The 54850-nt window shown below is 63.5% G+C and carries 60 protein-coding genes (1 of these 60 cut by a window edge); 42 read left to right on the top strand and 18 right to left on the bottom strand.

The genetic code is table 11. The features are described from left to right. Positions 1–1851: the 5' portion of an isoleucine--tRNA ligase gene (gene ileS / locus ACSFB7_RS26185; RefSeq protein WP_435475265.1), read on the bottom strand. Its footprint begins 1002 nt before the window's first position; 1851 of the gene's 2853 nt are visible here — the first part of the coding sequence; its start codon is at positions 1849–1851; the stop codon falls past the left edge of the window. Positions 1852–1972: 121 nt separating this feature from the next. Then, positions 1973–3010, bottom strand: coding sequence for a bifunctional riboflavin kinase/FAD synthetase (locus tag ACSFB7_RS26180; protein ID WP_435475264.1), 1038 nt, complete (start codon positions 3008–3010; stop codon positions 1973–1975). A gap of 166 nt (positions 3011–3176) precedes the next feature. On the opposite strand from ACSFB7_RS26180, the gene ACSFB7_RS26175 reads away from it, so the two are divergent. After that, positions 3177–3737: an HNH endonuclease gene (locus tag ACSFB7_RS26175; RefSeq protein ID WP_093245882.1), complete on the top strand. Its 561-nt coding sequence runs from the start codon at positions 3177–3179 to the stop codon at positions 3735–3737. A gap of 5 nt (positions 3738–3742) precedes the next feature. On the opposite strand, the gene ACSFB7_RS26170 is transcribed toward ACSFB7_RS26175, so the two are convergent. From ACSFB7_RS26170 to ACSFB7_RS26155, 4 genes are all read right to left on the bottom strand, one after another. Then, positions 3743–4531, bottom strand: a complete 789-nt coding sequence (locus tag ACSFB7_RS26170) for an enoyl-CoA hydratase (RefSeq protein ID WP_435475263.1) — start codon at positions 4529–4531, stop codon at positions 3743–3745. A gap of 15 nt (positions 4532–4546) precedes the next feature. Beyond that, positions 4547–5911, bottom strand: a complete 1365-nt coding sequence (locus tag ACSFB7_RS26165; RefSeq protein WP_435475262.1) for an alpha/beta fold hydrolase — start codon at positions 5909–5911, stop codon at positions 4547–4549. An 83-nt stretch (positions 5912–5994) separates the two neighbouring features. Beyond that, the gene (locus tag ACSFB7_RS26160) at positions 5995–7110 is read right to left on the bottom strand and encodes an acyl-CoA dehydrogenase family protein (RefSeq protein ID WP_435475261.1); all 1116 of its coding nucleotides are present in this window, start codon (positions 7108–7110) and stop codon (positions 5995–5997) included. Positions 7111–7122: 12 nt separating this feature from the next. Further along, complete coding sequence (locus tag ACSFB7_RS26155; protein ID WP_093245875.1) at positions 7123–8304, bottom strand: acyl-CoA dehydrogenase family protein; 1182 nt, start codon at positions 8302–8304, stop codon at positions 7123–7125. Between the two features lie 162 nt (positions 8305–8466). Between ACSFB7_RS26155 and purN the strand changes: the two genes are divergently transcribed. Continuing rightward, entirely contained in the window at positions 8467–9048 is a 582-nt protein-coding gene (gene purN, locus ACSFB7_RS26150) for a phosphoribosylglycinamide formyltransferase (RefSeq protein WP_435475260.1), read from the top strand. Between the two features lie 52 nt (positions 9049–9100). Further along, positions 9101–9421, top strand: coding sequence for an I78 family peptidase inhibitor (locus ACSFB7_RS26145; protein ID WP_435475259.1), 321 nt, complete (start codon positions 9101–9103; stop codon positions 9419–9421). 69 nt (positions 9422–9490) lie between these two features. On the opposite strand, the gene ACSFB7_RS26140 is transcribed toward ACSFB7_RS26145, so the two are convergent. Then, positions 9491–9724, bottom strand: coding sequence for a DUF1653 domain-containing protein (locus tag ACSFB7_RS26140; protein WP_093245869.1), 234 nt, complete (start codon positions 9722–9724; stop codon positions 9491–9493). 50 nt (positions 9725–9774) lie between these two features. On the opposite strand from ACSFB7_RS26140, the gene ACSFB7_RS26135 reads away from it, so the two are divergent. The 3 genes from ACSFB7_RS26135 to ACSFB7_RS26125 all read left to right on the top strand — a co-directional run bounded on the left by ACSFB7_RS26135 (position 9775) and on the right by ACSFB7_RS26125 (position 14288). After that, positions 9775–11628: a M48 family metallopeptidase gene (locus tag ACSFB7_RS26135; RefSeq protein ID WP_435475258.1), complete on the top strand. Its 1854-nt coding sequence runs from the start codon at positions 9775–9777 to the stop codon at positions 11626–11628. Positions 11629–11669: 41 nt separating this feature from the next. Next, positions 11670–12941, top strand: coding sequence for an RsmB/NOP family class I SAM-dependent RNA methyltransferase (locus tag ACSFB7_RS26130; protein WP_435475257.1), 1272 nt, complete (start codon positions 11670–11672; stop codon positions 12939–12941). Between the two features lie 132 nt (positions 12942–13073). Next, positions 13074–14288, top strand: coding sequence for a DesA family fatty acid desaturase (locus ACSFB7_RS26125; RefSeq protein ID WP_187108184.1), 1215 nt, complete (start codon positions 13074–13076; stop codon positions 14286–14288). Positions 14289–14464: 176 nt separating this feature from the next. Here ACSFB7_RS26125 and rpmG read toward each other — a convergent pair whose 3' ends face one another. The 3 genes from rpmG to trxB form a co-directional block, all read right to left on the bottom strand. Beyond that, complete coding sequence (gene rpmG, locus ACSFB7_RS26120) at positions 14465–14638, bottom strand: 50S ribosomal protein L33 (protein WP_007830291.1); 174 nt, start codon at positions 14636–14638, stop codon at positions 14465–14467. Positions 14639–14649: 11 nt separating this feature from the next. Next, positions 14650–14883 (bottom strand): 50S ribosomal protein L28, encoded by a 234-nt coding sequence (gene rpmB, locus ACSFB7_RS26115; protein ID WP_007830293.1) that lies wholly within the window; start codon positions 14881–14883, stop codon positions 14650–14652. A gap of 187 nt (positions 14884–15070) precedes the next feature. Continuing rightward, entirely contained in the window at positions 15071–16024 is a 954-nt protein-coding gene (trxB, locus tag ACSFB7_RS26110; protein ID WP_187108185.1) for a thioredoxin-disulfide reductase, read from the bottom strand. 181 nt (positions 16025–16205) lie between these two features. Here trxB and ACSFB7_RS26105 point away from each other — a divergent pair, with 181 nt between their 5' ends. The 8 genes from ACSFB7_RS26105 to ACSFB7_RS26070 all read left to right on the top strand — a co-directional run bounded on the left by ACSFB7_RS26105 (position 16206) and on the right by ACSFB7_RS26070 (position 25474). Beyond that, entirely contained in the window at positions 16206–16880 is a 675-nt protein-coding gene (locus tag ACSFB7_RS26105; RefSeq protein WP_435475256.1) for a Crp/Fnr family transcriptional regulator, read from the top strand. A 100-nt stretch (positions 16881–16980) separates the two neighbouring features. After that, positions 16981–19413 (top strand): DNA translocase FtsK, encoded by a 2433-nt coding sequence (locus tag ACSFB7_RS26100; protein ID WP_435475255.1) that lies wholly within the window; start codon positions 16981–16983, stop codon positions 19411–19413. A 157-nt stretch (positions 19414–19570) separates the two neighbouring features. Beyond that, on the top strand, positions 19571–20203 hold the full coding sequence (gene lolA / locus ACSFB7_RS26095; protein WP_435475458.1) for an outer membrane lipoprotein periplasmic chaperone LolA: 633 nt from the start codon (positions 19571–19573) through the stop codon (positions 20201–20203). Positions 20204–20223: 20 nt separating this feature from the next. Further along, positions 20224–21513 carry a replication-associated recombination protein A gene (locus tag ACSFB7_RS26090; RefSeq protein WP_435475254.1) on the top strand — a complete coding sequence of 430 codons (1290 nt, stop codon included), beginning with the start codon at positions 20224–20226 and terminating at the stop codon, positions 21511–21513. Positions 21514–21753: 240 nt separating this feature from the next. Continuing rightward, complete coding sequence (locus ACSFB7_RS26085; protein ID WP_187108190.1) at positions 21754–22683, top strand: branched-chain amino acid ABC transporter permease; 930 nt, start codon at positions 21754–21756, stop codon at positions 22681–22683. 13 nt (positions 22684–22696) lie between these two features. Further along, on the top strand, positions 22697–23905 hold the full coding sequence (locus ACSFB7_RS26080; protein ID WP_435475253.1) for a branched-chain amino acid ABC transporter permease: 1209 nt from the start codon (positions 22697–22699) through the stop codon (positions 23903–23905). 17 nt (positions 23906–23922) lie between these two features. After that, on the top strand, positions 23923–24696 hold the full coding sequence (locus ACSFB7_RS26075) for an ABC transporter ATP-binding protein (RefSeq protein WP_187108192.1): 774 nt from the start codon (positions 23923–23925) through the stop codon (positions 24694–24696). Between the two features lie 16 nt (positions 24697–24712). Next, positions 24713–25474 carry an ABC transporter ATP-binding protein gene (locus ACSFB7_RS26070; RefSeq protein ID WP_435475457.1) on the top strand — a complete coding sequence of 254 codons (762 nt, stop codon included), beginning with the start codon at positions 24713–24715 and terminating at the stop codon, positions 25472–25474. A 1-nt stretch (position 25475) separates the two neighbouring features. On the opposite strand, the gene ACSFB7_RS26065 is transcribed toward ACSFB7_RS26070, so the two are convergent. Further along, positions 25476–26453, bottom strand: a complete 978-nt coding sequence (locus ACSFB7_RS26065; RefSeq protein ID WP_435475252.1) for a Bug family tripartite tricarboxylate transporter substrate binding protein — start codon at positions 26451–26453, stop codon at positions 25476–25478. Between the two features lie 113 nt (positions 26454–26566). Beyond that, entirely contained in the window at positions 26567–27631 is a 1065-nt protein-coding gene (locus ACSFB7_RS26060; protein ID WP_435475251.1) for a CDP-6-deoxy-delta-3,4-glucoseen reductase, read from the bottom strand. A gap of 55 nt (positions 27632–27686) precedes the next feature. Here ACSFB7_RS26060 and ACSFB7_RS26055 point away from each other — a divergent pair, with 55 nt between their 5' ends. Next, the gene (locus ACSFB7_RS26055) at positions 27687–28628 is read left to right on the top strand and encodes an NAD-dependent epimerase/dehydratase family protein (protein ID WP_435475250.1); all 942 of its coding nucleotides are present in this window, start codon (positions 27687–27689) and stop codon (positions 28626–28628) included. A gap of 4 nt (positions 28629–28632) precedes the next feature. On the opposite strand, the gene ACSFB7_RS26050 is transcribed toward ACSFB7_RS26055, so the two are convergent. Next, a complete protein-coding gene (locus ACSFB7_RS26050) occupies positions 28633–29496 on the bottom strand; it encodes a class I SAM-dependent methyltransferase (RefSeq protein ID WP_435475249.1) in 864 nt (287 codons plus the stop codon). Between the two features lie 312 nt (positions 29497–29808). On the opposite strand from ACSFB7_RS26050, the gene ACSFB7_RS26045 reads away from it, so the two are divergent. The 4 genes from ACSFB7_RS26045 to ACSFB7_RS26030 all read left to right on the top strand — a co-directional run bounded on the left by ACSFB7_RS26045 (position 29809) and on the right by ACSFB7_RS26030 (position 32048). After that, on the top strand, positions 29809–30807 hold the full coding sequence (locus ACSFB7_RS26045) for an SDH family Clp fold serine proteinase (protein ID WP_435475248.1): 999 nt from the start codon (positions 29809–29811) through the stop codon (positions 30805–30807). A 159-nt stretch (positions 30808–30966) separates the two neighbouring features. Then, entirely contained in the window at positions 30967–31344 is a 378-nt protein-coding gene (locus tag ACSFB7_RS26040; RefSeq protein WP_435475247.1) for a hypothetical protein, read from the top strand. A 57-nt stretch (positions 31345–31401) separates the two neighbouring features. After that, complete coding sequence (locus ACSFB7_RS26035; protein WP_435475246.1) at positions 31402–31752, top strand: hypothetical protein; 351 nt, start codon at positions 31402–31404, stop codon at positions 31750–31752. A 23-nt stretch (positions 31753–31775) separates the two neighbouring features. Further along, the gene (locus ACSFB7_RS26030; protein ID WP_435475245.1) at positions 31776–32048 is read left to right on the top strand and encodes a DUF4224 domain-containing protein; all 273 of its coding nucleotides are present in this window, start codon (positions 31776–31778) and stop codon (positions 32046–32048) included. Between the two features lie 97 nt (positions 32049–32145). Here the strand turns inward: ACSFB7_RS26030 and ACSFB7_RS26025 are convergent, their stop codons facing one another. Next, positions 32146–32499 carry a hypothetical protein gene (locus ACSFB7_RS26025; protein WP_435475244.1) on the bottom strand — a complete coding sequence of 118 codons (354 nt, stop codon included), beginning with the start codon at positions 32497–32499 and terminating at the stop codon, positions 32146–32148. A 450-nt stretch (positions 32500–32949) separates the two neighbouring features. Further along, on the bottom strand, positions 32950–33189 hold the full coding sequence (locus ACSFB7_RS26020; RefSeq protein WP_435475243.1) for a hypothetical protein: 240 nt from the start codon (positions 33187–33189) through the stop codon (positions 32950–32952). 815 nt (positions 33190–34004) lie between these two features. Between ACSFB7_RS26020 and ACSFB7_RS26015 the strand changes: the two genes are divergently transcribed. From ACSFB7_RS26015 to ACSFB7_RS25935, 17 genes are all read left to right on the top strand, one after another. Beyond that, complete coding sequence (locus tag ACSFB7_RS26015; RefSeq protein ID WP_435475242.1) at positions 34005–34364, top strand: hypothetical protein; 360 nt, start codon at positions 34005–34007, stop codon at positions 34362–34364. Positions 34365–34421: 57 nt separating this feature from the next. Continuing rightward, positions 34422–34610 carry a hypothetical protein gene (locus ACSFB7_RS26010; protein WP_435475241.1) on the top strand — a complete coding sequence of 63 codons (189 nt, stop codon included), beginning with the start codon at positions 34422–34424 and terminating at the stop codon, positions 34608–34610. 3 nt (positions 34611–34613) lie between these two features. Then, positions 34614–35177: a hypothetical protein gene (locus ACSFB7_RS26005; RefSeq protein ID WP_435475240.1), complete on the top strand. Its 564-nt coding sequence runs from the start codon at positions 34614–34616 to the stop codon at positions 35175–35177. Positions 35178–35336: 159 nt separating this feature from the next. Beyond that, the gene (locus ACSFB7_RS26000; protein WP_435475239.1) at positions 35337–35690 is read left to right on the top strand and encodes a hypothetical protein; all 354 of its coding nucleotides are present in this window, start codon (positions 35337–35339) and stop codon (positions 35688–35690) included. Continuing rightward, a complete protein-coding gene (locus ACSFB7_RS25995) occupies positions 35683–35976 on the top strand; it encodes a hypothetical protein (protein WP_435475238.1) in 294 nt (97 codons plus the stop codon). The genes ACSFB7_RS26000 and ACSFB7_RS25995 overlap by 8 nt, the downstream gene beginning before the upstream one ends. Further along, positions 35969–36454 (top strand): hypothetical protein, encoded by a 486-nt coding sequence (locus tag ACSFB7_RS25990; RefSeq protein ID WP_435475237.1) that lies wholly within the window; start codon positions 35969–35971, stop codon positions 36452–36454. Before ACSFB7_RS25995 ends, ACSFB7_RS25990 begins: the two co-directional genes overlap by 8 nt. Next, the gene (locus tag ACSFB7_RS25985) at positions 36447–36794 is read left to right on the top strand and encodes a hypothetical protein (protein ID WP_435475236.1); all 348 of its coding nucleotides are present in this window, start codon (positions 36447–36449) and stop codon (positions 36792–36794) included. The genes ACSFB7_RS25990 and ACSFB7_RS25985 overlap by 8 nt, the downstream gene beginning before the upstream one ends. After that, positions 36787–37047 (top strand): hypothetical protein, encoded by a 261-nt coding sequence (locus tag ACSFB7_RS25980; RefSeq protein WP_435475235.1) that lies wholly within the window; start codon positions 36787–36789, stop codon positions 37045–37047. The genes ACSFB7_RS25985 and ACSFB7_RS25980 overlap by 8 nt, the downstream gene beginning before the upstream one ends. Then, on the top strand, positions 37040–37396 hold the full coding sequence (locus ACSFB7_RS25975; protein WP_435475234.1) for a hypothetical protein: 357 nt from the start codon (positions 37040–37042) through the stop codon (positions 37394–37396). Before ACSFB7_RS25980 ends, ACSFB7_RS25975 begins: the two co-directional genes overlap by 8 nt. Positions 37397–37526: 130 nt before the next feature. Then, the gene (locus ACSFB7_RS25970; protein WP_435475233.1) at positions 37527–38918 is read left to right on the top strand and encodes a hypothetical protein; all 1392 of its coding nucleotides are present in this window, start codon (positions 37527–37529) and stop codon (positions 38916–38918) included. 355 nt (positions 38919–39273) lie between these two features. Further along, on the top strand, positions 39274–39507 hold the full coding sequence (locus tag ACSFB7_RS25965; protein WP_435475232.1) for a helix-turn-helix transcriptional regulator: 234 nt from the start codon (positions 39274–39276) through the stop codon (positions 39505–39507). Beyond that, positions 39504–39833: a helix-turn-helix domain-containing protein gene (locus ACSFB7_RS25960; RefSeq protein ID WP_435475231.1), complete on the top strand. Its 330-nt coding sequence runs from the start codon at positions 39504–39506 to the stop codon at positions 39831–39833. Before ACSFB7_RS25965 ends, ACSFB7_RS25960 begins: the two co-directional genes overlap by 4 nt. Continuing rightward, positions 39830–40417, top strand: coding sequence for a hypothetical protein (locus tag ACSFB7_RS25955; RefSeq protein ID WP_435475230.1), 588 nt, complete (start codon positions 39830–39832; stop codon positions 40415–40417). Before ACSFB7_RS25960 ends, ACSFB7_RS25955 begins: the two co-directional genes overlap by 4 nt. Before the next feature lie 124 nt (positions 40418–40541). Then, the gene (locus tag ACSFB7_RS25950) at positions 40542–40742 is read left to right on the top strand and encodes a hypothetical protein (protein ID WP_435475229.1); all 201 of its coding nucleotides are present in this window, start codon (positions 40542–40544) and stop codon (positions 40740–40742) included. Further along, the gene (locus ACSFB7_RS25945) at positions 40739–41224 is read left to right on the top strand and encodes a hypothetical protein (protein ID WP_435475228.1); all 486 of its coding nucleotides are present in this window, start codon (positions 40739–40741) and stop codon (positions 41222–41224) included. The genes ACSFB7_RS25950 and ACSFB7_RS25945 overlap by 4 nt, the downstream gene beginning before the upstream one ends. A gap of 342 nt (positions 41225–41566) precedes the next feature. Next, complete coding sequence (locus ACSFB7_RS25940; RefSeq protein WP_435475227.1) at positions 41567–43951, top strand: hypothetical protein; 2385 nt, start codon at positions 41567–41569, stop codon at positions 43949–43951. Then, positions 43952–46342: a TrbL/VirB6 family protein gene (locus ACSFB7_RS25935; RefSeq protein ID WP_435475226.1), complete on the top strand. Its 2391-nt coding sequence runs from the start codon at positions 43952–43954 to the stop codon at positions 46340–46342. On the opposite strand, the gene ACSFB7_RS25930 is transcribed toward ACSFB7_RS25935, so the two are convergent. After that, positions 46331–46510 carry a hypothetical protein gene (locus ACSFB7_RS25930; RefSeq protein ID WP_435475225.1) on the bottom strand — a complete coding sequence of 60 codons (180 nt, stop codon included), beginning with the start codon at positions 46508–46510 and terminating at the stop codon, positions 46331–46333. The genes ACSFB7_RS25935 and ACSFB7_RS25930 overlap by 12 nt on opposite strands. Before the next feature lie 112 nt (positions 46511–46622). Between ACSFB7_RS25930 and ACSFB7_RS25925 the strand changes: the two genes are divergently transcribed. Further along, positions 46623–46826 carry a DNA-binding protein gene (locus ACSFB7_RS25925; protein ID WP_435475224.1) on the top strand — a complete coding sequence of 68 codons (204 nt, stop codon included), beginning with the start codon at positions 46623–46625 and terminating at the stop codon, positions 46824–46826. 81 nt (positions 46827–46907) lie between these two features. Further along, positions 46908–47171 (top strand): hypothetical protein, encoded by a 264-nt coding sequence (locus ACSFB7_RS25920; RefSeq protein WP_435475223.1) that lies wholly within the window; start codon positions 46908–46910, stop codon positions 47169–47171. 6 nt (positions 47172–47177) lie between these two features. On the opposite strand, the gene ACSFB7_RS25915 is transcribed toward ACSFB7_RS25920, so the two are convergent. After that, positions 47178–47399: a hypothetical protein gene (locus tag ACSFB7_RS25915; RefSeq protein ID WP_435475222.1), complete on the bottom strand. Its 222-nt coding sequence runs from the start codon at positions 47397–47399 to the stop codon at positions 47178–47180. A gap of 36 nt (positions 47400–47435) precedes the next feature. On the opposite strand from ACSFB7_RS25915, the gene ACSFB7_RS25910 reads away from it, so the two are divergent. Further along, positions 47436–47852, top strand: coding sequence for a hypothetical protein (locus tag ACSFB7_RS25910; protein ID WP_435475221.1), 417 nt, complete (start codon positions 47436–47438; stop codon positions 47850–47852). Positions 47853–47901: 49 nt separating this feature from the next. Here ACSFB7_RS25910 and ACSFB7_RS25905 read toward each other — a convergent pair whose 3' ends face one another. Further along, positions 47902–48267, bottom strand: a complete 366-nt coding sequence (locus ACSFB7_RS25905) for a BRO-N domain-containing protein (RefSeq protein ID WP_435475220.1) — start codon at positions 48265–48267, stop codon at positions 47902–47904. 67 nt (positions 48268–48334) lie between these two features. Here ACSFB7_RS25905 and ACSFB7_RS25900 point away from each other — a divergent pair, with 67 nt between their 5' ends. The 3 genes from ACSFB7_RS25900 to ACSFB7_RS25890 all read left to right on the top strand — a co-directional run bounded on the left by ACSFB7_RS25900 (position 48335) and on the right by ACSFB7_RS25890 (position 54593). Further along, positions 48335–49087, top strand: coding sequence for a trypsin-like peptidase domain-containing protein (locus ACSFB7_RS25900; RefSeq protein ID WP_435475219.1), 753 nt, complete (start codon positions 48335–48337; stop codon positions 49085–49087). 516 nt (positions 49088–49603) lie between these two features. Then, positions 49604–54100 (top strand): RHS repeat-associated core domain-containing protein, encoded by a 4497-nt coding sequence (locus ACSFB7_RS25895; RefSeq protein ID WP_435475218.1) that lies wholly within the window; start codon positions 49604–49606, stop codon positions 54098–54100. A 160-nt stretch (positions 54101–54260) separates the two neighbouring features. Then, positions 54261–54593: a hypothetical protein gene (locus ACSFB7_RS25890; protein WP_435475217.1), complete on the top strand. Its 333-nt coding sequence runs from the start codon at positions 54261–54263 to the stop codon at positions 54591–54593. Positions 54594–54850: the final 257 nt, after the last annotated feature.

Below are 54850 nucleotides of genomic sequence, written 5' to 3'. Positions count from 1 at the left end.
CAGGCTCTTGTACGGCGCGCGGTCTTCCAGCATGCAGGCGATCAGCAGCGACGAATGGAACCAGCCGCGATGCTGGTCATGGCCTTCGAGGTACAGGTCGGCTTCGGGGCCGGTCTCGTGGTGCACCGTGGGGTGCGTGCCGCGCAGCACGTGATAGAAGGTCGAGCCCGAGTCGAACCACACCTCCAGGATGTCGGTGCTCTTCGTGTAGCTCGGCGCATCTTCGGCACCCAGGATCTCTTCGACCGTCACACGGCTCCAGGCCTCGATGCCGCCCTTCTCGACGATGTCGGCGGCCTGGTCGAGGATTTCCATGGTGCGCGGATGCAGCTCGCCCGAATCCTTGTGCAGGAAGAACGGGATCGGCACACCCCAGCTGCGCTGGCGGCTGATGCACCAGTCGGGGCGGCCGGCGATCATGTCGTGCAGCCGCGCCTTGCCGTTCTCGGGGAAGAAGCTGGTTTGCTCGATGGCGTCGAGCGCAGTCTGGCGCAGCGTCTTGGGCGCCTTGTCCTTGGTGAACACGCCTTCGCCCTCGTCCATGCGCACGAACCACTGCGCGGCCGCGCGGTAGATCACCGGCGTCTTGTGGCGCCAGCAGTGCGGATAGCTGTGGGTGATCGTCTCGGTGGTCAGCAGGCGGCCCGCGTCGCGCAGCGCGGCGATGATGACCGGCACGGCCTTCCAGATGTTCTGGCCGCCGAACAGCGGGAAATCAGGCGCATAGCTGCCGTTGCCCTGCACCGGGTTCAGGATGTCGTCGTACGCCACGCCGTGGGCGATGCAGGAGTTGAAGTCGTCCACGCCGTAGGCAGGCGAGGAGTGCACAAGGCCCGTGCCGTCGGTGGCGGTGGCGTAGTCGGCCAGGTAGACCGGGGCCACGCGGCGGTAGCCGGCATCCACGTCGTACAGCGGATGCTGGAATTCCAGGCCGCCGAGCTTTTCGCCCTTGACCGTGGCGACCACCTTGCCGTCGAGCGCATAGCGGTTCATGCACATCTCGACCAGCGAGTTGGCCAGGATCAGCAGGCCGCGTTCGGTGTCGACCAGCGAGTATTCAAGCTCGGGGTTGAGGTTGATCGCCTGGTTGGCGGGGATGGTCCACGCGGTGGTGGTCCAGATCACGGCGAAGACGTCGCCCAGCAGCAGGTGGTCGGCCTCGAAGGCCTTGAGCACCTTTTCGCGGTCGTTCGCCTTGAAGGCCACGTCGATGGTCTGGCTCTTCTTGTCGGCGTATTCGATCTCGAACTCGGCCAGCGACGAGCCGCAGTCGAAGCACCAGTACACGGGCTTCAGGCCTCGGTAGACAAAGCCGCGCTCGATCACGCGCTTGAATGCGCGCAGCTCGCCGGCTTCGTTGGCGAAGTCCATCGTCTTGTAGGGATGGTCCCATTCGCCCAGCACGCCCAGGCGCTGGAAGTCGACCAACTGCTGCGCGATCTGCTCGGTGGCGTAGGCGCGGCTCTTGGCCTGCATCTCGTCGCGGCTCAGGTTGCGGCCGAACTGCTTTTCGATGGCGTTCTCGATCGGCAGGCCGTGGCAGTCCCAGCCGGGCACGTAGAGCGCGTCGAAGCCTTCGAGCTGGCGCGCCTTGGTGATCATGTCCTTGAGGATCTTGTTCACCGCGTGACCCATGTGGATCTGGCCGTTGGCGTACGGCGGGCCATCGTGCAGGATGAACTTGGGCGCGCCGTGGCGGGCGTCGCGCAGGCGGTGGTAGCGGCCTTCGTCGTTCCATTCCTTCACCCAGCCCGGTTCGCGCTTGGGCAGGTCGCCGCGCATCGGGAAGGGGGTGTCGGGCAGGTTCAGCGTGGAACGGTAGTCGGTGGGGGTGGCGGCAGCGTCAGACATGTTGGGGTGCGAAACAGAGGGGCTTCGACAGGCTCAGCCCGAACTGCATTGAGCGGTCGGTGCGGAAGAAAAGCCGTTCGCCCTGAGCTTGTCGAAGGGCGGCAGCACGGGGCGTGCAGGGCTAAATTCGGTCGCGCGTGGTCTGGCGGTGGGTTTCGGCGTGGGTCGATGCAAAGAACGCACGTGCGTCGCGCCCATCCTTCGCGATGCCCGCTGTGAGGGCCTCGAGGCTGGTGTAGCGCAATTCGTCGTGCAGTTTGTGCAGGAGTTCCACGCGGACGATTTTACCGTAGGCCCCTTCGGTCCCGAGATGGGAGGGCCACTCCAGGCAATGCGTTTCCAGCAAAACACGGCCGCCGTTGACGTCGTTGGCGTCCAGCGAGGGGCGCACGCCGAGGTTTGCCACGCCGGGCAGGGGCTGGTCGGCCAGGCCGTGGACCAGCACCGCGAAGATGCCGCTGGCCGCCGGTTTCCAGTGCTTGAAGCGCAGGTTGAGGGTGCGGAAACCGTCCTCCTTGCCCGGCGCCGAGGCGCCCAGCGCGCGGCCCAGCTTGCGGCCGTGGACCACGTGGCCCGAGATTGTGTAGGGCCGGCCGAGCAAGGTCTGTGCGTCGGCCATGCGGCCTTCGGCCAGTGCCTCGCGCACGGCCGAGCTGGAAACCCGCAGGCCATGGACTTCGTAGCTGTTCATGCGTGCCACGTCGAAGCCGCGTGCGTCACCGGCCGCATCGAGCATGGCGTAGTCGCCGGCCCGCTTGGCGCCGAAGCGGAAGTCGTCGCCCACGAGCACATAGCGCGCGCCCAGACCGTCGACCAGCACGTTCTGGATGAATTCCTCGGGCGATTGCGACGCCAGCCGGCCGTCGAAGGGCAGCACGATGGTCTGCGCCACGCCGCAGGCCGCCAGCTCGCTGAGCTTGTCGCGCAGCGTGCCGATGCGCGCCGGCGCCAGGTCGGGTTTCTTGGTGAGGGCGGCGAAATAGTCGCGCGGATGGGGCTCGAAGGTCATCACGCAGCTCGGCAGCCCGCGCTGGCGGGCTTCGGTCTGCAAAAGCGCGAGCATGGCCTGGTGGCCACGGTGAACGCCGTCGAAATTCCCAATCGTGAGGGCGCAGGCCGGGGCTACGCCCGGGTGCCGGAAGCCGCGGAAAACCTGCATCGGTGAGTATCTTTTTGATAGCGCCTTTCGCCCGCCAAATGGGCGAATCAGGCCGTTTTGTCACAAAGCCGGTATATTGTGACGCAGTGCGTTGATTGGCGTGGGTCTCCAATGCACTCCGTGTCCCTGGTCTTTCCGTGGTTCTTCCCTTTTTGAGGAGACGTTGGTGAAGGTCTTGAAGCTGTCGGCCCAAGGGCTGCCCCAGTCATGGATATCGCTCGAACAGGCGGTGATTCACTATGCAGCGGACGAAGTTCGCTGGGAAGTGGGCGCGCAGGTCGCGGTGTTCCGTGGGGGCCACAACGCGATCACGGGCGAGCAGTCGCAGATCGCGATCAACAGCATCATCGGCACCAAGGGCGTGCCGCGCATCAATCCCTTCACCCAGCGTCCGGGCCTGACCAACAGCAAGCTGTTTTCGCGCGACCGCAATGTCTGCGCCTATTGCGGCGGGCATTTTCATGAAGACGAGCTCACGCGCGAGCACATCATTCCGTTCGCGCAGAAGGGCATCGACACCTGGATGAACGTGGTCACGGCCTGCAAGCCGTGCAACCACCGCAAGAGCAGCCGCACGCCCGAGCAGGCGAACATGCCGCTGCTGTACGCGCCCTACGTGCCCAGCCTCTGGGAAGACTTCATCCTGCGCAACCGCCGCATCCTGGCGGACCAGATGGAGTTTTTGATGGCGCACCTGCCGCAAAGCTCGCGGCTGCACGACACCTAGCTTCTTCAGCGCTTCCAGTCCGGCGGACGCTTCTCGATGAAGGCCTGAACGCCTTCGAGCGCGCTCTCGTCCATCATGTTGCAGGCCATGGTCTGGCTGGCGTCGGCCAGTGCGGCCTCGATGCCGGTTTCGAGCTGGCGGTAGAACAGGGCCTTGCCGAGCGCAAGCGCCTGGCGGGGCTTGGCAACGATGCTGGCCACCAGCGATTCGACGGCGGCATCGAGCTCCGAAGGCGCCGCCACCCGGTTGACCAGGCCCTTTTCGCGGGCTTCCTGCGCGTTGATGAATTCACCCGTCACCAGCATTTCAAAGGCTTCCTTGCGCCCGAGGTTGCGCGACAACGTCACGCTCGGCGTGGCGCAAAACAGCCCCACGTTCACGCCGCTGACCGCAAAGCGCGCCTCGCTCGACGCCACCGCCAGATCGCAAACGGCGACCAGTTGGCAGCCCGCAGCCGTCGCGATGCCGTGCACGCGCGCGATCACCGGCACGGGCAGCCGCTGGATCGACAGCATCATCGCGCCGCAGCGCTCGAAGAGCTGCTGGTAGTAGCCCAGCGAGGGCTCGGCGCGCATTTCCTTCAGGTCGTGGCCCGCGCAGAAAGCCTTGCCCGCCGCCGCGATGACGACGGCAGGCACGGCGTCGTCGGCCGCGATCTCGTCGATGGCCTGTTCGAGCGCGCCGAGCATGCCCTCGGAGAGCGCGTTGAATGAGGCCGGGCGGTTCAGCGTGAGTGTGACCACGCCGCGCGCATCGCGCGTCGTCAGCACGAAAGGGGTGGTGGTGTCGGACACGGCGGCGCGCCTCACTCAGTAAGTCAGCTCGAGCACCGTGGTCTGCTCCTTGGCGGCAGGCCAGGTGAGGCCGGTGATGCGCTCGCCGTTGAACTCGCCCGTCACCGCGCGCTGCGGTCCGCTGGCGGCAAGGCGCAGCCGCGAAGTCGCCACCCCCGCGCCCTTGGGCGGCACGCCCGCCGGCGGGCTCTGGCCGTCGAAGCGCATGGTGTCGCGCTGCGCGTCGAAATAGCCACGCGGCCGCGTGAAGACGACGACGGCATTGGCGCCGTCATCGGCCGGCAGGATGCGCTCGGGACGCAGGTGCACGAAGTTGCCGCTGCGCGGGAACGGGCTGCGGTAGATGTGCGTGGTGCCGTAGCCGGGCGCGCTGAGGACGAACTCGTAGGCCGTGTCGCCGCGTGCGCTGAACGGCCCCCAGCGGCCATCCGCACCGATGTTCTTGCTGTGCACCGCGTCGCCGCGCCGAGCGCCCGTGGCCGGGTCGACGGCATAGACCGTCACCTGCCCGCCGTTCAGCGAAAGGTTCTCCGCACCGATTGCACGGCCGTTGAGCACGACATTCGCATCGGCCACCACCGCCGTGGTGCGCGGCGCCTCGCCGGTCAGGAACTGCCACGTTGCCGCAAACGCAGCGGGCGAGAACGAGGTCTCGCGGTGGTCGACGCGCGGCAGCACGATGTTGGTCGCGCCCTTGAGCGCCGGGCCGTCGAAGCCGATGTTGGTCGCCTTGCCTGGGGCGCCAATCCACACGCCATCTGGCTGGGCGTACTTGTCGTTGTTGTCCGAGCGCAGCGTCAGCCATTTCACGCCGGGCGTGACTTCTTCGCCGTTCGGCCCCTTCGGTGCATTGAGCTGCTGCATGAAGCCCGACAGCGCAGAGAACTCGTTGTTCTCACGGAAGCCCTTCACCGCCCAGATGCCGTGGGCTGGATTGCCGCCCAGCACCACGTGGCTCACCACCGCCGCGCCGCCGCCGTTCTGCACGTAGTTGCGGATGGTGTTGCCGCCGCGCGAATTGCCGATCAGCACGACCTTGCTGGCGCCCGTGGTCTTCAGCACCTTGTCGACTTCGGCCTTGAGGAACACCGCCGACTCGCCGGTCGAGCTGCGTCCGGGTTGGGCCACGGCATCGTCGTCGCGGGCAAGGGGATTGGGCTGGTCGACCGCAAACAGCCGGTCGCGCGGCCAGCCGTTCGACTCGAAACGCCAGATCGTCGTTTGCCACAGCGCCGCCGAATCGCCGTTGCCGTGCATGAACACGATCGGCGGGCGTTCGGTGAACGAAGGCGAGGGGGCGGTGGCGCAAGCGGTCAGCATGGCGGTGGTCGATGCGGTCCCGATGACGGCAAGGGCAAGTAGGGTGCGGCGTGATGGCATGTGTCGTTCCTGGGCGGGGTTCCAAGTAGAAACGCCCACCGGCGCAAGGCGGGCGGGCGTTGGATGCTAGGGGAAAAAGGCCGTCAGGCGAAGACGCCGGCCGTGTCCTGCATGCGGGCCGACACTTCGCCCAGGTGATGCAGGGTGTCGCCGAAGGTCAGCTCGAGCTGCGTGAGCTTGCGGAAGTAATGGCTGCCGATGTATTCGTCGGTCACCCCGATGCCGCCATGCAGCTGCACCGAGTTGGCGGCGACGTAGCGCATCGACGTGCCCAGCTGGTACTTGGCGCGCGCCAGCGCCTGGCGGCGTTCTTCCGCCGGGGCGTTGAGCTTGAGCGTGGCGTAGTAGCTCATCGAGCGTGCCAACTCGAGCTGCATCTTCATGTCGGCGACGCGATGGCGCAGTGCCTGGAAGCTGGAGATGACCACGCCGAACTGCTTGCGCTGGTTCATGTACTCGATGGTGAGGGCGACCGTCTTGTCCATCACGCCGACGGCTTCGGCGCAGGTGGCGGCAATGCCGACGTCGACCGCGTATTCGAGGGCGGCGAGGCCGTCGAGCGTGATCAGCGTGGCGTCTGCCTTGTCGAACACGACTTCGGCCGCGCGGCCGCCGTCTTGCGTGCCGTAGCCGCGGGCTTCGACGCCGCTGGCGCTGCGCTCGACCAGGAAGAGGGCGATCTTGCCGTCGACCTTGGCGGGCACGAGGTAGGCATCAGCTTCGTCGCCCACGGGCACCACGCTCTTGGCGCCGTTCAGCGCCCAGCCGGTGCCGGTCTTGGCGGCGTGCGCGTCGCACACGTCGAGGCGGTAGCGTGCCTTGCGCTCCTGGTAAGCCAGCACCACGATGGCCTGGCCGCCGGCGATGCGCGGCAGCCAGCCTTCCTTGGTGCTTGCGTCGGCATAGCCGCTGAGCACCGCGCCGGCAATCAGCGTCTGCGCGAAAGGCTCCAGCACGATGCCGCGGCCCAGTTCTTCCATCACGACCATGCCGGCCACCGGGCCCATGCCCAGGCCGCCGTCGTCTTCGGCGATGTACAGGCCGCCCAGGCCGAGCTCGGCCAGTTCGTCCCAGGCCTCGCGCGAGAAGCCGCCCTTGGCCTCGATGCCGCGGCGGCGCTCGAAGTCATAGCCCTTGTCGACCCACTTGCGAACGGCGTCGCGCAGTTGTTCCTGGTCGTCGGTGAAATTGAAATCCATGTGCGTGTCTCCTCAGCCCAGAACCGTCTGCGCGACGATGTTGCGTTGCACTTCGTTCGAACCGCCGTAGATGGTGGTCTTGCGCATGTTGAAGAAGGTCGACGTCAGCGGCGCGATGGCCGGATTGCCGCCCGGGAAGTTGCCTTGCCAACCGGCTTCCATCGCTTCGCGGATCAGCGGCAGCGAATACGGGCCGCCCGCCAGCATCATCAGTTCGCTGTAGCGCTGCTGGATTTCGCTGCCGCGGATCTTGAGCAGGCCCGCCACGTCGAGCGAGTTCTTGCCCGAGGTCGCGGCGGAGAGCACGCGCAGCACCATCATCTCGAGGGCGACGATGTCGACTTCGAGCTTGGCGATCTCGTCGCGGAAGCGCTGGTCGTCGTAGACACCTTCGCTCTTGGCGATGCGTTTGAGACGCTCCAGTTCGCGCTTGGCACGGTTCACGTCGGCGATGTTGGTGCGCTCGTGCGAGAGCAGGTGCTTGGCGTAGGTCCAGCCCTTGTTCTCTTCGCCGATCAGGTTCTCGGCCGGCACTTCGACGTTGTCGAAGAACACTTCGTTCACTTCATGGCCGCCGTCGAGCAGCTTGATCGGGCGCACGGTGACGCCGGGCGACTTCATGTCGAGCAGCAGGAAGCTGATGCCGGTCTGGGGCTTGCCTTCGTTGCTGGTGCGCACGAGGTTGAACATCCAGTCGCCGTACTGGCCGAGCGTGGTCCAGGTCTTCTGGCCGTTGACGATGTACTTGTCGCCCTTGCGCTCGGCCTTGGTCTTGACCGAAGCCAGGTCAGAGCCCGAGCCCGGTTCGCTGTAGCCCTGGCTCCACCAGACTTCGCCGCTGGCGATGCCCGGGAGAAAGCGCTTTTGCTGCTCGGCATTGCCGAAGGCCATGATCACCGGGGCCACCATGACGGGGCCGAAGGGGATGATGCGCGGCGCGCCGGCCAGTGCGGTTTCTTCCTCGAACAGATGGCGCTGGATGGCGGTCCAGCCGGGGCCGCCGAATTCCTTCGGCCAGCCGTAGCCGAGCCAGCCCTTCTTGCCAAGAATCTTGGCCCAGTTCTGCAGATCGTCGCGCGTCAATTCGAGCGCGTTGTGCACCTTGTGCGAAATCTCTTTGGGAAGGTTTTCTTTGACCCAGGCGCGAACCTCTTCGCGGAACTTCTGTTCTTCGGGTGTGAAGCTCAAATCCATGCGTGCCTCGCTGTGTTGATCGGTTCACCGCAGACGCGGTGTGTCTCCGGAACTGCGAGTTTTAGCACGGTCGTGCTGTGAAACGGTGTCCGCGCGGCGACAAGCCGTGACAACGGTGCCCCGGTCGGGGCGGAATCGGGGGCACGGATAATCCCGCCTCCCATGAAGAACATCGTGATCCTGATTTCCGGCGGCGGCTCCAACATGGCGGCGATCGTGCGCGCCGCCGAGCGCGACCGCTGGGCCGACCGATTCGGCGCGCGCATCGCGGCGGTCGTGAGCAACAAGGCCGAGGCCGGCGGGCTGGCGCTGGCCAAGTCACATGGCATCGACACCGCTGTCATCCCGCACAAGGATTTCGCCAGCCGCGAGGCTTTCGACGAGGCGCTGGCGAAGGTCGTCGACGGCTATTCGCCGGCGCTGGTGGTACTGGCGGGGTTCATGCGCATTCTGACGCCCGGCTTCGTCGGCCGCTATGCCGGGCGGCTGGTGAACATCCATCCCTCGCTGCTGCCCGCATTTCCTGGCCTTCATACGCACCAGCGCGCCATCGAGGCGGGCTGCAAGGTGGCGGGCGTGACCGTTCATCAAGTGACCACCGAACTCGACCATGGGCCGATCCTGGCGCAGGCGGCTGTTCCGGTGCTGCCCGACGACACTGCGGCGACGCTGGCGGGGCGGGTGCTGGCGCAAGAGCACCTGTTGTATCCACGTGCCATCGCTGGATGGCTGTCAGATACATAGAGTCACATTCGGTAAAGTTGTTTATATTCGCGGGTTTTCCGAGAGTTTCGACGTGAAAACCCAATCGCTGATGCTGACTGTCGTTGCCGGTGCCGCCCTGATGGCCGCCTGCGCCGCTCCGGCCCCCGCACCCGCCCCGGCGCCCGCCGCGCCGCCGCCGGAGCCGGTCTACCAGTGCAATGCGGACGGAGCGCGGTTCGCCGTTGGCCAGCCACTGACACCTCAACTCGAAGCTGCGGCCCGTTCGCGTTCTGGCGCCGGTGTTCTGCGCGTGCTGAAGCCGAACCAGGCGGCAACGATGGAATTGAATGGCGGCCGGCTCAATCTCGATGTCGACGCACGCAACCGCGTGACTGGCGTTCGCTGCGGTTGATGGAATTCGGGTTGCTATTCAAAATATAGCGACCCACACAGGCAGGACGCCCGCGACAGGCCTGCCGGACTAGATCGGGGTGAATCTTCGCCGCAGCGTGCCGTCGATCTCGACGGTTTCGCCGAACATCGCGGCAGGACGGACCCAGAGTCCATGGGCACCATACAAGGCGCGGTACAGCGTCATCGGCTCGAGGGTTTCGCTGTGGCGCACAGTGCCGATCACCTCGTATTCGCCGCCTTTGTAGTGGCGGTAGCGGCCGGGAGGGGTTTCGATCAGGGGTGGCAGGTCGTCGTCGTTCAACGGGGGCTTCTTTCTTCAAAAACTGTCGGGGTTTGATTTGACGGAGTCGGATGGATCGCGCTGATTTTGTTCACCTGGTTCGACTGAGCGAGCATGCCAGCGCGGACGACAGTGCGCGCTATCGCCGCAACGTCGCGGCCTTTGCCGCGCTCGGCTACCTGTGGGTGCTGGGTTGCCTCGGGCTCGCGGTGGGCATCATTGTCTGGGTGATTTCGTCGTTCGATCGCGAGCGCTTCGGCTTCATGCGGGGCTGGCTCCTGCTGTTTGCCGCAGGCTTGCTGTGGGCCACGGTGCGAGCGCTCTGGGTGCGCTTTGAAGCGCCCGAGGGCCAGGAGCTTTCCCGCGAAGATGCGCCGGTGCTCTTCGAAGCGCTGGACCGCATCCGCGCCAGGATCAAGGGGCCGCCCGTTCATCACGTCTACCTGGACGACGAGTTCAATGCCAGCATTCGCCAGGTGCCGCGCTTCGGGCTCTTCGGCGGCGCGGTCAACTCCCTGAGCATCGGCCTGCCGCTGCTGATGATGCTGGACCGGCGCCGGCTGCTGTCGGTGCTGGCGCACGAATACGGCCATCTGCGCGGCAATCACGGCAAGCTGAGCGCCTGGATCTACCGCACGCGCCTGTCGTGGCTCAAGCTCGACGCCAACCTGCAGCGCAACGAAGGCGTGATGGCGCTGTTTTCGCAGGCGTTCTTCCACTGGTACTTTCCGCGCTTCGCCGCCAGGACGTTTGCGCTCGCCCGGCAGGACGAGTACGAGGCCGACCGCATTTCGGGCCGACTGCTGGGCGCGCCGGTGGCGGCCGCCGCACTGACCGAGATTGCGATCAAGGGCAACTGGTATGCCAACGAGTTCTGGCCCTGGCACTGGTCGCGCGCCGAGCACGAACCGCAGCCGCCGGGGCCGTTCGCCGCCTTGCGCAAGCGCGTCCGCACGCCGCCCAGCGACGAATTCGCGCGCCAGGCACTGCGCGATGCGATGCGCCGTGTCAGCGACCTGGAAGACACCCACCCCGTCTTGCGCGACCGGCTCGAGGCGCTGGAGCAGAAGGCCGTCCTGCCCGAGTGGTCGGTGCGGCCCGCGCTGGAACTGCTGGCCGATCGCAAGAAATGGATCGAGCATTTCGACAACCAGTGGCGCGGTGCGCATGCCGCCGACTGGAAACAGCATCACGCGCACAGGTCGCGCATTCGCGAGCGCATCGAGGTGCTGGCCGCCCGCGGCGAGCACAACACGCCCGACGAAATGGTCGAGTGGGCCGACTCGGAGCGGCGGCTCGATCCAGCGGCGCCCGTGCGGGTCCGCTACGAGAGCGCTCTTCGGATTGCGCCGGAACATCCGGGTGCGTTGCGCGGGCTGGTTCAGATGCTGCCCAGCAGCGATCGTACGTCCCGTCTGGTCGTGCTCGAACGGCTGCATCAATCGGGCGCAGCCAGCCGCTGGTGGGCGGCGAAGAGCGCCGTGGCTTCGCTCGAAGATCCCGATGCCGGGGGGCACGATGAAGAGGCGCTCAAGCTGTGGCGCGGCCGGCTCAAGGACGCTGAAGAGGCCGAGGCGCGCGCCTGGGAAGAAATCACCGGCACGCCTTTCTTCAGCCAGATTTCGCGGCACGACCTGAACGACTACGAGTTGGGCGAACTGCGGGCCGACCTCGTGCGTTGCCTGCCCGCTTCGCGGGCCTGGCTGGTGCGCAAGGACCTGCGCGAATTTCCGTGGCGCCGCGCCTACATCGTGTTCATCGAGCTGCCGGGCCTGGACGATGACGATCGCTGGCAACTGTGCCGCCAACTGGAGCACACCCTGACTCTGCCGGGCGCTGCGCTGGTGCTGTGGGCGGGCCATTCGCCCACTCTGGAGGACATCGAAAGGCAGGCTTTCGGAGCGCTCTGGACGCGCCAAGCATAGCCCTTCGGGTTGCAGGTCCGGCTGGCTGAGACAATCGGGGGATGCACCCCAAAGCCCTGTTGGAGGCCACCGCCGATCTGGTCGGCCTTGTCCTGAAATTCGATCACCCGGCCGACCAGGTCGTTTCCCGCTTCTTTCGCGACCATCGCGAGTTCGGCCCGCGCGAACGCGCGACGCTTGCCGAGACCGTCTACACCGTGCTTCGCAAGAAGCTGCTGTTCGATCACCTCTCGCCCTCGGGCAGTGGCTCGAAGGAGCGCCGCATGGCGATCCTGGGCTTTTACGGCCCGCGCGATTTTCTGAAAAGCGCGCTGAACGATGTCGAGAAGCGCTGGCTCGACAACTGCGATGCCGTCAAGCCGGAAGACCTGCTGGAGCGCCATCGCCACAACCTGCCTGAGTGGCTGGTGGCACCGCTGAAGGCCCAGCTGGGCGACGGTTTCTGGCCGCTGGTCGAAAGCCTGCAGGAGCCGGCGCCGCTCGACTTGCGCGTCAATGTCCTGACGGACAAGCGGGCTGAAGTGAAGGCGGAGCTTGCGAAGGCCGCTATCAAATCGGTAGTGACCCCGTTCTCGCCCTGGGGCTTGCGCATCGAGGGCAAGCCGGCGCTGACCAAGCTGGATGTCTTTGCCCGTGGCGCCGTCGAGGTGCAGGACGAAGGCTCGCAACTGCTGGCGCTGTTGCTGGACGCCAAGCGTGGCGAGATGGTGGTCGACTTTTGCGCCGGTGCCGGCGGCAAGACGCTGGCCATTGGCGCCACGATGCGCAACACCGGTCGTCTCTACGCCTTCGATACCTCGGCGCACCGGCTCGACGCGCTCAAGCCGCGGCTGGCGCGCAGCAAGCTGTCGAACGTCCATCCGGCCGCGATTGCTCATGAGCGCGACGACCGCGTCAAGCGTCTGGCGGGCAAGATCGACCGCGTGCTGGTCGATGCGCCCTGTTCGGGGCTCGGCACGCTGCGCCGCAATCCGGACCTGAAATGGCGTCAGTCGCTCAAATCGGTCGAAGAATTGACGGTCAAGCAGACCGCCATCCTGCAAAGTGCGGCACGGCTCGTGAAATCGGGCGGCCGGCTGGTTTACGCCACCTGCAGTGTGCTGCCAGAGGAAAACGAGGCCATTGCCGAAGCTTTTGCCGCCGCCAACCCCGATTTCGAGCCCCAGGACGCTGCGGAACTGCTGCAGGGGCTCAAAGTGGAGGGTTTCGAGGCACTTTGCGCTGGCGGGGCGGACGGCCGGCGTTACGTGCGGCTGTGGCCGCATCGCCATTCCACCGATGGATTCTTTGCGGCGGTGTGGAACCGCAAATAGGCGCAGGACTCCAATCGAGGGTTAATCAGTGCTTTTCTTGAAGGGTAAAAGGCCTCGTTTTGACCCTCCCGACTTAAAATCGCTGGTTATCTGAAGGCTGCACCTTCGTGTGGCCATGGAGTACCTGACTCAATGTTGCTTCCTGACTCCGCCGTTCTGAACGCGGCCATCCAATGGCTCGGACACGGCCTGTGGGATCTTGCTTGGTGGCAAGTGGTGTTGTATACGCTCGTCACCACGCACATCACCATCGCAGCGGTCACGATCTTCCTGCACCGCACGCAGACGCACCGGGCCATGGATCTGGGCCCGATCCCGTCGCATTTCTTCCGTTTCTGGCTGTGGCTGGGCACCGGCATGGTGACCAAGGAATGGGTCGCCATTCACCGCAAGCACCACGCCAAGTGCGAAACGGAAGAAGACCCGCACAGCCCGCAGGTCAAGGGCATCGACGAAGTGTTCTGGCGCGGCGCCGAGCTGTATCGCAAGGAGTCGAAGAACAAGGAAACGATGGAGCGCTACGGTCACGGCACGCCCGATGACTGGATCGAGCGCAACCTCTACACGCGCTACAGCTGGCAAGGCGTCGGCCTGATGCTGATCATCAACTTGGCGCTGTTCGGCACGCTCGGCATGGCCGTGTGGGCTGTGCAGATGCTCTGGATTCCGATCACTGCCGCTGGCATCATCAACGGCATTGGTCACTACTGGGGTTACCGCAACTTCGAGGCGCCCGACGCCAGCCGCAACATCTCGCCCTGGGGCCTGATCATTGGTGGTGAAGAGCTGCACAACAACCATCACACCTACCCGACCTCGGCCAAGTTCTCGGTCAAGAAGTACGAATTCGACATCGGCTGGGTCTACATCCAGGCAATGCAGGCGATCGGTTGGGCCAAGGTCAAGAAGGTGCCGCCGAAGATGCAGATGGGCGACATCCAGCCCGTGGCCAATGAAAAGACGCTGGAAGCCGTCATTGCCAATCGCTACGAAGTGATGGCCGGCTATGCCCGCGAAATGCGCCGTGCAACCACCGAAGAGCTGGCCATGCTGAAGACCAAGGGTGCCGACCTGTCGGTGCTCAAGGCTGCCAAGCGCTGGCTGCACCGCGACGACGACAAGGTGCCTGCATCGGCCCGTACGCATGTGGTGCAAGCCCGTGCCGCTCACCCGGTGCTCGACAAGATGGTCACGATGCGCGAAGAGCTGCGTCAGCTCTGGCTGAACACCTCGCAGTCGCGCGAGCAGTTGGCGGCTGATCTGGCAGCCTGGTGCCACCGGGCCGAGGCCAGCGGCATTGCGGGCCTGCGTGAGTTCTCGACCCGCTTGCGCGCTGCGCGCATCTAGGAAGATCAAGCAAGCAGAGCGGTTCATCTGCCCATAAAAAAAGCCGACCTTCAAGGTCGGCTTTTTTGTGTCCGCCGTATTTGTATTTCCCAAATGAATAGTGAAAGAGAAATAGACGGGCAACAAAAAACCCGCTGGATCACAGCGGGTTTTTTGTTTGGACAACCAAGGCTGAATTACTTCAGCTTGATTTCCTTGTATTCGACGTGCTTGCGTGCCTTCGGGTCGAACTTCATGATCGACATCTTTTCAGGCATCGTCTTCTTGTTCTTGCTGGTCGTATAGAAGTGGCCGGTACCCGCGGTGGATTCCAGCTTGATCTTTTCGCGTCCGCCTTTGCTCGTTGCCATGATTCAGCTCCTTAAGCTTGGCCGCGTGCGCGCAGGTCTGCGAGCACGGCGTCGATACCGTTCTTGTCGATCAGGCGCAGAGCTGCGCTCGAAACACGCAGGCGAACCCAGCGGTTTTCAGTCTCGACCCAGAAACGGCGATATTGCAGGTTCGGCAGGAACCGGCGCTTGGTTTTGTTGTTGGCGTGGGAAACGTTGTTTCCGACCATCGGGCCTTTGCCCGTTACGTCGCATACGCGTGCCATGTGGACACTCTTTCTTGAACAGCTGGCACCGGCGCAATCGTGGCGATTGCAGGGTGTTTTGCAGCTTGACCTCGCCAGAAACGGGTGGCGGTACCCCGGCTTTGCCGTAACCCAGCCCTCGATGAGGGCATGGCCATATTTCGGCAAAGCCTCGGATTATAGCCCTTTTGCTCGAGGGCGGGTTTGGCTAGTCGTCCTGTTCAAGGAAGCGTTGCGCATCCAGCGCCGCCATGCAGCCCGTGCCAGCGCTCGTGATGGCCTGGCGATACACGTTGTCCTGCACGTCGCCGGCCGCGAACACGCCCGGAATGCTGGTCATCGTGGCGAAGCCCTGCAGGCCCGAGCGGGTCAGGATGTAGTTGTCCTTCATCTCCAGTTGGCCCTGGAAGATGTCGGTGTTCGGGTGGTGCCCGATGGCGATGAAGCAGCCCTTGAGGTCGATCTGCTCGGTGGCGCCGGTTTGCGTGTTCTTGATGCGGATGCCTGTCACGCCGGTGCCGTCACCCAGCACCTCGTCAAGCTGGTTGTGCAGCTTCAGCACGATCTTGCCTTCGGCCACCTTTTCCATGACCTTGTCGATCAGGATGGGCTCGGCGCGGAACTTGTCGCGGCGATGAACCAGCGTGACCTTGTTGGCGATGTTGGAGAGGTACAGCGCTTCCTCGACGGCCGTGTTGCCGCCGCCGATCACGCAGACTTCCTGCTCGCGATAGAAGAAGCCGTCGCAGGTCGCGCATGCCGAGACGCCGCGCCCCATGAACTTTTCTTCTGAATCGAGGCCCAGGTACTTGGCGGAGGCGCCGGTGGCAATGATCAGCGAGTCGCAGGTGTAGGTGCCGCTGTCGCCCGTGAGGGTGAAGGGGCGCTTGCTCAGGTCGACCTTGTTGATGTGGTCGAACACGATCTGGGTCTTGAACCGTTCCGCATGCTCCAGAAAGCGCTGCATCAGGTCCGGGCCCTGCACGCCGTGCACGTCGGCCGGCCAGTTGTCGACCTCGGTGGTCGTCATCAACTGACCGCCTTGGGCGATACCTGTAATGAGCAAAGGCTGGAGATTTGCGCGGGCGGCGTAGACCGCGGCGGTATATCCGGCCGGGCCGGAGCCGAGAATTAAAACCTTGGCGTGTTGGGGAGCAGACATGAGTAGAAAACCTAGGAAATACGCTGCTTCAGCGTGTACATTTTCAGGGTGGTAGCGATATATGTGGAGTATCACCGCTCGGTTCAACACCGGGTGCACGGTGTTTTCAATGCGCGCGATTGTAGTAATCCATTGGCTTGCCTTTTGGACGACTCCGCGCGCTGTATCAGGGAATTGATAAATGTCGATGCTGTCCAACCTTGAATTGCTTCGGCGCGTTCCTTTGTTCGCGTCGCTGACGGCCACGCAGTCCGCAAGCATCGCGGATGCGATCATCAAGAAGCGCTTCAAGCGTGCCGAAGTCGTTGTGGAGCAGGGCAAGAAGTCCGACGCGCTCTACATCATCCTGACGGGGCGCGCGCGCGTCACGAGCGCCGACAGCCGCGGCCGCGAGGTAATTCTTGCCACGCTGCACCCCGGTGACTACCTGGGCGAGATGAGCCTGATCGACGACGAGCCGCATTCGGCCACCGTCCGCACCGAAATCCAGTGCGACGTGCTCATGCTGGGCCGCGACGCCTTTGCGCGCTGCCTGCCCGAGAACTCCTCGATGGCCTACAACATCATGCGCGGCCTGGTGCAGCGCCTGCGCCACGCCGACCGCAAGATCGAGTCGCTCGCGTTGATGGACGTCTACGGTCGCGTGGCACGCTCGCTGCTCGAATTCGCCGTCGATGACGGCGCGGGCAATCTCAAGGTTCGCGACAAGATCTCCCGACAGGACCTCGCCAAGATGGTTGGCGCCTCACGCGAAATGGTGAGCCGCGTGATGAAGGATCTCGAAGAGCGCGGCTTCGTGCAGACCCAGGACGATGGGTCGATGATCGTCAAGGAACGGCTCCTGTCTCTCGCCTGAGCCTCCGGGGCTGGGGCCGCCTTGGGCGACCGCCACGGCCTTTTGTTGTAGTGTTCGTGCGTCCGGCTCCCGATTTTCTGGGTCGGGCGCCGTGTTTTCCATGACCTATTCGCTCAATACGCTTCAATCTTCTTCTGCCGCCGAAGGGCAACCCGTGCGCATGCGCGCCATGCGCTTCGCCCACGAAATCACGCTGATTGTCGGATTCGCGGCGCTGCTGTTCTGGCTGCTTGCGATGCTGAGCTTCACGCCTTCCGATGCCGCGTGGTCGACCTCGGGTACAGGCGGAGACGTCAAGAACTGGGGTGGCCGCATCGGCGCCTGGCTGGCCGATGGCAGCTACTTCCTGGCAGGCTATTCCGTCTGGTGGTGCCTGGCCGCAGGTTTGCGCGCATGGCTCTCGTCGCTGGCGAACTGGTTGCGTGGTGGCGAGTCGGCACCGGCCGAACAGCCCGTGCGCGGCCGGTTCAACCGCAGCCGCATTGCCTTCTGGATTGGCCTTGTCCTGCTGCTGTGCGCAAGCACCATGCTCGAATGGTCGCGGCTGTACCGGCTCGAATCGCACCTGCCCGGTTCTGGCGGCGGCGCGCTGGGCTACCTGGTGGGGCCGTCCAGCGTTCGCTGGATGGGCTTTACCGGCTCGGCGCTGGTGGCCATCGCCATCGGCGTGATCGGCTCGGCGCTGGTTTTCCGTTTCTCGTGGAGCCTGATTGCCGAGCGCATCGGCGCACGCGCCTATTCGCTGTTCGAGTCGCGCCGCGAAAAGCGCGAAATGGCGGCCGACATCGCCATGGGCAAGCAGGCTGCCCGCGAACGCGCCGAGGCCGACGAACCCGCGTTCACGCGCGGCGGTGACTCGGGCCGAGGCAGCGAGCCGGCGATGAATCCCGGATCGTCCGCCTTTGCCGATGACGACGAAGAAATCCTCATCGAGCCGCGCCCCAAGCGCCGTGCCGCATCGCCGCCGGTGCAGATCGAGCCCGCGATGACCGAAGTGCCCAAGAGCGATCGTGTCGTCAAGGAGCGCCAGAAACCGCTCTTCAATGAACTGCCCGACAGCAAGCTGCCGCAGGTCGATCTGCTCGATGCCGCGCTGGTGCGCCAGGAGACGGTGTCGCCCGATACGCTCGAGATGACCTCGCGCATGATCGAGAAGAAGCTGAAGGATTTCGGCGTCGAAGTGCGCGTGGTGCTGGCATCGCCTGGCCCGGTGATCACACGCTACGAAATCGAGCCCGCCACCGGCGTCAAGGGCTCGCAGATTCTCGGGTTGGCCAAGGACCTGGCGCGTTCGCTCTCGCTGGTGTCGATCCGCGTGGTCGAGACCATCCCCGGCAAGAACTACATGGCGCTCGAACTGCCGAACGCCAAGCGCCAGTCGATCAAGCTCAGCGAAATCCTGGGCTCGCAGATCTACAACGAAGGCAAGTCGATGCTCACGATGGGCCTCGGCAAGGACATCATCGGCAACCCCGTGGTGGCCGACCTCGCGAAGATGCCGCACGTGCTGGTGGCCGGTACCACCGGCTCGGGCAAGTCGGTCGGTATCAACGCCATGATCCTGTCGCTGCTCTACAAGGCCGAGGCACGCGATGTTCGCCTGCTCATGATCGACCCGAAGATGCTCGAAATGTCGGTCTACGAAGGCATCCCGCACCTGCTGGCGCCCGTGGTCACCGACATGCGTCAGGCGGCCCACGGCCTGAACTGGTGCGTGGCCGAAATGGAGCGCCGCTACAAGCTCATGAGCAAGCTCGGCGTGCGCAATCTGGCCGGCTACAACACCAAGATCGACGAAGCCAAGGCGCGCGAGGAGTTCATCTACAACCCCTTCAGCCTCACGCCCGACGATCCCGAGCCGCTGCGCCGCGAGCCGCACATCGTCGTCGTGATCGACGAGCTGGCCGACCTGATGATGGTGGTCGGCAAGAAGATCGAAGAACTAATCGCCCGCCTCGCGCAGAAGGCGCGCGCCGCCGGCATCCACCTGATCCTGGCCACGCAGCGGCCCAGCGTCGACGTGATCACCGGCCTGATCAAGGCCAACATCCCGACGCGCATCGCGTTCTCGGTGGGCTCCAAGATCGACAGCCGCACCATCCTCGACCAGATGGGCGCCGAGGCGCTGCTGGGCATGGGCGACATGCTCTACATGGCCAGCGGCAGCGGCCTGCCGATTCGCGTGCATGGCGCCTTCGTGAGCGATGAGGAAGTGCATCGCGTGGTGGCCTACCTCAAGAGCCAGGGCGAGCCTGACTACATCGAAGGCGTGCTCGAAGGCGGCACGGTCGATGGCGACGGTGATGGCGACATGCTCGGCGGCGGCGATGCCGAGAAAGACCCGATGTACGACCAGGCGGTCGAGGTCGTGCTCAAGAACCGCAAGGCCAGCATCTCGCTGGTGCAGCGCCACCTGAAGATCGGCTACAACCGCGCGGCGCGCCTTGTCGAAGACATGGAAAAGGCTGGCCTGGTCAGTGCCATGAGCGGCAGCGGCCAGCGCGAAATATTGGTGCCCGCGCGCACGGAGTAATTCGCGAACCGGGTGTCGGTATTCAGGTTACGTGCTGAAAGGCAATTTGCAAAAACACGCATTCGGCGTTGCAAATCTTCATGAAGACCTGCACCTGCTTCAATTCGCGGCGTGTAGGGTCGATGCCCGGTGCCACAGCTTTTCCGAGGAATCCAAATTGAAATTGCGTCATTGGCTATTGATCGGCCTTCTCAGTTCCGCCAACGCATGGGCCGGCGGGCTTGAAAGCCTCGAAACCTTCGTGAAGACGGTCAAGTCGGGCCGCGCCGATTTCACCCAGACCGTGACCGCGCCTGCGCGCGAAGGGCAGCCGGGCCGCGTGAAGACGTCGACCGGCACCTTCGAATTCCAGCGCCCGGGCAAATTCAAGTTCGACTACCAGAAGCCTTTTGCGCAAGTCATCGTGGCTGACGGCAAGACGCTGTGGCTCTACGACGCCGACCTGAACCAGGTCACGCAGCGCGCCCAGGCGCAGGCGTTGGGCTCCACGCCCGCCGCGCTGATCGCGGCGGCGCCCGATCTGCGCGCGTTGCAGGCCGATTTCGCGCTGGAAGCCGCGCCTGAGCGCGATGGGCTGCAATGGGTCAAGGCCACGCCGAAGAACAAGGATGGCCAGCTGCAAAGCGTGCAGGTCGGCTTTCAGGGCGAGGCACTGGCGGCGCTCGAAATTCTCGACAGCTTCGGCCAGCGTTCGGTGCTGAAGTTCAGCAAGGTCGAAGTGAATCCTTCGCTGCCTGCCAGCGTGTTCGACTTCAAGGCGCCTGCGGGCGCGGATGTCGTCAAGCAATAAGCAAGAAAAGCACGACAGGCTTGGCTACCGCCCACCAACCCCTCGCCGAGCGCCTGCGTCCCAAGACGCTGGGCGAAGTGATTGGCCAGCAGCACCTGCTGGGGCCGGGCATGTCCTTGCGCATCGCTTTCGAGTCGGGCCAGCCGCATTCCTGCATCCTTTGGGGCCCGCCGGGCACTGGCAAGACCACCATCGCGCGGCTCATGGCCGATGCCTTCGACGCGCAGTTCCTGAGCATCAGCGCGGTGCTCGGCGGCGTGAAGGACATCCGCGAGGCGGTGGAGCGCGCCACGGCCGCGCGCGACGGGCTGGAGCAGCAGCGCACGATCGTCTTCGTCGACGAGGTGCACCGCTTCAACAAGAGCCAGCAGGATGCCTTCCTGCCGCATGTGGAGTCGGGCCTTTTCACCTTCATCGGCGCGACCACCGAGAACCCTTCCTTCGAGGTCAACTCGGCCCTGCTGTCTCGCGCCGCCGTCTACGTGCTGCAGTCGCTCAATGAAGCCGATCTCAAGCAGATCGTCACGCGGGCCCAGGCGATACAAGCTGTGCCCGCGATCGACGACACGGCCGTCGACCGTCTGGTGGCCTATGCCGACGGCGATGCACGCCGCCTGCTCAACACGCTCGAAACGCTGGCCGTCGCGGCCCGCGCCGAGAAGCTCGAGCGCATCAACGACGAATGGCTGCTGCGAGTGCTCGGCGAGCGCATGCGCCGCTACGACAAGGGCGGCGAGCAGTTCTACGACACCATCAGCGCGCTGCACAAGTCGGTGCGCGGCAGCGATCCCGATGCCGCGCTCTACTGGTTCGTGCGCATGCTCGACGGTGGTGCCGACCCGCGCTACATGGCGCGGCGGCTGGTGCGCATGGCGAGCGAAGACATCGGCCTGGCCGATCCGCGCGCGCTGCGGCTGGCGCTCGATGCGGCCGAGGTCTACGAGCGCCTGGGCACGCCCGAAGGCGAACTCGCGCTGGCCGAATGCGTGGTCTACCTTGCGATCGCGCCCAAGTCGAACGCGGTCTACAAGGCCTACAACGCGGTGCGCGCCCTCATCAAGAAGGACAGCACCCGCCCGGTGCCCATGCACTTGCGCAACGCGCCGACCAAGCTCATGAAGGAGCTCGACTACGGCAAGGGTTACCGCTATGCGCACGACGAAGAGGGCGGTTTCGCCGCCGGCGAGCGCTACCTTCCCGAGGGCCTGGAAGGTCAGGTTTTCTATGAGCCGGTCGAGCGCGGACTCGAAATCCGCATCGCCGAAAAGCTGCGCGAACTGCGCCGCCGAAACGCCGAACGAGACGACTGATACTGTCTTGCAACATGCGCTCGCACAGCGCATGACCTCACGCGCATACAGCATGAGGTGAGCGGGTAAACCCCGGTCAACACGCACCAAACCAGCGCTGGTGCGTGCTTACAATCCCGCCCACTAATCCGCCAGCGACACATGTTGGCTGGTTTTTTGCTTGTCAAGCCAAGGGCGCCAAACCGGTGCCTCGGTGGGTGCATGGCACCCCGCATCGGTGCAACACATAGGAATCGCGTTATGGAAATATTGCTGCAGCAGATCATCAACGGTCTGGTTCTCGGCAGCATGTATGCCTTGATAGCCTTGGGCTACACCATGGTGTACGGCATCATCAACCTGATCAACTTTGCGCACGGGGAAGTGCTGATGGTGGGGGCACTCACCAGTTGGACCATCATCGGTCTCATGAAGGACGGCATGCCCAACACACCGGGCTGGCTGATCCTCCTCATCGCGCTGATCATTGCCTGCATCGTTGCGGCAACCCTCAACTTCGTGATCGAGAAAGTGGCCTACAGGCCGCTGCGCAACAGCCCCAAGCTCGCGCCGCTCATCACCGCCATCGGCATGTCGATCCTGCTGCAGACGCTGGCCATGATCATCTGGAAGCCGACCAACAAGGCCTACCCCAACCTACTGCCGACCGATCCGATCCACGTGGGTGGCGCAGTCATCTCTCCCACGCAGGTCATGATCCTCAGCGTCACGGCCTTCTCGCTCGTGGTGCTGATGTGGGTGGTCAACTACACCAAGCTCGGCCGCGCAATGCGCGCCACCGCCGAGAACCCGCGCGTTGCGGCGCTGATGGGCATTCGCCCCGACATGGTCATCTCGGCCACCTTCATCATCGGCGCCATCCTCGCGGCCATCGCGGGTGTGATGTACGCCTCCAACTACGGCATCGCGCAACACGCGATGGGCTTCCTGCCTGGCCTGAAGGCCTTTACTGCAGCCGTGTTCGGCGGCATCGGCAACCTGGCCGGCGCGGTGGTCGGCGGCATCCTGCTCGGCCTCATCGAAGCCATCGGCTCCGGCTACATCGGCACCCTCACGGGCGGTGTGCTGGGCAGCAACTACAGCGATATCTTCGCGTTCATCGTGCTGATCGTCATGCTCACGCTGCGGCCCTCGGGCCTGCTCGGCGAGCGCGTGGCGGACCGTGCCTGAGGAGCGACGCATCATGAAGAACAGCAAGAACCTCGCTCTCTACATCGTGGGCATCGTCCTCGTGCTCGCGCTGCCGCTGCTGCTGCAGATGCAGGGCAACGCCTGGGTGCGCATCGCCGACATCGCATTGCTCTACGTGCTGCTCGCACTGGGCCTGAACATCGTGGTCGGCTACGCCGGCCTGCTCGACCTGGGCTACGTCGCCTTCTTCGCGGTGGGGGCCTATCTCTTCGCGCTGATGGGCTCGTCGCACCTGACCGAGACCTTCCCCTGGTTCGCCCAGATGTTCCCGAACGGCATGCACACCTCGCTGCTGATCGTGATTCCGCTGGCGCTGGTGGTGGCCGGATGCCTTGGCGTGTTGCTGGGCGCACCCACGCTCAAGCTGCGCGGCGACTACCTGGCCATCGTCACGCTCGGCTTCGGTGAAATCATCCGCGTGTTCCTGAACAACCTCGACCAGCCGGTGAACATCACCAACGGTCCGAAGGGCATCACCGCCATCGACTCCATCAAGTTCTGGGGGCTCGACCTCGGCAAGGCATGGAAGTTCGACGGCTTCACGATCTCGTCGGTCTCGCTCTACTACTACCTGTTTCTTGCGCTCGTGATCGGCACGGTGATCGTTTCGCACCGCCTGCAGATCTCGCGCATCGGCCGCGCCTGGATGGCCATTCGCGAAGACGAAATCGCCGCCAAGGCCATGGGCATCAACACCCGCAACATGAAGCTGCTGGCCTTCGGCATGGGCGCCAGCTTCGGTGGCGTGTCGGGCGCGATGTTCGCGGCCTTCCAGGGCTTCGTGTCGCCCGAGTCCTTCAGCCTGATGGAGTCGGTGATGATCGTCGCGATGGTGGTGCTCGGCGGCATCGGGCACCTGCCCGGCGTCATCCTGGGTGCCGTGCTGCTGGCCGCGTTGCCTGAAGTGCTGCGCTATGTGGCCGGCCCGCTGCAGTCGCTGACCGATGGCCGTCTCGATGCGTCCATCCTGCGCCAGCTCTTCATTGCGTTGGCCATGATCGTCATCATGCTGCTGCGCCCGCGCGGCCTCTGGCCTTCGCCGGAGCATGGCAAGACGCTGACCAAGAAGGGCGGCGTGCCGGTCGATCCGACCCATGCCGCCGTGGCGCCGGGCTCGCTGCAAACGCATGCGCCGGGCATCGACACGCCCGCCGACGAATTGCCGGGTTCGGCTTCGCGTCCCATGTCCATCAATCCGTGAGCGCAGGAGACACAGACATGACGACAGAAACCATCCTCGACGTTCGCGGCATCTCCAAACGCTTCGGCGGGCTGCAGGCCCTCTCGGACGTGGGCATCACCATCAAGCGCGGCCAGGTCTACGGGCTCATCGGGCCCAACGGCGCCGGCAAGACCACCTTCTTCAACGTGATCACCGGGCTCTACACGCCCGACAGCGGCAGCTTCGAGCTGGCCGGCAAGCCCTACCAGCCGACGGCCGTGCATGAAGTGGCCAAGGCCGGCATTGCGCGCACCTTCCAGAACATCCGCCTCTTTGCTGAAATGACGGCACTGGAGAACGTGATGGTCGGGCGCCACATTCGCACCCATTCGGGCGTGTTCGGCGCAATCTTGCGCACCGGCAGTTTCAAGGCCGAAGAGGCCGCCATCGCCAAGCGCGCGCACGAGCTGCTCGACTACGTGGGCATCGGCAAGTTCGCCGACTACAAGGCGCGCACGCTGTCGTACGGCGACCAGCGCCGGCTGGAAATTGCACGCGCACTGGCCACCGACCCGCAGCTCATCGCGCTCGACGAGCCGGCCGCCGGCATGAACCTGACCGAGAAGATCCTGCTGCGTGAGCTGATCGACCGCATCCGCAAGGACGACCGAACGATCCTGATCATCGAACACGACGTCAAGCTCATCATGGGCCTGTGCGACCGCGTCACCGTGCTGGACTACGGCAAGCAGATCGCCGAAGGCACGCCGGCCGAGGTGCAGAAGAACGAAAAGGTGATCGAGGCTTACCTCGGCACCGGAGGCCACTGATATGAGCACCGCAACCATGAGCGAACAAGAAACCGTATCGAACGCGGCACAAGCCAAGGCTGTCGGCAAGACCTTGCTGAAGGTCAATGGCCTGAAGGTCGGCTACGGCGGCATCCAGGCCGTCAAGGGCGTGGACTTCGAAGTGCGCGAAGGCGAGCTGGTGTCGCTGATCGGCTCCAACGGCGCCGGCAAGACCACCACCATGAAGGCCATCACCGGCACGCTGCCGGCGGGCGCCGGGCACATCGAATTCCTGGGCCGCAGCATCAAGGGCCGTGGCGCGTGGGACCTGGTGGAAGAGGGCCTTGTGATGGTGCCGGAAGGCCGTGGCGTGTTCACGCGCATGACCATCACCGAGAACCTGCAGATCGGTGCCTACATCCGCAAGGACAAGGCCGCCATCGCCAGCGACATGGAGCGCGTGTTCGTCACCTTCCCGCGCCTGCGCGAGCGCAAGGACCAACTGGCCGGCACCATGTCGGGCGGCGAACAGCAGATGCTGGCCATGGGTCGTGCGCTGATGGCGCGCCCCAAGGTGCTGCTGCTCGACGAACCCACCATGGGCTTGTCGCCGATCATGTGCGACAAGATCTTCGAGGTGGTGCAGACCGTGGCCTCGCAGGGCGTCACGATCCTGCTGGTGGAGCAGAACGCCAACCGCGCGCTGCAACTGGCGGACCGTGGCTACGTGATGGAGTCGGGGCTCATCACGATGGACGGCGACGCCAAGGAACTGCTGCGCGACCCGCGCGTGCGGGCCGCGTACCTGGGCGAATAACTCAGTCGACCTTTGCGCCGGTGGCTTTGACCACCTTCTCGTACTTGCCCAGTTCGCTCTTCATGAAGGCGCCGAACTGCTCGGGCGAGTTGCCCACCGGCTCTGCAAGCAATGAGGCAAAACGGGTCTTCGTTTCCGGCGCGTTCAGCGCGGCGACGAAGGCCTGATTGAGCTTCACGACCACATCGTGCGGCGTGCCGGCGGGTGCCACCAAACCCCACCAGGTGTCGATCGAAAAGCCTTTGATCGTGTCGGCCACCGGTGGCACATCAGGCAGTGAACTGCTGCGCTGCAGGGTCGTCACCGCAATCGCCTTCAGCTTGCCCGAGCGGATGTTCGGCGCAGCGGTGGCCAGGTTGTCGAAGTTGAAATCGACCTGCCCCGAGATCAGCGCCAGTTGCGCCGGGCTGCCTCCGTTGTACGGAATGTGCACGGCGAAGATGCCGGCTTCCTTCTTGAACAGCTCGCCCGCCAGATGGCCGGCGCTGCCGTTGCCGCCGCTGCCGTAGTTGAGCTTGGCGGGGTTGGCCTTCGCGTAGCGGATCAGGTCGGCCACCGTGTTGATGTGCAGGCGCTTGGCCGTGTCGGCATTCATCACCAGCACGTTGGGTACGCGGACCATCTGCGTGATCGGCGCGAAGTCGGTCGCGGCGTTGAACGGGATCTTGTTGTACAGCCACGGATTGACCGCATTGGTGGCCGTGGCCGCAATGCCGATCGTCAGGCCGTCGGCGGGCGCCTTCGCCACGATGTCGGCGCCGATGTTGCCGCCCGCGCCCGGCTTGTTGTCGATGATGACCGGGCCCAGCGTGTCCTTGACGCGCTCGGCCAGGATGCGCGCCGTGTTGTCGATCGGGCCACCCGCGGCGTACGGAACCACAAGGCGGATCGGGCGTTGCTGCTGGGCGTTGGCCTGGCCGGCGCCCAGCAAGGCGGTGGTGCTGGCAAGCAGGGTCAGGAGGAAGTGTCGCGTTTTCATTTTTTTCTCGGATTTCAACATCTCATGGACACGGGAACACCGCGGAGCAGGCCCCGTCGAGCCGTCGGCGTTGCCCCTTGTCGGGCGCTGCGACGCGACGTGCGCGTCGTCGCTTAGGGAATGGCCTTGTCGGCCTCCGTGGTGAACGCGTCGGCAAAGAACTCTTCCTCGGGCAGGCCCGCCAGCGCCACATAGTCGCGCTTGGCCGAGTCGACCACGATGGGCGCGCCGCAGGCGTAGACCTGATGGCCCGAGAGGTCCGCGAAGTCTTCCAGCACCGCCTGGTGAACGAAGCCGGTGCGGCCCGTCCAGTTGTCTTCGGGCGTCGCGTTGGAAATCACCGGCACGTAGCGCAGGTTCGGCATCTCGGCCAGTTGGCCGCGCACCCATTCGTCCATGTAGAGGTCTTGGGGTCGGCGGCCGCCCCAGTAGAGCGCGGCGGGCCGATCGATGCCCTTGAACTTCATGTGCTCCAGCAGCGCCTTGATCGGCGCGAAGCCGGTGCCCGAGGCGAGCAGGATCATCGGCTTGTCGGAGTCCTCACGCAGGAAGAAGCTGCCGAAGGGGCCTTCGATGCGCAGGATCTCTTTTTCCTTCATGGCGCCGAAGACATGGTCGGTGAACTTGCCGCCGGGCAGGTGCCGCAGGTGCAGCTCGATGCCCGTGCCCGGCTGGCTCAGCGTGTGCGGCGCATTGGCCATCGAATAGCTGCGGCGCGCGCCGTCGCGCAGGATGAACTCCACATACTGGCCCGCATGGAACTGCAGCGGCTCGCCCGCCGGCAACTGCAGGCGCAGCATGATCACGTCGTGCGACTGGCGGGTCAGGGCCAGCACCCGCACCGGCATCTTGCGGATCGGGAGCGCTCCGGCTTCGGTCACCTGGCGCGATTCGAGGACGACGTCGCTCTTGGCGTGGGCGCAGCAGGTCAATACGAAGCCGGCCAACTGTTCCTCGGCGCTCAGGGCCTTGCTCTGGTGGGGGCCGAGGGTGACCTCTCCCGACAGCTTCTTGCACTTGCAGGAGCCGCAGGCGCCGTCCTTGCAGCCATAGGGAAGGCCGATGCCTTGCCGGATGCCGGCTGCGAGGATGGTCTCGTCGCCCTGCACCACGAAATGGCGCCCGCTGGGCTCGACGGTGATGGAAAAGCCCGCTTCATGCGGTGCTGCAACAGTCATCGGTATTCTTCGGCTTGTTTTCAGCCTGTGTCTGAAAGGGAAAGGAAACGGGATTTTGCCTTCAATCAATAGTCCCTCCGGCGCGCTGCCAGCGCGGTTCCGGCGGGAGCGCCTTCTGATCGTCGGTTGCGGCGACGTCGGCCAGCGTGTCGCGCGTGACCTGAAAGGGCGCATGCAACTGGTGGCGCTCACTTCTTCGGCGGACCGGGTGGCGGCCCTGCGCGCGGCCGGAATTCGCCCGCTGGTGGGCAATCTGGACGATGTCGCCACGCTGCGCCGCCTGGCTGGCATTGCCACGCGCGTGCTGCACCTGGCGCCGCCCGCGCGGGATGGCGGTGCCGCCTGGTGGCGCGACCAGCGCACCACATCGCTGGTGCGTGCGCTGCGGCTGCGCTCGGTGCCATCGGCCTTCGTGTACGGGTCGACCAGCGGCGTCTATGGCGACTGTGGCGGTGCGCGCGTGAGCGAAACGCGCGGCGTGCGGCCTGATACGCCGCGTTCCCACCGGCGCGTCGATGCCGAGCGTGCCGTGCGCTGGCTGGGCCGCAGCACGGGCCTGCGCGCGAGCATCTTGCGCATTCCGGGCATCTATGCGCCGGATCGCGAAAACGGCACGCCACGCGGGCGTTTGCAGCGCGGCACGCCGGTGTTGCGGCGCGAGGACGACGTCTACACCAGCCACATCCACGCCGACGACCTGGCGCGCGCCTGCGAGGCCGCGCTGTTCCGCGGCCGGCCGCAGCGCATCGTGCATGCGTCGGACGACACCGAGTTGCGGATGGGCGACTACATGGACCTGGCGGCCGATCTCTATGGCCTTCAGCGCCCGCAGCGCGTGGCCCGCGATGAGGCCGAGCGGCAGTTGCCGCTGCAGCTGCTGAGTTTCATGGGGGAATCGCGCCGGTTGGACAACACGCGGCTCAAGAGGGAGCTGCGCGTGCGGCTGGCGCATCCGACGGTGCATACCGGCCTGCTCAAGGAGAGCACCAGCCGGTAGCGGCTTAGGCTGCTGCGAGTGGCTTTCTGGCCTCGAACGTCAGCGCGCCGGGACCGACGATGCCGTATGCCGGCTCGTCGAGATCCCACTGCGAGGCCTCAAAGCCGATAGAGCGCAGACGGTCGAGCATGTTCAGGCCGAAAATCGTCCAGACCAGCACGCCTTCATCGGGCCGTACTGGGTCGCCATGAAAGGCCTTCTCTTCGAGGTAGACGATTTCCCCATCGACGATCTTGGCGCGGACCTGATCCTCGGCAAGCAGCGGGCTGTACGGCACCGTGAAGATGTGGCGTCCACCGGGCTTCAGTACACGGAAGATTTCCGCATGCGCTGCGTAGGGCTCCGGCATGTGCTCCATCACGTCGCTCGTCATCACGAGGTCGAGCAGGTTATCGGTAAAAGACAGGGCCTGAAGGTCTTCATGGCGACGACCATCGACCATCTCACCGGACTTGTATTCGTCGCCGAAGTACTCCGAGCACAGATAGTTGGGCAGTTCGGCCAGTTGCAGATGCAGTGCCCCCGTCGTCTCGGTGTTGTAGATGGTGAAGCCGGGCGGAAAGTGCCAGCCTCCCCGTTGAGGCAGCTCGCATTGCTCGCGGATCGTAAAGGCCATCTGTCGTTGTCGGTTGAACGACTGGCAATTCGAGCAGCGGCCCGATTCACGCGGATTGTCGGTAAACCCGGTAAAGCGGGCGGCCGTGCCGCAGACAGAGCACACGCCTGAAAGCACAAGGCCTTCGTCTGCATGTTCGGTATCGGGTGGGGTTTCTATGGGGTGGGCATCAAGCGCGGGCGGTGCCGACGGCTTCTGCCATTTCAATGTCGCCATGCGCAATTTGCGGATGGCCTTTTCTACGATGCTCATGTCCCTCGGGTCCCAATTTTTCTGATCCAAATTGGTGCAGTTTACCGCTCGCAGACTGCATTTCGCGAGGGTGCTCCGAGTGCCATCGAGTTTTGGCGCTAAATGCGTGGTGCCGGGGCCGGAATCGCAGAATGACCTGCAGACCGCATGAATACTAACTTTTGCAAATTTCGAGTTTTAAAGTGCCGACATAAGTGCCGACAAAATGCAAAGCGTCTCTGCCGTTGCGAAAAACGGCGCGCCGCTTTTGTCGCGCCGCCCGGCGCCGGGCGTAGGTCCAATCACCTATGTTGCACCCTGCGGAATGTAGACATGATCGGTTACATGAACGAACAGAGCGACCCTGGCCCCGTTTCTTCGCAGATGGGCACTACGGACATCATTACCTATAGCGGAATGGTGATGCCGTCCGGCTACGACGCAATATGTGCAGCACTCGAGACCAAGCGCTCGGAGCGGGCTCTTCTGGTTATCGCGAGCCCTGGGGGAGACGCGCACAGTGGCTTCCGCATCGCACGGGCACTACAGCATGTCTACGGCACTTTCGACGCGCTGATCCCTCGATATTGCAAAAGCGCCGGTACGCTGATTGCCATCGGTGCATCCCGTCTCTACTTGGCAGACAAGAGTGAGCTTGGGCCGTTGGATGTTCAGGTCAAGAAAAACGACGAAATCGTTGGGCGCAACTCGGGTTTGGACATCGTTCAAGCGGTCAACTACCTTAAGACTCAAGCACTCGACGGGTTCCGAACGTCGCTGCGTGAACTTACTGAAGATGTTGGCATTTCGACACGGCTCGCGTCTGATATTTCGTCCAAGCTGACCACAGGCCTTTTCGGTCCGATCTTTTCGCAGATTGATCCGATGCGCCTGGCCGAGATGCAGCGGGCATTGGAGATCGCGTTCGCCTATGGAAATCGGTTGGACGAAGCCAGCAAGAACTTGCGTGTGGGCGGCCTTCAACGACTTGTTGTCGGCTACCCGTCCCACGACTTCGTTATCGACAGGAAGGAAGCTCGCACGATCTTTACGTCAGTGGTACAGCCCACCGGTGTACTATCGCAAATATGCGAGTCTCTGCAGGCCCAGATGGCGCCCAACATGTTCAGCGCTACTCCGGATGTCCGCCTGTTCACTTTTTCTTTGCAACTTCAAGGAGAGCATGGTGAGACCACATCAAACGGCTTCAATGGTTCAGCAAGCGATGCGCCAAGCGAATCAGCGATCGATGGAAGTGGCGAAGGCCACGTTGCCCCGGAACAACCTTCCCGCACAAACGGGGCCGCAAGTCCCGAAGAAGGAACTGCCTAAGCAGATCCGCGAGTTGCTTGTATAGAGTTGCACCAGCAACGTGGAATGGCCGCCCTTGAGGCGGCTTTTTCATGAGCGTCGAGATCATCAAACCTAAGGGCGTGCATTCGTATTTCGCAACAGGGCTGCGGCGATACTTCAGCTCACAAGGAGAAGATCATGGATTGCTACAAGCTAGTTGGCGGTGCACTGCAGCCGATGCCAGATCCAACTGAGAGCCACGACGAAGGCTCAGTGGAGGAGTGCATCCGCGCTGCGGGCTACACGGTCACCGTCTGCAGCTCTGCTGTCGACGCGGGTGGAGGTGCAGAAATCACGATCTACGAAACCGAAGAGCGGGATCGACCTCGCTACTACATCGACCTGATGGGCGTGCACCAAAGCATCGCTACATTCGTCGCCGACGATTTTCCCGCGTTGCTCGCAACTCTCAAGGAACTGGCGCCGTTGACCGCCGTGGTCGGCTTGGATCAGCGAGCTTGGATTCAAGCCGGCCTCGAGAGTGCTCGTGGGGACCAGATGCAACGCCGCGGTTGAGGCGGACGCCGAAAGGGTAGTTTGACCTGAAGGCCCTCCGCGTGAAGGAGCTGTCGAATGCGAAAAGCCCAAGCTAACGAGATCGAACTGTTCGCCGCAGCTTTGCTGCGCTCCGTTGAGGAGATGAAGCGTGGCGAGCATGCGGTGGTGCACACGCCCGAGAAGATCGCAGGTAGGAAAGTGGAAGCTCTAGGTGCAAGCGAATCAGGCTACCGCTGGATCAAGCTGAAGAAGCATTGCGAAGTCACCGGCGACACGCCCGACGCCGTGCACGCCAGGCGCCGCAAGCGGATCTGGACGGACGGTGTGCAATGCCGCATTGGCCCGGACGGAAACATTTACATCAACCCAGAGGCATACAACAGGTGGATCGAAGGCGCATCAACTGCGGCGCCCGTAGATCGATAGAGGATTGCCCTTTGACATCACCCATGTTCCTCACCGATGCCGAGATCGCCGAGATCTGTGCGCCGTTGAAGTCGTCCGCTGCGCAAAAGCGCTTCCTCCGTGCCTTTGGCATGGTCGTGAACGAGAAGCCCAATGGAAAGCCGCTGGTGGTGCGCTCGCATGCGGAGTGGGTGCTGAGCGGACGGATCGGTCCAAACGCCGCGCCCGCGTTCGACCCTCGCACACAGCCAAACGTTGAGGGGATGCTCGAGCATCTGAGCAAGAGAAAGCTGAATCGACCGAAGAAAGAGACTTGAGGCGAGAACGGCATGCCGGGCCAGCCAGCAGCGCTGCAGCTGCGCCGCAGGGTACCCGGTCGACCAGGTCGGCCCGCAGTTCGTACCCGCCGAATTCCTATCCACCCAACCCTTTTGCAAGCGTAGCTGCGTAGTAGCTCAACTCGTCGGCCAGTTCGTGGACGGAACTGCGCCAACTACTGCTCTTGGGGCTCGTATTCGTGGGGGCGCGCATGCCGATGTGCGCCGCACGCAGCGCTGCCTTGAACGTCGCGACGACCCAATCCTCTGCGTCAGGTGGCGGCCGACGTTCGACTTCTTTGAGTCGGCTCGCGAGGCCATCCTTCAGCGATTTGTATTCCGCCTTGGCGCCTTCTTCGTCTGCACGGTTGCCAACAACATCGGCGCCCCACTTCAACAGCGCATTTGCCCGGTCCTCAAGCCGGCGAAGCTCCTCAAGCAGTTCCCTCATGCCCTCTCCTCGGTGTGAGCCACCAGTATCGCGCGGCATCGGCACTCGCCCCTCATTCGTGCCCAGTGATGCCCATTCGTACCCAGCATTTCTGAGGGCACCTATGGGTACGACTGGGCATAAGTGGCCGCAGCGATGGCGTTGGCCGGACCGACACCGTGCGGGCTGTCCTGCGGGCATTGGGTGGAAATCCCCCATTGGTCGAGCCTGCTAGATTCGGCACATGGTCAAGGTCACCTCAACCCAAACATGTCGCCTGGTCAACGGCCGGTTCGTCGGGCCGACGCTAGCCGATCCTGGGATGGACGCGAAAATTGAAGAAGCCCAGCGCCGGCTATTCCCAACGCGTGAGGCGACTATCGAGCACTTCCACAAGCGCGGCGTACTCACGCGGGGTGGCAAGCTATCGAAGGCATTTGGCGGGTAGGCCATTAGGCCCAGAGCGCCACCTCACCCGCCGTAGGTCTTGGTCAGGCGCCCATGTTCGTCGGCGATGCCGACCTTACGCAAAAACGCACGAGCCGCATCCGGGCTGCTGGTTACTTTTCGCCTGAAGTCTTCGAGGGCATCCGCATATTCCGGATCCGCCAGGGTGGGCGTCCGACCGACCCGTCCGACGGTGAAATGCGGCACTGCCGGCTGGTTTGGCAGCACATCACTCTTACATTCGCGGGAGAGGCGTTGGAGCATCGTGATGCGATGGTGCCACGAATGGCTGCCGGCCGGCGAACGGGTGCGGCGTCTTCTCCCCGATCAGGTGATGATTCAGCGCCACGACGGGCCGTTAGCGGTGACTTCGGCCCGTGCGCTGCATCACCTTGTCAAATGCCGCTGGCATAGTGGTTTGCAATTCTGTGCAAACTGCGTTGTTCGAATTCGCAGCCGCTCGACGCGAAGGAGAGATCCGATGGATGCTGATTATCTAGACAAGCTGTCGGCCGGGGCGGAGGTGATCCCGTTGCGGCGCGCAGCGTAGTGCTGGCGTGGTGCGATGTTTTCTTTGGTCTGTGAATACTGCGGAGAGAGGTTCGAAAGACCTCGAGAAATTGATCACAGGCGCCTAGTCAGGTTTTGTTCTCGGTCTTGCTCCAACTTCGCTCCGACTCCTTGCGGAAGCCCTTGGACGGCGAACCACACAGCATTGTTGCTCGCCGTGGCTGCTAGCTGTACTGATTCGCAGGCGGCTGAGCTATTTGGTCGAACAGAACGAAGCGTCACCGCTACGCGGTACAAATTTGGGTTGAGCAAGCCTTACCCTGCCGATTTTGCCGCGTACTCGGAATGCGAAGACGAGATGCTGGTTGATCTCTACCCTCACATTTCGACTACCGAGCTTGCTCAGCTTATGGGCAGGACCACGTCCTCCGTCAGAGGGCGGGCAGTAAAGCTCATGCTTTCTAAAACGACCAAGAGACTGATCGAGGCCCATAGTGCGCATTTCCTCCTCCCGCGAGAGGTCCGCGACCTTATCGCCATCAACCGGAAGCTGAAGAAAGGGCTTCGTGATGAAGAACATCGCCGATCTGCGAGCAAGCTTGTTCGCTGAGTTGGATACCCTGAGCGGAGGGGCACCAACGGAAGCCGACATAGACCGCATCCGTCTTAAATGCGCGTTGACTGATCGCATCATCGACTCCTTGCGCGTCGAGGTGCAATTGGCCGCGGTCATGCGCGGTGCACTCGACGTGCCGTTCATCGAAAGCCAGTCCGGCGAACGCAGAAGCGACGGCAGTCCTTCGCAGCAGATACCGAGCGTCGCAAGCATTTCACCACTCTCAGCGCTAGAGCGTGCCGCTCAGGTCCTTGGAGGCGGTCCACCTGCCAGCCACCCTTGGCGAAATCGCGTTCGACACGATCAGGACTGAATAACTCAGGGGTTTTTCGGGTTGCATGGAGTGATTTATGGGTTTACCATAAATCCCATGAACGAAGTTAAACCCAACTCATCGGATGAGGCACAAGGGCGAGGAAGGCCGCGGCTTCCAGAGGGCGAGGCGATGGTGCCCGTGATGGTGAAAATGAAGCCTTCCCAGAAGGAGAAGCTGCAGCGCCTCGGCGGCGCCCCTTGGGTGCGCGAGCGCATCGACAAGGCGAAGGAGCCGAAGGAATGACCCATGGCTAAGAAGAAGACCGACAGCACGATTGCCGTGAATGAGCGTCGGGAGAGGCTGGCAACTGCGCGTTTGGAAAAGCGCGAAGAGATCCTCGTGGAAATGCCAGAGTTAAGCCGCGTGGCACAGGCACTCCGCGAATTGGGCGAGTCCGCTCAGCACGCGGTCGTACGTCGCGAGATCCTAGCGCTCGCTGAGACCATCCAACGCTCGCTTGATCTCCGCCAGCAGGAGGCCGGCATGCTGGCCGGACCGGGCCTCTCGGAATTGTTCCTGCCCCTCGGTGTGGCAAATCGCTTGCAGGAGGCCGGCATCCGGACGGTGCAACAGGTGCGCCTGGCACTCGCAGATGGTGGCTCCGGGCTCCGGCGCTTGCCTTCCGTTGGCGAAGCCGCGTGCGATGTTATCCACGCGCACTTAGAAGCTCTCGATGCTGGCGAGCCGCCGCCGCCAAAGACTGAGATCCGCAGCAAGAAGTTCACCTTGACCAAGCGCGAGCAGGTACTGGCCGAAAAGATGGGCCTGTCGGCTGAACAGGCTGGCGAATTGCTGAAAAATGCTCATTGAGCGCAAAGGACCGGCACCGAACGAATAGCGCCGCGCCTCAGGGCGGCAATACGGGAATTTCCCGCATTTGAATCTGAGGCAGAAAAGGCGACGGCCCAAGGTGGTTGCACACCGAGGACCGTCTAACCACAACGTGCTTACTCTGAAAGGACGCACACCATGGCTACGAAGATTATCGGGCAGCGCACCGCCGCGCCCCAATCCATCACCATCAGGGAGCTGCCTGTAGGCGCACGCGCCTTGCTCGTCGGCATCGACAGCGAGACCGGGCAACTCACAGCTCGCTCCCTCGTCACGGGCGAGTCGGTGCTAAACATCGAGCGCGATCTGCTCAAGCACCTCAACGAGTACGCGCACGCCACCGCGTGGCTCGAAGTGCTACGCGACTACTGCAGCGCTCGCCCCGTTGCCGAGGCCAGGGCCCGCGCCGCCGGCCGCTTCATTACACCCAGCCCGCGCATGGATTGGGACATGACCTCCATCATCGCGGCTCGGGAGGTGAACAATGGTTGATCACGCACACACCCCTTTCACTGCGCCCACGGCCACGGCGCCGCGGACCGCCGCGACGATTCACGCTCACGCGCTTTCCGTTCTCGAAGAGTGCATTTCCGAGCAGGACAAAATCTACGCTGGCGCAGCGTGGTGCGGCACCAAGTTTCCAATCGAGCGACGCCTGTTCACCGTAGTCGAAGATTCGGGCTCGGATCGCGTGTTGTTCGGCATGCTTGGCAAGCTGATCAACGAACTGGGCCAGGCCGCGGGCAGCGACTACTTGGAGGGGCCGAGCCATGTCTGAGGTCACCATCCGCACCCGCCTCCACCCAGGTGTCAGCTTCATGACGCACGGGCCCGGCTTCACGGACGCCAACCTGTTCGATGTCCCAGACGAAGAGTACTTCGAAGGATCGCTGACGGGCATCAAGGCAGCGTGGGAACTGCTGCACGCTGCTTCGAAGGGGGATTTCGACGCGGATGGCGCAACGGCCGTTCTGCGCAATGCCTTGCAAGAGGCTGCCGATGTGCTGGCCAGCACCAAAAAGAATCTGGACCCGAGCCGCCGCGGGGCTGCCGTTGGCTTCCTCGACGCGATGGCTGGTGCACTTTCTGCCGCTGTGAAAAGCTGGGATTTCAGGCCGACGCTGACCCGCGACATTCGCGGATATGAGCAATGCGCTGCCAGCCTGGTCGACGACATGAAGACCTCCAATGCAGCATTCATCGAGAGCATGGGCGGCAAGCCCGTCGCCAAGCGGAAGGCGGTGGCACATGTCTAAGGCAGCATCGCCCACGTCGAGCCCCGCGCGGGCGCCGGTGACCTCGAAGACGCGATTTGTTGAGGGTGGCGAAAGGTCCGCTTACATGGCGCGTGAATGCACCTACAACATCGAGCCGTTGGCCGACATGCTGATTCGGCTTGCGGAAGATCAGAAGATGGCGACTAACCTTGAAGACGCGCCGCCGCCCGCGGTGCTGCGCATGCTCGGTTGCCGCATCAAGGAACTGAATTCAGTCCTCATGAGCTACTTGTCCGACGACGGGATCACGATGGATGACGCACACGCGGTGCTCTTCCGCGACGCCACCCACTTCGAGGATGAGGTGGACCATGGCTAAAACCGCCCCCGCGTCCGTCACACGGCGCTTTCTACCGCAGGAACAAGCAACCTTCGGACTTCTGCGCCAGATCGGCCGCTGGCGGCTCTGGCGCTCGCAAACGATGGCGCATGAGATTTATGGTCAGCCGTGCGGTCCGCGGGTGCAGTACCACATTACTTTTGGCGGGGAAGCGGATCTCATGCTGATGCCACGCCTCGAAGATGCGATGCTCAATTTCGAATTGGCCGCGGCGAAGGTGATCCATGGCTAAGGCCCACGTCAACGCAGAATCGCCCGCTGCCGCCGGACACCGTGATGCAGTGTTGTTCGGCCTGCACCTGGTGTTGGAGATGCTCTATCCAGCACCGGAGTGCCGTACAGGCGGCCGCGCGTTCCGGCTTGACGCCACCGACACCGAGCACATCAGCGACCTGCTGTTGAAGGCTCGAGCGGTGGTGCGGCGCGCGGTGGTGGTGCCCCTTGCCGCAGAGGCTGGCGCCGCGAGCGCTGCGCGGGCCGACGAAGCGCTGCAGCGCCTGCTCAGACCCCATGCAGACGATCGGGAATCGATGCTCCCGGAAGAGCATCGCTCCGCAGACGGTGAAGGCGGTGCGTCATAAGCATGGCACTATTGATCGCTGCGCCGATGGGTGCCATGTATTTGCCTCAGCTAGGCCGACAGGCCGAAGAGCGGGAGTCCTTCACCCGCCTGCAGAGGCTCCCCATCGAAGGGCACCGGAAGGGATGCACGTGAACCGTTTTGATAGGGAAGACGCGGAAGCGATCTTTCGCCGACTTCTCGAGCGTGCCGACGAGCCCCTGCTTGAGGTGGGAAGTGACGGGGTGCGCATCCCGAAGGCGTTGCTTCGAGACAGCGACGCCCGCCCGTTCCATTGGTCCCCGGCTTGCGAGGTCGACGGACCAAATGCACCAAACCCGTTGGTGGTGCCGAGCCTGCCTTTTCCCTTCGACGCGTCAGAACTTGCTGCGTTCATGGTCGACGGGGTCGGAGCGCATCTCGGGGCGCACTTCGGGCCCTGGGAAGATGGGCCCGATGCGCATCTCGTCGACGAGCTTGGCGATATGGCGACCCGAGCGAAGCAAGCACTACGCGAGGCCTACACCGCCTATCGGCGGGCCGCAGAAATCGTCGGGCCTCGGCCAAAGGATCTCGAGTGGAAAGCACAGCTCATTGCCGACGAACTTCGCGCCCAGAATCAGATGGAGAACATCTGGGTAAAGCTGTACGAACAAGGTATCAGCGACGAGGAGCGCGAGGCTCGGCGCGAACGTGCGCGTACTGCCGTTGCTGGTTTGAAGGCTGCTAGCGCCCATGCGGCCGAAGAGGCCAGCGCGGCGTATCGGCGCTGGCGAAAAGCCATCGTGCAGTTCCTTTTGCGGTCTGCTGGCGTGGGATCTGGCTTACCCCTGCGGCGGACAGGGATCGTAGATCGGGCTTGGATCGAAGCCACCAAACTCGTAGGACGAAATTTCACCGAAGACGAGATTGAGGGCGGTTGGCCCGAGGCCTTGGAGCCGCACAGGCTTGCCTCCCTTCAGTATCCCCGCGATCCTGTTGGTCAGAGCTACCTTAACAAGGCTGCAATTGCGGCTTGCAAGAATGGTGATCTACGCTGCACAGCGTTCGAGCATGTAGACCATTTCCCGATTCACGATGGGAAGGAACAGGTCGATGTTTGGGTGGACTACCTGATAAGTGCCAACGAGTTTGCGAATTGGTGGTTGGCAAAGGGTGAGGTTCCTGCGGTGCATGTCGCGGCCTGGTTGTCGGCTTGTGGCGTCTCTTGGCGCGAATCGACTGAGTTGCCTGCAGAGGGGCAGAGTGCAGGGCTCGATGCAGCGGACGGGGACGGCATGGGCGTGTCGCGGGGCAGCTCGCGAACATGGTGGGATATTGCGGGCCCGCACATGGTCTTGATGCTCAAGAGCGGGCAGTTTGCTACCGCGAAGGCGCTCTATGCCGCGCTGCATGAGGAGGCCGACGCACCCTTGTCACCTTTCGACAAAGGCACAGGCCTGCACAAGGGCAGTCTGTTTGTACGAGAAGGAAATCAACCGCTCTCGTTGAAGACGGTTCAAAACAAATGGAAGGCGCTCCGAACAGCGGCGTCTGGCAACTAGCCCGTTCCCACAGTTCCCCAGGGAACCGGAAAGCGCTCCAGGGAATGTAGGGAGTCAACACTAGCGAACCATCACAACTACGCCGGAAGGCTAAAGGATGGTTCTCCATGGAAGCCGCAACTCACCCGACCGCAAACGCTCGCCCTGCCGGTCTTGGCTCTAAAAAATATCCACCGCTCGAATTCGAGGGACGCCCCGCGGTCGATACCGCTGCAGCGGCCCACTACTTGAGCCGACGGCCTCAGACTCTTCGCGGTTGGGCGTGTCTTAACAACGGCCCGATTCGCCCGATCCGTGTGCACGGTCGCCTTGCCTGGCCGGTCTCCGAGATCCGCCGCCTTCTCGAGGTGTCGGCATGAGCACCGCGAACACACAAGAGCGGCCGCGCCTCTACCGCCTCGCCGATCTCGCAACCTCCACTGGCAAAGCTGGGCTACTGCCCGTCAGCCCCGCCACGATTTGGCGATGGGTGCGTGAAGGGCGCAACGGATTCCCGAAACCGTTCAAGCTCGGCGAATCCATCACAGTATGGAACGGCGAGGCCGTCGACGCTTGGATTGCGAAACGTGCGGGAGGTGTCTCGCAATGACCTCCAAAAAGAAAACCCCGCCGGTTGCAGCCGTCGGGGTCCTCAAGAAAACGCAGTCGAGCCTGAAGTTTAGCGAGAAGAGCACGCGCACGGAAGCTCAGCAGCTCCGGATCATCGCGGCCCTTCGGAGTGGTCCCAAGACAACGGATAACCTCCGTGCCCTGGGCTGCTACCAGGTTAGCGCGCGCATTCACGGCCTTCGCCACCGGTGGGGCTACGAGATCACGACCGACCTGTTCGACGGCTACGCGGCCGATGGGTATTCGCACGCCCGCATGGCCCGCTACACGCTCATCGGCGAGCCGGAAGGAGCGGTTGATGCATGACACGCTTCAAACCCAAGGCCGACCCGCGCGGGGGGCACGTCCGAATCTACTGGGCGTTGCTCGACTCGCCCGCATGGCGCGCCCTGACGCATGCGGATGTGCGGGTGTACCTCGCTATCCGGCGACGCCTGGGCAAGACCAACAATGGCGACATCAGTGCCACGCTGACCGACACGGCGCACCACGGCATCACAAGCAGCTCGACGCTGGCGGCCGCGCTTCAGCGGCTCGAATCGCTCGGCTTCATTGCCAAGACCAGGCAGGGCGGCATTGCGATGGGCGGGAAGGTTTGCAGCCTCTACCGCTTCACCGACGAGCCGACCTTCGACATGTCCAAGATCGATGTGAAAGCCGCACCTGCGACGAACGAATGGCAGGCCTTCACGTCGATCGCGCATGCCAAGTCTGCGCTCCGGCCGCTGCCCATGAAAAACACATCGAAGGTTCGACCATCGAAGCACAGTGCTTCGACTATCGAAGCGGAGAGGCCGTTTTGTGCTTCGACTATCGAACACGAGAGCACTTCTGTGCTTCGATCATCGAAGCGGAGAAAAGCGCCCTCAACGGTCCCGCAACCCGCATGAATGCTGGCAATTCGGCTCTTTTGTCGTGCTCGCGCCGAAAAGTGGCCTCCGCTTCGACTATCGAACACCTATGCAGTATTGCCATCCCTGCGCTGCAGATTGAGCGCACAAAGGGAGTGACGGCATGACCGGCGCCGTTCAATGGGAGCCGCAGTTCGACGCCTGCTCAGCTGAACAGGAACGGCTGGCGCTGCAGTTCTGTTTGGAGATCGCGGGCGAGCGTGGCGGGCCCGGCAGCTTGCCGGATCCTGTTCGCCTGTTGGAGATGGCTGAGGCCCTGTATCGGGCCGAGCGCGAGACCTACGGCGCTGGGGTACCGGCATGACGACCGAGACCATCAGCGGCTGGGTCGAGACGATCCCGGCAGTGGAAATCGAATTGATGTCGAACGGCAATGTGCGCGTGACCGACAAGTCCGATTCGCAGCAGGACTATTCGGTCGACCTGCACCCGATCCATCTGCGCTTGGTCGCCGAGAAACTGGGGCTCGTGCGCGACATGTCCGCGACTGAAGCGGATGCGCTGCGGGTGGTCGATAGGCTGGGCCGCCGCCTCCGCCTGCTGCAAGAGCGCATCGATCACCTCGATAACTACCTGGTGACCTGCAGCGATCACGGGCATGCGGACCTAACTTACGAGATGGCCTTCAGCGCGGCCACGCTCGACCTCGTCACCGAGTTTTGTCGCGAGCTGGATGAATCGGGTGCAGTGGTCACGCCGCGTCACACGTCGTCACGCGTGACGCGGCGCGACGAGCGCAAGGCCGTGCCGGTGGAGCAGCTCGACCTTGGAGTCGGTCATGACTGAAGCACCAAGGCCCCCTTTGGTGAAGGCATGGGTGAAGGGCTCGTTGAAGGCTTTCGGGAAGCCTTCGGGGAAGGGCCAGGGGGATTCAAAACCCCTTTGCTGGCCAATCAGGTGCATCCGTCCGGGAGCCGTACCCCACATCGGGATGGGAGCCAGACGGGTGCTTGCCGGCGGCGCACCGTCTATTGCCCTTCACGAGAAGGTTACCGCATGACGGCGTGCACCAACCCACCGGGAGGCCTGCGCCTGCGCGCGCCGCATGCGCAAGCCCTCACAACTCCGCTTTTCCCAACGAGCCAGGCCGGCGGCCGGGCGTGACTTTTCAACCAACCGAGGCAATCCATGAACGCCACTCGATCCCCCGCCGCGCAAATGCTGGCAACTCTTTCTGGTCCGACACTCGCGCGCACCAAGCGCCCCGAGATCCAGCGCCTCGCCGATGGTGGCCAGGTTCGTCATCCTGCTGAGCCCAAGGCCCCACGCGCGCCACGCATCGGCGCGGCGCTCATCCTGTCGACCATGCCAGCCAGCCACGCCAAGGCCAAGACCATGGAGCAAGGAGGCGCGATCCTTGGGCCTGGCACACCCACCAGCGACTCGGTGCCTATCTGGGCATCGAGGGACGAATTCATGCTGCCGGCTGACACGGCCGCGGCAGTCGGCAAAGAGAACCTGCAGGCGCTCGTCGACGCCACGCACACGCCCACCGACAAGGCGCGCGAGAAGATGGGCCGGATCGCTCGGGCGGACGGTGGTCTTATCGATGACCAGCCGGGTGCTGTGACCCGCGTTGGCAATTCCTACTCAGGTGGCAACGTGACGGGTGACATTTCGATCAACGGCCAGGCCCCAGGCGGCACCGTGAGCACCATCGACTCTTTCCGTGCGCCAGCACCACCGGCCGCTTCGCCGGTACCGGGCGCGCCCGCAGCAGTCACGCCCATCGCGCCGCGGCCTGCCGCATCCCCAACGTCTACGCTGCCCAGCGCGGCGGCTGCGGCACCTGCGCCCAACAGCATGCAGACGGGCGGGCAAACCAGCTGGATCGGTCGGCCGCAGCGCCCGAGCGGCGCGGACCAAATCCTTGCCGCGCTTGGTCAAGCGGGTCAGCGCATCCAACCCGCGCCAGCGCCACGGGCACAGGCGCAGCTCGCTTCTACGAACAGACAGATCTTCGCGAGTGGCGTACTGGGCTACGCAGACGGCGGCGAGATCGATGACCCGCGAAAGCCGGCGCCCCTGCCGATGTTCGCATCTCCAGATGCTGCCGCACAGGCTCTCACTGGCATGGCCGCTGACGCACGGAGCAACATGGCTGCCGACGTGCAGATGGCATCCCTATCGCCCCGGGCCGCCGCAGCGTCCGCGACGCCCCAGCCTTACGTCGCCGAGATCCCGCGCGGCCGCTACGAGTCGGCGGCACCGTTCCCCGCGCCAGCTCCGGTACCGGCTGAGCAAGCTCAGGTTCGGAGCATCGACAACGCCATTGGCGCGGCGCCTGTCACGTCGCCTGCAACTGCAGCGGCACCGGCTGTGCAAGAGGCTCCAGCGTCGTACCAGGGGGCCGGCTCGGTCGGGTTTGTGTCCGGCGGCGTCTCTGCTGCGGATCGACTCTCGCAGTTGAACCGAGACATCGCCTTCGAAAAGGACAAGCAGACCTGGCGCAATCCAAGCGATCCCACGCCCGGCGTGACCATCATTGACAACGCCGCATCCGAGGCCGACCGCCGCGCCCAGTTCAACGAACAGGCGAACCTGGGCAACGCGCTCGCGCGCACCTCATGGTCGCCACGCCGCGGCACTCAGGTGAACGATGCAGCTGTGGCTGCTGCAATGGCGCCGATCGACGCCCGTGCTCGGATGGCGCAGCTGACCGTCAAGGAGGCCGGCGACACCCAGCGCGCGCAACTTGCCGAGCGCGGCACCGATGCTCGAGCGCGCATGGCGGATGTGCGCCAACAGCAAGAACTTGGCATCAACAAACAGCGGCTCGCGCTCGATACGCAGAAGGTCGCCCTTGACGCCAGCCGCGATGACCGTCAAGTCACCGCGGCCCTGACCGAGCAGGCGCGAAAGGGGCGTGTCGCGCAGCTGGACGAGCTGATCCTGGGCGGGACTCCCGCGCAGCAGAAGGCCGCAGCGGCGCAGAAGGCTGCGCTGATGGGCAAGGGGCTCGACGAGGCCGCGAAGACGGGCGAGGTGTCGACCGCCATCCGCAAGGAGTTTGAGAGCCTGCCCGAGGTCAAGAACTACAAGCAGGCGCTGCCCTCGTATCGCGGCATCGAAGACGCGGTGAAGCGCAATACGCCCATGTCGGACATCAACATCGTGTACGGCATTGCGAAGCTCTACGACCCGAACAGCGTGGTGCGCGAAGGCGAGTACGCGACCGTCGCCAATGCGCCGGGCATGCCGGAGCGCGTGAAGGGCTGGGCCAGCTACGTCGCCGGCGGCGGCAAGCTGACGGACGAGGTCAAGAAGCAGATCCTGACCGAAGCGAAGTCCCGGATGGGGACCTTCGACACGGAATACGGCGCTGCCCGTGATCGGTACGCGGAGATCGCCAAGAAATCGAGCGCGGATCCGTCGCTGGTCGTCCCGCAGGACTACAAGCCAGCGGTGGTTGCGCCGGCCGCACCAGTGGTTCCTCCGCAGATCGCCGAACTTCAACGCCGCGCCGTAAGCGATCCCGCTGTGGCTGCACGTCTCAAGCAAATGGGGTACTGAATGACTGATCCGATCGACTACTCGAAGCTCTCGACCGATGAGCTGTTTGCGCAGATCACGCCGCGCACCACCGGGCCCGTGCCGACGGACGCGCCGGCGCCCGTAGCTCTGGGGCCCGCGGTGTCGGCCATTACGGCTGACGCCGCTGTCACGCCGCCGACGACGAGTCCAATTGGCACCACCACCTCTGCACCAACGCTCACCGCCGCGCTCGCGGCTGGCAACACCGCCGAGCCGGACTATTCGAAGATGAGCACGGAGGACTTGTTCGCGTTGTTGCCGGCGGCTCCCACGGCCGCGCCGCAGCGCTCTGCGCTGGAGCGTTTCGGCCATGGTGTCGGCGTCGGCGTGCGCGGGTTGGTGGAGGGCGTGGCCAGTCTTCCTGGCCTGGTCACGGACAACCTCATCGCCAAGCCGGTCAATGCCGCGCTCGACCTGTACGACGAGAAGCGCACGCCGGCCATGTCGGAGTTGGTGACCGGCAAACAGCCTGGCTTCCGGCTGCAGCCGCTTGAGCAGGCCGCGGGCAACCTGCTGACCGGCGCCGGCGTGGGGCACGCGGAAAACGGCTGGGAGCGAGTCGCGCAGGACGCGAGCCGCGGTGCCAGCGCGGCACTGACTGGAGTGGGGGCCGGCAATGTGCTGGCACAGGCGGCGGGCCCCATCACGCGCGCGCTGGGTGCTGGCCTTTCTGCCGCCCCTGGCATCCAGGTGGTAAGCGGCGCTGCATCAGGCGCTACCCGAGAGGCCGGCGGCGGCGCTGTCGCGCAGACCGTGGCGGGGCTCGCCGGCGCCATCGCGCCGACAGCCGTGCCCTTCGCAGCCCAGGCGGGCCTGCGCGGTGCTATCCGCGGCGGTGAAGCCGGCCGTCAGCAGATGGCCGACAACATCGCTACGTTCGAGGGCGCTGCCGGAACCACGCCGACGCTTGGCCAAGCAACTCAGAGCCGTTCGATTCAGGGCATCGAGACGGGACTGACCAACGTCATCGGTGGCCACGGCATCATGGTGAAGAAGGCCGAGCAACAAGCTCAAGCCCTGCAGCAGAGCGTGCAGGATCTCGGTGAGCGCCTCGCTCCGGGCGCAAACGCGACCACCGCTGGCGAGGCCATCACCCGTGGCGTGGCCACCTTCCGCGACAACGTGCGCGAGACACAGCAGCGTCTGTACAACAACCTGGACCGCTTCGTCTCGCCTGACGCACCGGTCACGGTCGGCAACACGCGCGCAGCGATGGAGAAATTGAATGCATCGATCGAAGGCGCGCCGGAGATTTCCAAGTGGTTTGTGAACGGCCAGCTGTCTGCACTGGAGAAGGCCCTCGTGTCAGACCTCGAAACCGCGCTTGCTAAGTCGGCGCCTCCGGGATCGCGCAGCAGCTTGATGAACCCTGCACCCCCGAACCTCGATGCCGCCGCGCTTCCATTTGAGGCGGTCAAGCAATTGCGCAGCTTGGTGGGCCGCACGATGAGCGACACGAACATGCTGTCACCCATCGGTCGCAACAAATGGGCGCCGGTATACGCCGCGTTGAGCGAGGACCTGGGCAAGGCGGCCAAGGCGGCCGGCCCGCAGGCCGAGCAGGCATGGACGCGCGCGAACACCTTCACGCGACTCGCCAATGAGCGCATGGAGCAGATCTCCAGCATCATCAACAAGGATGCGCCAGAGCACATTTTCCGTGCTGCCACCAGTGGGCTGGCAGATGGCGGCACCCAGATTCGCCGGCTGATGAAGAGCATGCCCGTGGAGAACCGCCAAGAGGTTGCCGCCGCAGTGCTGCAACGCCTCGGCCGGGCCCGGAACAGTGCTCAGGACGAAATGGGCAGCGTCTTCAGCTCGGAAACGTTCCTGACCAACCTGGCCGCGATGAGCCCCGCCGCGCGCAATGCGCTTTTCACCAGCTCGGGCTTCCCGGGCCTGCAGCAGAGCATCAATCAGATGGGGCGCATGGCTGCGGTGCGGCGCGAAAGCTCGACGGTGTTCGCAAACCCAAGCGGCACCGCACGCCAGGTGGGGCTCGGTGGCTGGTGGCTGGAGCTTGGCAAGGCCATCGGTTCAGGCAACCCGGTGGGCATCGCGAAGGTGCTCGCGGTGCCGACGCTTGCGCGTGGCGCAGCAAAGTTGGCGACGAGCCCCGGCGTTGTCGAGGCGATCGCGAAGAGGTCGACCTTGAGCCCCGCAATCACCCCTGCTGCCGCAAGCGCTCTGGCCCAAGCGCCAAACGTTGAGCCGCGTAAGGACACCATCCTGGATGGCAGCCAGCCCTTCACGAACCGGATGAGAGCGGGGAAGGCCGCAAAGGAGGCAGGTGGCACCGTGATGCCCCACCCACGGGGCGGCTTCTATGTGCTTCGTCCGCTGCAGGAGAGGAGCGCGTCAGTGGAGTAGTTCGGCTACCCAACTTCCGATGATGACCACCAAGAGGATCAGGCAGAGCACACCCCACAGGACGTGCGCGAGCATGTTCCGGTCTTCCTTGGCGCGCTTGTGCCGGGCGTGCTCTGCCAGCAGCGCCGGCACGTCCTCACCGGTGAAGTTCTTTGGGTCTCTGGCCATTGGCGGAATGTAGCAGGCCGATGGGGAACATCAACAGCCCCCAGTAGGGATTGGGGAAATGCTGCCAATGCGAAGAATGACAAGCCTTATTCAAGCATTTGAGGCCCGCACCATGACCGCCAAGAGCATCGTTCCGCTGGAGCAGGAGAAGCGCGCGGCTTTGCCCACCGCGGAGGCCGCCCACCACCTCAGCCGCTCGCCGGCCACCCTGCAGCTGTGGGCATGCAAGGGCGGGCCAGTGACGCCGCTGCGCGTGGGCGGCCGACTCGCTTGGCCCGTCGCCGACATCAAACGGCTGCTCGGCGTCGCCGCCTGAGCGCTCCTCATCACACACCGACGGTCAGACCTCACCCATCTAGCCGCCTTCAATCCGGGTGCTTTTTCAAGGATCATCACCATGCACAACGCCAAATATCGCACTCCCACCGAAGAGAGCCTCCCGGCTTCGCTGAAAGGTCCCTTTCTCGAACGTCAGGACTCGATCAGAAAGGGGATCGAACTGATGATCGCGGAACACAGGCGCGGCAATTTTGCGGAAGACGGGACGATCAACATCGGGAGGCTGACCGCAAATCTCGGTTTCCAGGTGTACGACCGGGAAGTAGTGCCCATGCTTGCCGAGATCCGCGCCGAGACAGCGAAGGTGTGCAGCCCTTCTTGATTGCCATCAGTGGGCCTGCGGCTCGGTGACGGCCCAGGCTTGCTGGTATCCAAGCGCCTTGGTATCCGCGCAGGTATCCATGGTTTCCAAGGCGAAGGTTTCCAAAGCGGTTTCCACGGCGAAGAAGGGCACGACCCGAAATGCGATCGGCGATGCAAGAAAACCTGAGAAAACCTGTAGCGGCGGAGCACCCCAATGCCCTTTGACGGCACCGAATCGATCGCGCATCGTCCTGCCTATCACAGCACCGAGCAACACCTAGGCATGAACGTGACCACCACCGACGCTCAGCCGCTCCAGATGGCCGGCCCTGCTCAGACCGTCACCAAGCCGCGCGTCCGAAGGGGCGTCGGGACGCTGATCTATCAGACCATCGTGGACTTGAGCGAAAGCAATAGGGTGGCCACGCGCCAGGTGCTCATGGAGTCACTGGGCCTGAGCTATTCCATCGTCGACGACCACGTGAAGCGGATGATCGAGGATGGCCGCGTTCGGCGCGTGGCACCCGGCATCTTTGAGGCTGTGCTCGAGGCGCCGGAGGATCGAGCCATCTCCGTCACGCACTTGCCGGGAGGCGGCGCCAAGATAGAAATCGGGGACCTCTGCGCAGACCTCACCCTGCGCGAGTTGCGCATGCTTGCGATGGCCAGCGGAGGAGTGTTGTTCGCGTTCGGGCGATAGGACGGGCCGCGCCCGGAGCGGCTTCAAATCGCCGGGGGATTGCCCAACACTAGAAGCGCTCGGCCGCCGGCAGCGAGCTGTTGACGATCAGGCGGAGCATGTCGGGCTCGGAAATCACGCGCCCATCCTGCACGCCGCCGCCGGTTTGAAGGGGGTAGCGTTTGGCGACCCCCTTGCAGTGCGTAGCGATGGCATCGCTTACGTTCACGTAGCCCAGAGTGGCCGCGACATCCTTGCCGACAAAGTACGGCTCACCATCGATTTCGAGCGCGCGGATGCTGGTGCCTTCGACGTTGTAGGGAGCCCCTCTACCTGATCCCCTGTGGGGCGAGCCGTGACCGAAGTAGCAGTGCCGGAGGCAACCGGCACGGGCAGATGCCGACGGATACCATGTTCGAATGACAGCACCCAACACTCTTGGCATCCTCCACGCACCATCAATCCCCATGTCGCCTGGCATACCGAACCAAACTAGGGTGACGTTGCCAATCGCAACCGTCGGGCCAGCAACGCTCTTCGTTGAGATATCAGGTCTCGGAAATCCGCTTGGGTCCGCCACTGGATTTATTTATTGCAAGAACGATGCTGAGTGGTTCCTTCTCACCAATCGCCACGTCGTGACTGGCAGGCATAACGAGACGGGAACGTGTCTCGATGCCAACGCATGCATTCCAGATACCCTACACATCCATCATCACAACGCAGAGAAAACGGGTTGGGTGGTGAGGACCGAATCGCTGTATCACGATGCCGATCAAACTCAACCGCGGTGGATCGAACATCCTTCGCTTGGGCCAAGGGCGGATTTCGTCGCACTTCCACTTAAAAACCTCGCAAATACCCAGACGCTTTCCTGGGGGATCGATGAGGTCGCGCCGGTGGAGCAGCAGTTGGCGCCGGCCATGCCGATCAGTGTCGTCGGCTTTCCCTTCGGCATTTCGTACGCTGGTCGAAACCCGATTTGGGCGACTGGTTTTGTTGCTACCGAGCCCTCACTAGATTTCGACGACCTGCCGTTGTTGCTTGTTGATTGCCGTGCGCGCCCTGGCCAATCCGGCTCGCCGGTGGTCAAGCACGTCGTCGGGCAACCTGCAATGCTTACCAATGGCACCACTCAGTTGGCCTACTCGGGCACGTTGTTCATTGGCATCTATTCCGGCCGCATAAATGAGAAGTCGGATCTGGGTTTCGTTTGGAAAAGGTCCGCGGTCATTGAATTGTTGAAATCGCTATAAGCCAGCCCCACTGGCCGACCATCGAAGCCGACTACCGAGCCGGCGTAAAGAGCGTGCGCCGGATCGCCCGAGAGCACCGTTTCTCAGAGGGCGCCATCCGCAAGCGGGCGGAGGCCGAAGGCTGGATGCGTGACCTCTCCGCAGCTATTCAGGCCAAGGCCGACGAGTCGGTACGCAATGAGGCAATGCGCACCGAGGTACGCACTGCGAACCTGTTTCTACCGCTTGGGGCGCTGGGCCTTGAAGCTGGCCCGCGAGGCCGAGGTTCGGCTGCGATGTTCTTCATGTCATCGGCCCGACCGCATTGGAGCGCAAACTTTCGGATATCCTGAAACAACTTGTACGGAGTGCGCTACGCAGCAGTGCGCGTCACCTGAGGGGGTGATTGACCGTCCGAGAAGTACCGATCGTCCACGTCGAACCAGAAGGTTGCCGTGGATGGTCAGGTACGAAAACCAAAAATATGAGGAGGGTGCAATGAGGTCTTTGGCTGCGCTTCGGCGTATACGCGTGTCCGTGTCATTTATTCGATTCATCGCGCTGGTTGCAATTGGGTTCCTGAGTACGCATGCTGGAGCGGATCTCCTCTACAAACGCGAAGTTGCCATTAGTCCACTGCATCTGGTGATCGAGCAAGTTTGGTCGAACGCTGCTGAAGCAGAGGTGGAATGCAAGAAATTGGCCTTGCAGCGGTTGGTGTCCCCAACTGAGTTCGGGAATTGCAGCAAGGTTGGGCTTGGCTGGGATCAACAAGGTGTTTGGAGCACAGTCTTATGGTCGGGGGGGTATTTCACATGCGGGAGACCTTGTCAGTTCAAGCCCGATTACATGTATGTGCTTCTTCGCTTCCTTGCTTGTGAGCCAACATTCACACCTCAAATTCCCGCCGCAGGCGTCGACCCTGTTGCCAACCGTGTCCTCTGCATTCAGCGCAATCTCCCCGCTGAACGAGCTGAGCCCGCGCCAAGTTGCAAGAGATCGACTGCTGGCCAACAGACCCCATACCCTATTCGTCCAGCAACGGGCGAGAAGTACAGAGACGAGATGGATTGGAGCGACTCCGGTCCTGCCGCTCTGACGCTGTCGCGTATCTATCGCAGCACCTGGGGAATTGAAACTTCACCGCCGTCGGTCGGTTTGGGCCAAGTCTGGTCCCACAACCATGTTGTGCATTTGTCAGCTATGCCGTCTGGTGCACCGACCGCTGTAGCAATCACCAGTTCTGAAGGCTATACCCGCAGCTTTGTGCTGTCTGCGGGATCTTCTGCCTGGAGTCCGAGCAACAGCGCGGACACCCTGATCCAGACATCAGCGGGCGGGTGGGCATACAAGCGTGCTGACGACGATAGTGTCTTCAACTTCGATGGCGGCGGAAAATTGCAGACGAAGACAGAACGCAATGGAAGGACGAGCGCCTACACCTACGATACAGCGGGTCGTCTAGCCTCAGTAACCAACGCTTTCGGCCGAACCCTGACCTTTGCCTATAACGGAGGCGGTCAACTCGTTTCAGTCACAAGGCCCGATGGCCGCCTGATCAGTTACGCCTACGATGGCGGCGGTCGCTTGGGCTCTGTTCTTTACCCGGATGGAAAGACCCGCAGCTTCCTCTACGAGAAAGCCTATTTCCCTCAAGCCTTGACCGGCATCGTCGATGAAGCGGGGGTACGTTGGGGGACCTTTGCCTATGACGGTAGCGGTCGTGCGGTATCCAGCGTACTCGCAGGCGGCGTGGCGGGTTATCAAGTCAGCTACCCGTCTATCGGCATAGCCACCATCGTCGATCCGCTGAGAACCAGTCGAACCTACAGCTATGCGAACAGTGCGGGGAGGTTGGCTGTGACTGCTGGATCCTCTCCCTCGGGCGAGGATGAGTCTGACGCCGCCTCTCGCGTACAAGATGCGAACGGCCTTATCACCTCTGAGACCGACTTCAAAGGCGTCGCCACCACCACGGCGTGGGATGTCACCCGTCGGTTGCCAATCAATGTTGTGTATGCCTCCGGCACCCCCGATGCCCAGACTGTGACCACTCAATGGCATGCGACCTTTGCGTTGCCTGTGCTTGTGACGGAAGCAGGTCGCACGACCGCCTACACCTACGACACGTTGGGCAATTTGTTGTCGAAGACCATCACGGATACGGTCACCAACAAGGCCCAGCTCTGGCAGTGGACCTACACCGCCCAAGGCTTGGTGAGCACGCAGACGGAGCCCAACGGCGCAGTCACCAGCTACACCTATGACCTCCTCGGCAACGTCCTGACGTCCACCAACGCCTTGGGTCATGTCACCAGCTACAGCTACGACACCGCCAATCGCGTCGTCAGCACCACTGCTCCCAGCGGCCTCGTCATCACCTACACCTACGATGCCCGCGACCGCTTGTTGACCCAGGCCGTCGGCGGCCAGACCACGACGCTCACCTACAAGCCCTACGGCACCGTCGAGACGATCACACTGCCCACTAGCCTCGTCCTGACCTACACCTACGATGCCGCCCATCGCCTCACAGGCTGGAGCAACAACCGAGGAGAGAGCGGCACCTACACCCTCGACGGCATGGGCAACCGCACCGCCGAGCAGATCAAGAACAGCGCGGGCAGCGTCGCGTGGAACACCGCCCGCACCATCAACAACATCAACCGCCTGAGTGCCAAGACCGAAGGCCCGAACCAGACCAGTTCCTTCGGCTACGACGCCAACGGCGAGTTGACCCGCACCACCAACGGCCAGAACCAGAGCACCCAGTACGGCCTCGACAACCTGCGCCGAGTCAAGGCTGTGACCGATGCAGCCAACGCCACAGCCACGCTGAAGTACAACGCCCTCGATGCCGTCACCGAAGCCAAGGACTTCAAGGGCGTAGCCACCGCCTACACCCGAGACGCCCAAGGCAACGCCACCACCGAAGCCAGTGCCGACGTGGGCAGCGCCAGCACCCAGTACGACAACCTGAGCCTGCCCAGCCAGATCACCGACGCCCTGGGTCAAGCCACGACCATCACCCGCGATGCACTGGGCCGCCCCACAAGCCTCGTCTTCGCCGACGGCAAGACCACCACGCTGCGCTACGACCTCGACGCCAACAGCAAGGGCTATCTCTCCGAGATCGTCGACCGCAGCGGCACCACCGAATACACCCGCGATGCCTTCGGCCGCGTCACCCTCAAGAAGCAGACCCTGATCAACGGCAGCGTGCAGCAGGTCAGCTACGGCTACAACCCCAGCGGCACGCTGGCGAGCATCGGCTACCCCAACGGCGCCACGCTCACGCACGTCTACGACGCTACTGGCCGTCTTATGGGTCTGAACTGGAACGGCAACCCTCTCGTCACCGGCATCGCCTGGAACCCGCTGGGCCAGCCCACCGCATGGACCTGGGCCTTCGCGAACCCCGCCGTGGCCGCCAGCCGGGTCTATGACACCGCAGGCCGCCTGACCACCACCGAGTTCAGCAGCTACGTCTACGACGCTGCAGGCCGCATCACCAGCCTGACGCAGAACCTGTACCAGCCCGGCGATACCGACCCCACGCACAGCACCATCTCCCTGGCGCCGCAGACGTGGGGCGTGGGCTACAACAACGTCGGGCGCATCACCAACTTCAATGCCACGGGCAACACCGCAGGATTCGGCTACGACGCCAACGGCAACCGAAACAGCAGCACCCGGGCCGCCAACGGACTGAGCACCAACCGCACGTACACGGTGGGCGCTGCGAGCAACCGGCTGACAGGCTTCACCCAGAGCATCAACGGCGCGAGCAACACCAGCGTCACCTACGGCTACAACGCCAACGGCGACCTCGTGAGCGATGGCCTGCGCAGCTACACCTACGACGCCGAAGGCCGCCTCGGTGCATCGACCACCGGTGCCACCGACGTCAGCCCAACCACGCGTTACGCGCACAACGCACTGGGGCAGCGGGTGTTCAAGACCGAGCCGCTGTATCCGCCGAGCCAGGGCAATGCGGCTGATCCGGGATTCATGCAGAGCCTGATTGCCTTCTTCACCAAGTTGTGGAACCCGACCACAAGCCAAGCTGAACAACTGGGCTATGCGTATGTCTACGACGAGCAGGGCACATTGATCGCCGAGGTGGGCAGCGGGGGCACGAACAGTGCGGGGCAGAGCCAGTACATCTACCTGCCCACGGCCAATGGGCCGATGCCGATTGCAGCCATCGTCAACGGCAACACGTTTGCGGTGCACAGCGATCACTTGAACACGCCGCGCAAGCTCACGAACGCGGATGGGCGAGCGGTCTGGCAATGGAGCTACAGCGCGTTCGGGGAAGACAAGCCGACGCTGGCAAGGAACCGCTTCGCCAATCCGGAGACGACGCCGAACCCGGGCAGCACGAACCTCTCTGAGGTGAGGTTCAACCTGAGGTATCCGGGGCAGTATGCGGATGAGGAGTCGGGGCTGTTCTACAACTACTTCCGCTCATACGATCCCAGAACCGGTCGCTATCCTCAGGGCGATCCCATTGGTTTGCGTGGTGGATGGAATCGCTTTGGCTACGTGGGGAGCAACCCGCTCGGCTTCACAGACCGTAGGGGACTTGCTCAGGACTGGACTTGCTACGTGCCGGGTGGTTGTGTTGCTAGTCCGCCGCCGTTGGTCGATCCTGACGGTCTACCGATTTCGCCACCTGGAGTTTCGTGGCCGCAACCTCGGCAGATTTCACCCTTGGATTTCACGATACCGGGATTGATCCGCGACCTGTGCAAGGGGATCAGTGACCGGATGTTATCGACGCCATCCCCCTTCCTGCCTGGTGATCCATACTCACCCGAGTCAGTCGATGGTCGTCGTAGCAGGCTACGGGATGCATTGGAGACAGGGAACTTGGATCCTGACTCACCGATACCGGATCAAGGTTCCGGTCGAGACATGGGAGGCCACGAAGCGCGTGGTCGGACGCCGCACGACACAGGTGAAAGAAACGTGAACAGTCGCGAGGAGCACTCCATCAAACCCAAAGGAAATAATGGACCACGTCGTTAACAGAGAGGCCGCAAACTGGTCCATGCCGGCCGCTAGTGGCCGTGCCCAGATTAGATGTGCATTCGTGGCGCACTCGCAAGAACCCGGTGCGCTCGTATGCGGAATCGAGGCGAGTGGGGAGTTTTGGCCGCGTGGGCAGGGCGACCGGAGCGCGGGCACTGTGACTGATTTTCACGTCACGTTGCCGCAGGTCTTGATCAACCTCGTTTCTTTGAAATCACTTCGTGAGCGACTTGTCGAATGGCAAGTCAATCCAAGCGCCTTTACCTTGGAGCTTGGGCTCTTGGGAAAGGGCGGGCAGCGAATCACGTTTGCTATCGGTCGTGATGAAAACTTGATCTACTCGGTCGACAAGCCTGCATGCACACTGACGTATGCATGTGGCGCCGCTATGCAGGGACGATGGTCCTTCGTGGTTGACCAATCGTGCATTCGGCTTTGCGCTGAGGGTATTGGTGAGTTTGTCCGCTCGATTGAATCTGAGCCTGCTTGATTGTTCTCGGGCCCAGCCTCCCCGCTGGGCCTCGCTCTTCTCACCGACCGAACAGCGTCCGAGCAATCGACGATCCGAGTAGCCCCGTCAGAAACGGATGGCGTTCGACCAGCTTCTTGCCCTGTGCGAGCGCACTGGAAGTAAGGGGCTGGCCATCCCATCTTGAACACCCGGGCGCTGGCGGTAACGATCCTGTCCACGAAGGAATAGATGGACATGATGGCAAACGGTCAAGAGGTGCGTCGGCGCCGGTACAG

It is taken from the genome of Variovorax raffinosi, assembly GCF_051216615.1.
Classification (GTDB): domain Bacteria; phylum Pseudomonadota; class Gammaproteobacteria; order Burkholderiales; family Burkholderiaceae_C; genus Variovorax.
The sequence above is the reverse complement of the archived record's forward strand: the minus strand, read 5'-3'. Positions and strand labels throughout refer to the sequence as shown.

Excerpts from the sequence above, each read along its gene's own strand:
- ACSFB7_RS26180 (WP_435475264.1), bottom strand. The coding sequence starts at position 3,010 with ATGCAGGTTTTCCGCGGCTTCCGGCACCCGGGCGTAGCCCCGGCCTGC.
- ACSFB7_RS26165 (WP_435475262.1), bottom strand. The coding sequence starts at position 5,911 with ATGCCATCACGCCGCACCCTACTTGCCCTTGCCGTCATCGGGACCGCA.
- ACSFB7_RS26160 (WP_435475261.1), bottom strand. The coding sequence starts at position 7,110 with ATGGATTTCAATTTCACCGACGACCAGGAACAACTGCGCGACGCCGTT.
- ACSFB7_RS26155 (WP_093245875.1), bottom strand. The coding sequence starts at position 8,304 with ATGGATTTGAGCTTCACACCCGAAGAACAGAAGTTCCGCGAAGAGGTT.
- purN (WP_435475260.1), top strand. The coding sequence starts at position 8,467 with ATGAAGAACATCGTGATCCTGATTTCCGGCGGCGGCTCCAACATGGCG.
- ACSFB7_RS26135 (WP_435475258.1), top strand. The coding sequence starts at position 9,775 with ATGGATCGCGCTGATTTTGTTCACCTGGTTCGACTGAGCGAGCATGCC.
- ACSFB7_RS26130 (WP_435475257.1), top strand. The coding sequence starts at position 11,670 with ATGCACCCCAAAGCCCTGTTGGAGGCCACCGCCGATCTGGTCGGCCTT.
- ACSFB7_RS26125 (WP_187108184.1), top strand. The coding sequence starts at position 13,074 with ATGTTGCTTCCTGACTCCGCCGTTCTGAACGCGGCCATCCAATGGCTC.
- rpmG (WP_007830291.1), bottom strand. The coding sequence starts at position 14,638 with ATGGCAACGAGCAAAGGCGGACGCGAAAAGATCAAGCTGGAATCCACC.
- rpmB (WP_007830293.1), bottom strand. The coding sequence starts at position 14,883 with ATGGCACGCGTATGCGACGTAACGGGCAAAGGCCCGATGGTCGGAAAC.
- trxB (WP_187108185.1), bottom strand. The coding sequence starts at position 16,024 with ATGTCTGCTCCCCAACACGCCAAGGTTTTAATTCTCGGCTCCGGCCCG.
- ACSFB7_RS26105 (WP_435475256.1), top strand. The coding sequence starts at position 16,206 with ATGTCGATGCTGTCCAACCTTGAATTGCTTCGGCGCGTTCCTTTGTTC.
- ACSFB7_RS26100 (WP_435475255.1), top strand. The coding sequence starts at position 16,981 with ATGACCTATTCGCTCAATACGCTTCAATCTTCTTCTGCCGCCGAAGGG.
- ACSFB7_RS26085 (WP_187108190.1), top strand. The coding sequence starts at position 21,754 with ATGGAAATATTGCTGCAGCAGATCATCAACGGTCTGGTTCTCGGCAGC.
- ACSFB7_RS26080 (WP_435475253.1), top strand. The coding sequence starts at position 22,697 with ATGAAGAACAGCAAGAACCTCGCTCTCTACATCGTGGGCATCGTCCTC.
- ACSFB7_RS26075 (WP_187108192.1), top strand. The coding sequence starts at position 23,923 with ATGACGACAGAAACCATCCTCGACGTTCGCGGCATCTCCAAACGCTTC.
- ACSFB7_RS26070 (WP_435475457.1), top strand. The coding sequence starts at position 24,713 with ATGAGCGAACAAGAAACCGTATCGAACGCGGCACAAGCCAAGGCTGTC.
- ACSFB7_RS26065 (WP_435475252.1), bottom strand. The coding sequence starts at position 26,453 with ATGAAAACGCGACACTTCCTCCTGACCCTGCTTGCCAGCACCACCGCC.
- ACSFB7_RS26060 (WP_435475251.1), bottom strand. The coding sequence starts at position 27,631 with ATGACTGTTGCAGCACCGCATGAAGCGGGCTTTTCCATCACCGTCGAG.
- ACSFB7_RS26050 (WP_435475249.1), bottom strand. The coding sequence starts at position 29,496 with ATGAGCATCGTAGAAAAGGCCATCCGCAAATTGCGCATGGCGACATTG.
- ACSFB7_RS26045 (WP_435475248.1), top strand. The coding sequence starts at position 29,809 with ATGATCGGTTACATGAACGAACAGAGCGACCCTGGCCCCGTTTCTTCG.
- ACSFB7_RS26040 (WP_435475247.1), top strand. The coding sequence starts at position 30,967 with ATGGATTGCTACAAGCTAGTTGGCGGTGCACTGCAGCCGATGCCAGAT.
- ACSFB7_RS26035 (WP_435475246.1), top strand. The coding sequence starts at position 31,402 with ATGCGAAAAGCCCAAGCTAACGAGATCGAACTGTTCGCCGCAGCTTTG.
- ACSFB7_RS26030 (WP_435475245.1), top strand. The coding sequence starts at position 31,776 with ATGTTCCTCACCGATGCCGAGATCGCCGAGATCTGTGCGCCGTTGAAG.
- ACSFB7_RS26025 (WP_435475244.1), bottom strand. The coding sequence starts at position 32,499 with ATGAGGGAACTGCTTGAGGAGCTTCGCCGGCTTGAGGACCGGGCAAAT.
- ACSFB7_RS26020 (WP_435475243.1), bottom strand. The coding sequence starts at position 33,189 with ATGCTCCAACGCCTCTCCCGCGAATGTAAGAGTGATGTGCTGCCAAAC.
- ACSFB7_RS26015 (WP_435475242.1), top strand. The coding sequence starts at position 34,005 with ATGAAGAACATCGCCGATCTGCGAGCAAGCTTGTTCGCTGAGTTGGAT.
- ACSFB7_RS26010 (WP_435475241.1), top strand. The coding sequence starts at position 34,422 with ATGAACGAAGTTAAACCCAACTCATCGGATGAGGCACAAGGGCGAGGA.
- ACSFB7_RS26005 (WP_435475240.1), top strand. The coding sequence starts at position 34,614 with ATGGCTAAGAAGAAGACCGACAGCACGATTGCCGTGAATGAGCGTCGG.
- ACSFB7_RS26000 (WP_435475239.1), top strand. The coding sequence starts at position 35,337 with ATGGCTACGAAGATTATCGGGCAGCGCACCGCCGCGCCCCAATCCATC.
- ACSFB7_RS25995 (WP_435475238.1), top strand. The coding sequence starts at position 35,683 with ATGGTTGATCACGCACACACCCCTTTCACTGCGCCCACGGCCACGGCG.
- ACSFB7_RS25990 (WP_435475237.1), top strand. The coding sequence starts at position 35,969 with ATGTCTGAGGTCACCATCCGCACCCGCCTCCACCCAGGTGTCAGCTTC.
- ACSFB7_RS25985 (WP_435475236.1), top strand. The coding sequence starts at position 36,447 with ATGTCTAAGGCAGCATCGCCCACGTCGAGCCCCGCGCGGGCGCCGGTG.
- ACSFB7_RS25980 (WP_435475235.1), top strand. The coding sequence starts at position 36,787 with ATGGCTAAAACCGCCCCCGCGTCCGTCACACGGCGCTTTCTACCGCAG.
- ACSFB7_RS25975 (WP_435475234.1), top strand. The coding sequence starts at position 37,040 with ATGGCTAAGGCCCACGTCAACGCAGAATCGCCCGCTGCCGCCGGACAC.
- ACSFB7_RS25965 (WP_435475232.1), top strand. The coding sequence starts at position 39,274 with ATGAGCACCGCGAACACACAAGAGCGGCCGCGCCTCTACCGCCTCGCC.
- ACSFB7_RS25960 (WP_435475231.1), top strand. The coding sequence starts at position 39,504 with ATGACCTCCAAAAAGAAAACCCCGCCGGTTGCAGCCGTCGGGGTCCTC.
- ACSFB7_RS25955 (WP_435475230.1), top strand. The coding sequence starts at position 39,830 with ATGACACGCTTCAAACCCAAGGCCGACCCGCGCGGGGGGCACGTCCGA.
- ACSFB7_RS25950 (WP_435475229.1), top strand. The coding sequence starts at position 40,542 with ATGACCGGCGCCGTTCAATGGGAGCCGCAGTTCGACGCCTGCTCAGCT.
- ACSFB7_RS25945 (WP_435475228.1), top strand. The coding sequence starts at position 40,739 with ATGACGACCGAGACCATCAGCGGCTGGGTCGAGACGATCCCGGCAGTG.
- ACSFB7_RS25940 (WP_435475227.1), top strand. The coding sequence starts at position 41,567 with ATGAACGCCACTCGATCCCCCGCCGCGCAAATGCTGGCAACTCTTTCT.
- ACSFB7_RS25935 (WP_435475226.1), top strand. The coding sequence starts at position 43,952 with ATGACTGATCCGATCGACTACTCGAAGCTCTCGACCGATGAGCTGTTT.
- ACSFB7_RS25930 (WP_435475225.1), bottom strand. The coding sequence starts at position 46,510 with ATGGCCAGAGACCCAAAGAACTTCACCGGTGAGGACGTGCCGGCGCTG.
- ACSFB7_RS25925 (WP_435475224.1), top strand. The coding sequence starts at position 46,623 with ATGACCGCCAAGAGCATCGTTCCGCTGGAGCAGGAGAAGCGCGCGGCT.
- ACSFB7_RS25920 (WP_435475223.1), top strand. The coding sequence starts at position 46,908 with ATGCACAACGCCAAATATCGCACTCCCACCGAAGAGAGCCTCCCGGCT.
- ACSFB7_RS25915 (WP_435475222.1), bottom strand. The coding sequence starts at position 47,399 with ATGCGCGATCGATTCGGTGCCGTCAAAGGGCATTGGGGTGCTCCGCCG.
- ACSFB7_RS25910 (WP_435475221.1), top strand. The coding sequence starts at position 47,436 with ATGAACGTGACCACCACCGACGCTCAGCCGCTCCAGATGGCCGGCCCT.